Below are 57,671 nucleotides of genomic sequence, written 5' to 3'. Positions count from 1 at the left end.
CATTTCTGTATCTGAAGCAGAAGCGTTGGCATTTTGGCCTTCCTCCAAATGTTCGATGATTACACTTTCGTCGATGTCATAAAGCATTTGTTCGTTGGCTAATTCGATTTTGCGGTTTTGTTTAATGGTATGCTGCTGGTTCAGGTACAATCCGGAAGCGGTTAATACAATAAAACAGGCCGCCGAAACGTATCTCATCAAATCAGACTGCCAAAGCCTGATTGTTTTCGGTTTCGATTTGCTCGCTACGGTTTGACTTAAAATATCGGCCTGCAGCTTTTCAAAATAACCTGTTGGGGTTTTAAAGCCATCTGTTGCCGTCAGTGTTCGAAGCTGGTCTGTCGCAATACGGTCTTCGATCTGCCAAGCCAAATCCTCAAAATAATTTTGCGGAACGGTAAAGCCCTGATCTTCTTTTTGCATCAAACCCTCAACAAAAACCGATTGATTGATATGCAATTGCAAGTGGTCAAAATAATTCTCCGGCACACGATATGGCGTAGTTCTTGGCAAGCCGGCTAAAAATGCCGCTTCCTTTTCCCATTCCATATTTTCATTGTCTTTCATCTTCTTTTTCGGTTATGAAGCCCTCATAAGTAGTGGATGATTTTTAATCGAAACTCATGAGGGTTCCATTATTTTTATTCATCACGTATTATTGATGGTTTTTATAGCAAAAGGTTTAATGCCTCAATCTTCATTTAATAAAATACTTTCTATTTTTTTGACGGCGATGTGAAAAGAAGCCTTTAAAGCACCAACGCTGGTACCCAAAACCTCCGATATCTCGTCGTACTTCATATCGTCGAAATACTTCATGTTAAAAATAATACGCTGTTTCTCTGGTAGTTTCAGTACGGCTTCCTGTAGCTTGCGTTGGATTTTGTCGCCATCGAAATAAGTTGAGGAAGCCAGGCTTTCGGCCAGTTCGTTGCCCACATCGTCAAGCGAAACATTGTTTTTGAGCTTTTTCTTATTCAAAAAGGTGATGCATTCGTTGGTGGCAATGCGGTAGATCCAGGTGTACAGTTGCGAATCGCTCCTGAAATTGCCCAGGTTTTTCCAAACTTTTACAAAAGATTCCTGGACCAGATCATCGGCATCGTCATGGTCGATTACCAGCCTGCGGATGTGCCAGTATATTTTTTGCTGGTATTTTTGAAGGAGCAAATTGAAAGCCTCGTTCCGCGTCTTTTCAACACCAAACTTTTGCAGTATCTCCGAGTCTTCAGCTTGTTTCATTGCAGCTAGGTAGTTGACGATAGTTTTTAAACGCTTTTAACGGGCTTAATATACAACAAAGGCACAAAGTTCACAAAGCTTATTTTCTTTATGCACCTTGTGCCTTCGCCAAGTTTTGATCACTGGGCTTTTCTTTTGATTACTTTTTGAGCAGCGGCTACGATATCAGCCGGATCCAATTTGTACTTGGTCATGAGCTGGTCTGGCGTAGCGCTTTCGCCAAAGCTGTCGTTTACGGCAACAAATTCTTGCGGCGTAGGCAACTCGGTGGTAAGCAGGCGGGCAACGCTCTCGCCCAAGCCTCCATATTTGTTATGTTCTTCGCAGGTGACCACGCAACCTGTTTTCTTGACTGATTTAAGGATGGCTTCTTCATCTAAAGGCTTAATGGTGTGGATGTTGATGATTTCGGCATCGATACCCAATTCGGCCAGTTTCTCGCCGGCTTCTATGGCTCTCCAAACCATGTGGCCAGTGGCGATGATGGTTACATCGGTTCCTTCGTTGACCATCCAGGCCTTGCCGATTTCGAATTTTTGGTCGGCCGGGGTGAATACCGGAATAACCGGACGGCCAAAACGCAGGTAAACGGGTCCTTCATGCTCCATAATGGCTAAGGTAGCAGCCTTGGTTTGGTTGTAGTCGCAAGGGTTGATCACGGTCATGCCCGGCAACATTTTCATCAGGCCGATATCTTCCAGGATTTGGTGGGTTGCGCCGTCTTCGCCTAAGGTTAGCCCAGCGTGTGAAGCACATATTTTTACGTTCTTACCCGAGTAGGCAATAGATTGACGGATTTGATCGTAAACCCTGCCAGTAGAAAAGTTGGCGAAAGTACCTGTAAAAGGAATTTTGCCACCAATGGTCATTCCAGCAGCGATGCCCATCATATTGGCTTCGGCAATACCTACTTGTACAAATCGCTCGGGAAAATCGTTGGCGAAATCGTCCATTTTCAAAGAGCCTTTTAAATCGGCGCAAAGAGCAACTACGTTTTCATTGCGTTTGCCGGCTTCATGCAGGCCCGCTCCAAAACCTGAACGTGTATCTTTTTTTTCGGTGTATGTGTATTTTTTCATTATAATAAGTATAGGGTACGGCGTATTGCGTATTGTGATTTAAGCTCTATACGCATTTCTCAATACGCCATACGAATTAATAATCTCCAAGGGTTTCTTTAAGTTGCGATAAAGCTACGGCCAATTGTGCATCGCTTGGGGCAGAACCGTGCCATTTGTGGGTGCCTACCATAAAATCGACGCCATAGCCCATTTGGGTACTCATCAAGTTTAAGATCGGCTTGCCTTTTCCGGTTAAGGATTTGGCATAGTGCAGGGCTTTTACAATCTGCTCCATATCGTTGCCGTCGGAGGTGATGACATGCCAGCCAAAAGCTTCGAACTTGGCTTGAAGATTTTCTAACGAAAGCACTTTCTCGGTTGGTCCGTCAATCTGTTGGCCGTTGTAATCAATGCTGGCAATCAGGTTGTCTACCTTGTGGAAAGGCGTAAACATAAAGGCTTCCCAGTTTTGTCCTTCCTGCAACTCGCCATCGCCCTGAAGGGTATAAATCAGGCCTTTGTCGTTGTTCAGTTTTTTGGTAAGTGCAGCGCCGATGGCTACTGAAAGACCTTGGCCCAACGAGCCGGAGGCCACGCGGATGCCTGGCAGGCCTTCGTGGGTGGTAGGGTGACCTTGTAACCTAGAATCAAGTTTTCTGAAAGTAGCCAGTTCGCTTACTTCAAAATAACCAGATCTTGCCAACACGCTATACCAAACCGGCGAAATATGTCCGTTTGAGAGGAAAAATAAATCTTCGCCAGTACCGTCCATGGTGAATTTTGGCGAGTGGTTCAGTACCTCGTAATATAACGCGGTAAAGAAATCGGCGCAGCCTAAGGAGGCGCCCGGGTGTCCAGATTGAACGGCATGTACCATTCTCAGCACATCTCTTCTTACTTGCGAGGCAATGTCTTCTAGTTCACTAATTGTATGTTTCATTAAAGTAAAATTGTTATGGTAACAAAGGTAATCTTATTATGGTTGCTAAGGTAGAAAGTTGAATTTAAAAACACTAGTTAATGGGTAGAATTTATTATTTGTTTAACAGTTCAAGTACTTGGGCCGTTGGGCTTTTGGTGTCTACCTTGGTAATGATGTGTTCGATTTTGCCGTTTTCGTCGATGACGAAGGTGGTGCGGTTCGTGCCCATGTATTTTTTGCCGTACATGTTTTTTTCGCCCCAAACGCCATAGGCTTCTACAATGGCCTTGTCGGTATCGGCCAGGAGCGTAAAGGGCAGGCTGTGTTTATTGATGAATTTCTGGTGCGATTTTTCGTCGTCTACGCTCACGCCAAGCACTTCTATGCCCTTAGCCTTCAATCCCTGGTAATTATCCCTGAAATCGCAGGCCTCGGCGGTACAGCCAGGCGTATCGTCTTTCGGATAAAAATAAAGCACTACTTTTTGTCCTTTAAACTGGTTGAGCGAAACGGCGTTTCCGTTTTGGTCTTTTGAAGTAAATGCCGGAGCTTGATCTCCGATTTGAAGTGTTGCCATGTTGAGTATTTTTTAGGGGTTAAATCGATAGTTAATAGTCTACAGTCCACAGTCGATAGTCCATAGTTGATAGTTTTCGGTTCGCAGTTTACAGTTGGCGGTTTTTGGTTGACAATCTTGGGCCAACCTGCTCATCAGCCCATGCACTATCTGGTAAATTCGATGGCGTAACGTTTGGTATTGCCTTTCATATCTTCAACAAGCAACTCGAAGCTATGTTTGCCTGGCGTTGTTCTTTCGTCGAAAGTATGCCAAAGGCTTGCCGTTTTGGTGTCGAACTCCATCAATATCCATTTGCCGTCAATATAGCCATTAAAACTCTTAATTCCCGAAAGGTTGTCGCTAATCCTGAAGCTCATTTTACTTAACTCAGACATATTCTTGCCCGGAGCAATATTTACCGGGACAATGCTTGGGGCAACGGTATCGATGGCGATAAAGAAACTGCCAAAACTGCGGGGCGTAGCCTTCACATAGCCGTTTTCAAAATAGCCACCTTGCGATGAGCGGTTGGTGTTGACAATCAATGCTTTGTTCTGGTATTTGCTCAGGCTGCTGTCGGCCTTGATCCAGATTTCGAAGCCGGTGTGGAGCGGTGTTTGGCTGTTCTGTACCTGATGTACGGCCGAAAACGCATTGTGTGTTGGCTTAGGCAGTTTTTTGTAAATGAAATTAAGGTCGTTGTATAAGGTGCCCTTCGGCAAAATAATCTTTACGTCGTCGCCATTGTATTCGTTGGCTTTGTTGTACGGAAAAGGGATGCCTTCGGGCGAGGCTGGCGTATGGATAACGGCTTTAGGGTCGGCCAATACATTAAACTGCAGCGTGCTTTTGTTGCCTTTCGAATCGCTGATGATATACTTTAATTCGTGCAATTTGCCATCGTTGAAGGTCATGCGTCCATTGTTGACCAAATTGCTGTAGATCTGCAACGGATTGCCCGGATCTACGAAGCTTTTTTGGATGCTTTTCCGGAGGTTTAAAAAGGCAGGATAATCAATGTGCGAATTGATGGCCTTACTATTCTCAAAGCTAAACCGTTCTAATGCCGATGTATAAACCAAGGCGCCATCTAATTCTAATTGGATGGAGTATACGCCATTAAGACCCGAGAGGCCGTTGTGCTTATCGGTAGTGATGATGCCGAAACCTACTTCGCCACTTAAATGGATAGTGCTTACCTTGTTGATGTTGTATTTTCCGTTGCCTCCCACTACCTGAAAATATTGTTTGGGCGTAAATTCGTTAAAAGGCTTTCCATTTAAACGGTATACATACATCGAATAGATAACTGGCGGAATATTGTCTGGTATTTCGATGCCTAACAACTGTGGGTTAATGGTGGCTTCGGTTTTGCTGTCGCGCAGCTCGAAATGCAGGTGCGGTCCGCCAGAACTGCCGGTATTGCCCGAATAGGCAATGATTTCGCCTTTACGCACCGGAAGCAGGTCGGCATTGGGAAATTCGTCTATTTCGTACGATTTGTTTTTGTATTGGATGGCTTTTACCTGTTGTGCAATTTTTGGACTGAAACGAGAGAGGTGCCCATAAACAGAAGTAAAGCCATTGGGGTGCACAATGTATAAGGCTAGGCCAAAACCGCTGTTCTGTACGCGTAGCCTCGAAATGTAGCCGTCGGCAGTGGCATAAACCGGGTAGCCGATGCGTTGGTTGGTCCGAAAATCGATGCCCGAATGGAAGTGGTTGGCCCTCAGTTCGCCGAAAGATCCGGCCAAGGCTGGTGGCACAATATCCAATGGCTGCCTGAAATCGGTTAGGGGATAAACGTTGCCGCTAAAAACCTGTTGCGCCTGGGTTTGTAGGCACAATAGCAAGAACAGGACAGTTAAATAAGAACTTAGGGACTTTGGCAAGTCCAAAATATTTTTCAAATGAAGCATCGGTATTATTTAATGTGGAAATTGAGTAAAGGTTTGCCTTGCAGCCAGGCTTCTAAATGATCGCCTTGTTTTACCCGGCCAACACCTTCGGGCGTGCCCGTAAAAATGAGGTCGCCTTTTTTAAGGGTGATGTATTGGGAAACAAAGGCAATGATTTTTTCGAAAGAGAACAGCAAATTGCTGGTATGTCCATTTTGGCGCGTTTCTTGGTTCACCTGTAGTTCGAACTGCAACTGGTAGGGGTCGCCAAATTCGGCCTTTGGGGTAAAGGAGCTAATGGCGGCCGAGTTGTCGAAAGCTTTGGCCAATTCCCATGGCAAGCCTTTTTCCTTGAGTTCGCTTTGGATGTCGCGGGCGGTGAAATCAATGCCCAAGCCAATTTCGTCGTAATAGTTGGCTGCGAATTTTTCGGCAATGTGCTTGCCTTCCTTGCAGATTTTAAGCACCACTTCCAATTCGTAGTGGATGTCTGTTGAGAAATCGGGGATATAGAAAGGCTTGTTGTCTTTTAAAACAGCCGTATCGGGCTTTAAAAATATAACAGGCTTTGTGGGAATGGCATTGTTCAATTCTTTGGCATGCGCAGCATAGTTGCGGCCGATGGCAATAATCTTCATGAAACAAAAATAAGAAACAAATAGGGAATTACAGTACCGAAATCCGTTTAACTACCTGCTCTCCACCGGCAACGATCCTCAGAAAATAGATGCCAGCATTCAGTTTGTTTGGAATGGTATAGGTTTTGGTCTGTTCGCCTGCGGGTGTGCGTTCGTTGGCCAGCACCAGTACGTCGTTGCCTAACAGGTCGGTGATTTTAATGGATAATGTGCTTTCGCGGTCTAGGCGCAGACTGATGTTGAGCTGTTCGTTTACCGGATTGGGGTAAAGTTTAAGCACGGTTAATATTTTGCCCGACTTAACCGTAACGCCGGTATTCGTATTGGCGCTCGAAAGGTTAAAGGCAGGCTTGTAGGGCTGTATGTTGGCTTTGATTACAGGTACACGACTTACCGTTTTGGGCTTTGGTTTTAGCGTAATGGCCGTTGTGTCTATTTTTTGGGCAAAAGCAGCATTGCTCAAGAAAGCTACCATGCAGCATGTGCATAGTACGCTCAGGGAGAACGCTATTTTCGACTTTAAATTCATGTTGACTGCTGGCAAAAATATAAATAATTAAACAAAGAAATCAAACATTTTGTTGATTAAATCAATATTTAACAATATTTAACACCGCTGCTATTTTTAATTTTTTTGACTTTTTTTTGAGCAAAATATGGGTGAAAAATATTATAGACTTAATCACAATTATTTAATTAATTTTGCAACTCAATTTTTAGCAATTCAAGTCATAAAAATTTAGCACGTGTCAAGTCATAAAAATGTGAATGCCCTTACTGCAGGTGGCGTTTTGATTAGTTTGGGAATTGTTTTTGGCGATATCGGTACTTCACCCTTATATACCCTCAATGCCATTTTTACCACTGTTTTGGGAATAAAGGATGGTCAGGTAACTAATCCCAACGGTATTACGCCTGCCATTGTGCTGGGGGTATTGTCGTGCATCATCTGGACGCTGACCCTGCAAACCACCATCAAGTATGTAATTATTACCCTCAGGGCCGATAACAAGGGCGAGGGCGGTATTTTTTCGCTGTTTTCTTTGGTGCGCAAAAAGGCCAAATGGCTGGTTATACCGGCTATTGTGGGCGGCTGTGCACTGCTTGCCGATGGTATTATTACCCCAAGTATTACGGTAACTTCGGCCATAGAGGGCCTCACCAATAAATTTGAGCACATTCAGGTCATGCCTATTGTGATTGCCATTTTAACCGTGTTGTTCGTTATCCAGCAGTTCGGTACCAATTTGGTGGGCAAGCTTTTTGGCCCGGTTATGTTTGTATGGTTTGCCGTATTGGGTATTCTAGGCATGTCGTTTATTGTGAAAGACCTGAGTATTTTCGCTGCCTTGAACCCGTATCATGCCATCAACTTGCTGGTTAGCCATCCGAAGGCTTTTGTGATTTTGGGCGGTGTTTTCCTATGTACAACCGGAGCCGAGGCCTTATATTCGGACCTGGGCCATTGCGGCCGGAACAATATCCGCATCAGCTGGATTTTTGTGAAAGTTATGCTCATTTTCAACTATTTGGGTCAGGGTGTTTGGATTATCCACAACATGCGCAGCTATGTGCCCAGCTCAAAGGTGAATGCCTTTTTTCAAATCGTTCCGGGGCAGTTTCAGATCCCGATGGTGGTATTGGCTACCATGGCAGCTGTTATTGCCAGTCAGGCTTTGATTAGTGGTTCGTTTACGCTTATTTCGGAAGCCGTGCGGCTCAATTTATGGCCAAAAATACGTATTGTTTATCCTTCGGTTACCAAGGGACAATTGTATGTGCCGTCTATCAACTGGATGCTCTGGATTGGTTGCTGCGGAATCGTATTTTTCTTCGAGCGCTCTGAAAGAATGGATGCGGCTTATGGCCTCTCTATCACCATTGCCATGCTCATGACCACCATATTGGTTACTTATTACCTCAGGAGCAGGCGGTTTCCGCGGTATTTGGTTATTACTTTTATTGTAACCTACGTGTTGATCGAAGGAACGTTTTTGGTAAGTAACCTGCACAAGTTTTTAGAAGGTGGCTGGTTGACCGTATTGCTGGGTTCGGCCTTGTTTACGGTGATGTGGGGTTGGTATGTGGCCCGGAAAATCAAGAACCGTTTTGTAAAATATGTCGATATCGAAGATTATTACCAGATTATCAAAGAGCTGAGCGATGACATTTCGGTGCCTAAGTATTCGTCGCAATTGGTGTACCTCACCAGTGCCAATTTTAAAACAGAAATCGAATCGAAAATCATTTATTCCATTATCCAGAAAGAGCCTAAACGGGCCGATGTGTACTGGTTGGTACACGTAGATGTAATGGACGAGCCGTATACGATGGATTATAAGGTTGAATTCCTTATACCAGGCAAACTGATCAGGATCGATTTCAAATTGGGCTTTAGGGTAGAGCAACGCGTAAACCTCTTGTACCGCAAGGTGGTTGAAGAACTGGTTAAAAATGGCGAAGTAGACATTACCAGTCAATACACCTCATTGAACCGTCATAAGATTGCCGGCGATTTCCGCTTTGTGCTTTTGGAAAAACACCTGTCCAAGTTCAGCAAGCTGAGCTTCTACGAACGTAGCATTATGAATTACTACTTCTTGCTGAAACACTTCGCCTTATCGGAGGAAAGCAGTTTTGGCTTGGATTCGAGTTATGTTGACGTAGAAAAGGTACCGTTGATCTTTGTAACGCCAGACGATATCGAACTGAACCGATTGGCGGTTTAGCGGGTTGCGGTTAACAGCTCAGTTATCAGTTTGTAGTTGCCAGTTTGCAGTTGTCAATCCAAAGTGGAATAGAAAGCTGAACGGCAGATCAATCTTTTTTCCTTAAATATTCGCTGAAAACGTTGTTGGTGTATTTGTCATTAAAACCAACAACGGTAATTTCCTTGAGCCTGATTTTTGTAGGTTTTTCATCGAGATAGCCTTCTTTGTCAAAGCTATGGATAAGGACGCTCTTCTTTTTTACTTTAACAATAGAGCCAATCTAAAAAAAGTGTTTGTCGCGCTCGTCTTATACCTTGTAATTTCGGTATTTATAGTCTTGCTTTTATCTTATCTTAACCCATGGTCAGCTTATACAGCTTTAACCCTGAATAGCCTTTTGCTTCTACCTGGTTTTTTCTTTTCTATGAGAGCTCAGCTTTTCGAAGATGGTCACTACTGATTAATTGTAGCCTGGCCCAATTTACTGTGCCTATAGCCGTATAAGAAGTAAATTACCAAGCCCACAACCAGCCAAATGCCAAAGCCGATCCAGTTGGAAATACCCAGCTCGCACATCATGTACAAACAGCAGATCAGGCCCAATACCGGAATGAGCGAAAGGTTTTTGGTGATACAGAAATAAGCAATGATGACACAGATGAACAAGAAAATCCACATCGGAATTTTATGCTTGAACAAAGACCAGCCACTTTCGTATTTCTTAGCATGGGAGATAGAAGATTTAGCCATGAAATCGTCGTATTGCGCAGGCGTTAGGCTGTTGAGGTAAGCCTCGGCATCAATCTGTTTACCTTGCAAAACCACAGGATTCGTGCTGATTTCCCTTTTAACCGTTTCCAGTTCCTTTTCGTTTAGGGAAGTGATAAAGGCAACTGGTCCGTTTACTTTGGTTTCGTTGGTGATGAAAGCCATGGTTTCGGGCTTAAATTTAGTAAAGGCCACTGCCAGAACCGCAATGAAAGCTATTGGAATAATAAACTTCGAATTCACATAGGGAATCCTGAATTTGCCGCGTTGTACATCGGGTTTGTTTTGCAACACCAAAACGCCTGCACAAACCAATACAAAGGCAAATAGGGTGCCGATAGAACAAAGATCGGTTACGATGGTCAGGTTCATGAACAACGATGGTACGGCTACCACAAAACCTACCACGATGGTGGCAAACGAAGGTGTTTTGTATTTGGGATGGATCTTAGAAAACGATTTTGGCAATAAGCCATCACGACTCATGCTCATCCAGATACGTGGTTGGCCCATTTGGAATACCAGCAATACGCTGGCCATGGCAAAAACGGCACTTACGGCAATAATCCCGCTCATCAGTTTCAGGTCTATCTGATCGAAAACAAAGGCCAATGGATCGCCCACGGCTAAGCTATCAGATCTTACAATGCCGGTCAGTACCAAGGCAATGGCGATATAAAGTACCGTACAAATGATAATGGCCCACATCATGCCGCGGGGCAAATCGCGTTGCGGATTTTTGCATTCTTCGGCCGTTGTAGAAATGGCATCGAAGCCGATGTAGGCAAAGAAAACCGCCGAAACCCCTTTTAGAATACCCGAAACGCCATTTGGCGCAAAAGGATTCCAGTTTTTGGTATCGATGTAAAAAACGCCCACGGCGAGCACCAATAAAATCACGGCCAACTTCACGACAACCATGGCATTGCTGGCGTTTCTCGATTCTTTCATGCCTCGGTAAATGAGCCAGGTAATGAAGATAATGATGGCCAAAGCCGGCAGGTCGGCCACCAAATGGAAGCCTCCAATTTGTGGTGCGGTAGTCCAGGCATGGCTGGCTATACGTGTAGCCTCGTCAAGATTGGTTACGCTCTTGCCCGCACTTAAAAGCGCCTCGGCATGTTTATGACCGTTTAAGGCCGAGAGGTAGTCCATGGTGGCCCAATCGGGAATGTTGATGCCGTTATCTATGCCCAGGGCAGGTATTCGTATGGAGGAGAGCAGGCCCGTAAAGTAATCGGACCAGGAAATGGCCACCGTTATGTTGCCAATGGCATACTCCATGATAAGCGACCAACCGATAATCCAGGCCACCAATTCGCCAAAAGCTACATACGAATAAGTGTAGGCACTGCCCGAAACGGGTACCATCGAAGCAAATTCGGCATAGGCAAAGGCGGCAAAACTACAGGCTACTGCAGTAAAAATAAACAGAAAGATGACGGCCGGACCGCCATCGGCGCTGGCTTTGCCAATGGTGCTGAAAATACCGGCACCAATAATGGCAGCAATACCAAAAGCAGTTAAATCTCTTACGCCTAGGGTTTTGTGCAAGGCGTCGCCATGATCGCCATAGCCTTTTGCCGCATCTTCTAGAATTTTACTGATAGACTTCTTCCTGAATAGTTTTTCGAACATTTGTTGCTTGGTTGTTTTCCCAAACATAAAAAAAATATGCTTTAAATAAGAAGGCTTGTATAAGAAGGTTACACTAAATCTTCTTCTTTTATGGCTAAAGCAATCTTTTTGGAAAATCCTTAGGCCTACGGCAGGAGCGAAGTAGTTTTAAAACGCCTAAGCCAACGAGTTGAATTGCTTTTTGCACGGTCATGTGTATGCCAACGGGCATGGAACCTGCTATCAATTATTTGGTAATTTAAAGGATTGTTTTAACTTTATAAGAACAAAAATTATCTGATAGTTAAGTGTTTGCGATAAAGCGGGTAAACAGCTTTATAATCAATGAAATTATAGGACATAGATGGCTTAGCAGACTGACGTGTAACATAATTGTCTATTGTTTATAACCTAAAACTTAAAAAAGATGAGAAAATCAGCTCTTAAAAGCAATGCTTTGAAGCAAGGTGAATTGCTTACCCGCGATCAAATGAAAGATGTATTAGGCGGTTCCAGCCAATCGGAATCAATAATTTGCCAAATTGCGCTGTGTTCGGCCACCGACCAGCACGGCAATTATTTTGATGGCCTTTGCGATAGGGATTGCTATTGTGTTTCTCCCGACGGCATGTCTTCGCCTGAAGGATGCGGCCGATGGTAAGTCCATGATAAAAAAAAGCCCCAAAACTTAATTTTGGGGCTTTTTTCATGTCTTTTCTGATTGATGGCCTATTTGACAAACTGATATAGCTGATGGCGCAACAGGTAACTGGCCGACTGGTAGTAGGAAATGGCTTCGTTGGTTATTAACGGCGACGATTTGATGGGCGTGGTGGCAAAACTGTTGGTATCAACCTTAAAGGCCTCTATTTTTTGCTGAGGCGATAAAATAACCAATTGGTCGCCTTTCAAATACCCCAGATTTTGATAAGTGCTGATGAAAGCCCTGCGCTGGCTGGCTGGTGTATGGAACACATCGAAGCCAAAAAACTTCGAAGTATAGCTCACGTTTAAAAGTCCGAGCAGGGTGGGTGGGATATCGATTTGCGAAGTAAGCCCGCTATACGTCTGGGGCTTGATGATGCCCGGCGCATAAACGATCATCGGAATTCGATAATTCTTGATAGGCAGTTCGGTTTTGCCGGCGCTTGAAGCACAATGGTCGGCCACAATCACAAAAATGGTGTTCTTGAACCAAGGCTTGCTCCGGCTGTCGTTGATGAACTTGCCAATGGCGTAGTCGGTATATTTTACGGCACCTTGCCTGCCGGTGTGCGACGGAATATCGATGCGGCCATCAGGATAAGTAAAAGGCCTGTGGTTAGAGGTAGTCATCACCTGGCTAAAGAAAGGTTTACGCAGTTTGTAGTTGGCATCGAAGGTTTTGCCTGCCAGCGTAAAAAGATCCTCATCGGCCACGCCCCAAATGTTTTCGTAATGGATGTCTTGTTTATCGGTAATGGCCGACCTATCGATAACTTGGTAGCCGTTGTTGCCGAAAAAGTAATTCATGTTGTCGAAATAGCCATAGCCTCCATAAATGTATTGTGTGGTATAGCCTTTGCTGCGGAGCACGCTTCCCAGCGAAAATTTGTTTTCGTTATTGGGCCTTTTCACCACCGATTGCCCTGGCGTAGGCGGCAGGCTGATCGACAAGGCTTCGAGGCCACGCACGGTCCGGGTGCCGGTGGCAAAGAGATGATCGAAAAACAGGCCTTGGTTGGCCAGGCTATCCAAATTTGGCGTAATGTGTTCGGTGTTGCCAAACCTCGACAGGAAATCGCCACTAAGACTTTCTACGCTGATCATTACCAGGTTGTAGTTGTGTTGCGCGCCCGGATAATCGATTTTTCGGGTAATGGAAGTGGGGCTATCGCTTAAAAAGGTGCTGTTGCTGCTGCTTACGGCTTTCCTTACCGTGGTAAAAATGTTGTGAATAGGGGCCTTGGCATAAAATTGGTCGTAATCGAGTTCGTTGTGGATAAAGGCCGAACCAAAATCGTAGATTCCATTTCCCGAAAGCTCGGAAGCATATTGGTTGCTGCTGAATTTTTTGGCGCCATTGCTGCCCAGCAAAAAAACCAATACCGGCAGCAGTAACAGGGCTAAAGTAATCAAACTCCTCCGACCAAACCTGAAGCGCTGGGTTTCGTCGTTTTTAATGTGTTTTTTGCTAAACACGAGTACCAGTATGCTGCAAACCAGAATGCCAATAAGTAAAGGAACAATGGGGTACGACTGCCAAATATTGCCGATTACCTCTGTGGTGTAGATGAGGTAATCTACGGCGATGAAATTATAGCGAGTCGAAAATTCGTCCCAGAACAGCCACTCCGAAACCGCATTGAAAAGCAGCAATGCCGCGGCCACAAAACATAGCCCATAGGTAATAAAACGGAACCATTTTTTATAGTAAAGCCTGTTCGGAACAAGCCAAAGGTAAAGCACAAAAGGAATGAGAAAGAAAGTGCTCATCAAAGTATCGTTAAACCAGCCAATCAGGAAAATGCCCAAAAACTGGAAGGGGTTGGGATCTAACTGACGAAACGATGAAATTAATAAGGCCACCCGGGTGACGAACGAAATGGCAACAATTAAAAAATACAGAAAAGCCAATAGTCGGTAACGACTGGCCAGCAGTTTCTTCAGCATGAGATTACAATGGTTGAGAATTGATGGTACAAATATATCTTCTAATTCTGAATACAAAAAAAAAGCGGGGTCAAATTAAACCCCGCTTTTACTTGACTTAAAAGGATTACCCTAGTTTGTTTAACTCTTCTTTTACAAAATTGGCCAGTTCCTTGATGTAGCTGGCGCTAAAATCGAATTTGATTCCGGCAGTTTCGTAAATTTCGTTCATGGGTTTGGTGTAGCCCAGGGCCAATGCGTCTAAATATTGGTTCAAGGCTTTTTCAGGATTTTCCTTATAGTTTTTCCAAACGGCAATAGCGCCCAATTGGGCAATAGCATATTCGATATAATAAAATGGCACTTCGAACAAATGCAACTGCTTTTGCCAAAGGTTGCCCAATTGCTGGTCAAAGCCCGTCCAATCGGCAAAACCTGCGCCAAAACGTTCGTAAATTTGTTTAAAAGCAGTTTCCCTGTCGGCAGCGTTATGGTTCGGGTTGGTGTAAATCCAGTGCTGAAACTGGTCTATTACGGCCACCCAAGGCAGAGTTTTCAGTACATCGGCCAATTGCTCTTTTTGGGCACGGATCAAGTCTTCCTCCTTGTCGAAATAAACATCCCAGTTATCCATTGATATCAATTCCATGCTCATCGAAGCCAATTCGGCTACTTCTGAAGGGCAATGCTTAAAATCGTTCAGCTCTAAATTAGCGGTTAAGAACGTGTGGATGGCATGGCCGCCTTCGTGCACCATGGTGGTCAAATCCCTTAAGGAGTTGGCCGAGTTCATGAAAATAAAAGGTGCACCGGTTTCGGCCAATGGGTAATTGTAGCCTCCCGGGGCCTTGCCCATCCGGCTTTCTACATCAAAAAGCTTATTGGCTTTCATGATGGCCAGTTTTTCGCCCAGTTCAGGGCTGATGGCGGCAAAGCAATCGATGCTTTTGTCGATGAGTTCCTGACCGTTGTTAAAGGGTTTCAAGGCAGGTTTTCCGCTGGTGCTTACCTCCATATCCCAAGGTTTGAGCTCGGTTAAGCCCAAAGCCTCGCGTCTTTTTTCGGCCTGTTCTCTCAATACCGGAACCACTTCTCTTTCAATGGCTTCGGCAAAGTCGTAGCAATCTTTTGGCGTGTAGTCAAAACGGCCTAGGGCCTGAAACATGTAATCGCGGTAATTTTCAAAACCCGCATTGAGTGCTACTTTGTGGCGCATGGCTACCAGTTCGTCAAATAAGATGTTCAGCTCGTCTTTGGCAACCAGTCGGCGCTGCTGTATGGTTTCCCAGGCATTTTGCCTAACCTCGCGGTTGGTATCTTTTAAGAAGTTGGCGGCTTGCTCCAAGGTATACTCCTGGTCATTTAATTCAACGCTCATGGCACCTGTAATGCCCTGGTATTTTTGCTGGGTTACCTGTAGCTGCGTAAACAGCTCGATGTTTTCTTCGCGGTAAAGCTCCAGAGCCTTTTTGATGGCACGGATGTATACAAAATATTTGTCTTTGTCTAATTGCTCTAGCCAAGGGCTTTCGCTGAATTTCTTGTTCAGTTCGTTGGCAATCGGCGAAATCTTGGGCTCTATTTCGGTGGCGAAATATTGAAAATCCTTTACCAATGCCTCATTTGCCGTATCGCAGCTCATTTTGATGTAGCGCCAGGCAAAATCTTCCTCCAAAGCGGCTTCCAGCTCACTTTTGTCGCGCAACCACTGTTCCAGTTCCTCCACGCTGCTGATTTCCCTTTTTAATAGTTCATCGAATATCGGTGCAAGGTTTTCCCACTCGATTTTTAAATCCTGCGGAATATATGTTCTGGGTTTTTTGTGTATCGTTAAATCTTTCATGTCTTTTTTTGATGAGGTCTTAATTATTTCAGGCCAAAAACGTCTTCATAGCTTACGTAGTCCTTTCGGCCAATGGCATAAATCAGTTTGCCGTTTTCGTCTTTGATGATGCCCTGGCTTTCGTCGTTAGCTTTCGGAAAATTGATTTCGTATTTCCTGCCGTCTTCGAGCACAATGCCATAGGTTTCTACACCATTTTCGGTTTTGATCGAATTTTGGGTGTAGTTAAATTTTTTGCTTTTTCCAAGGCTGTCTGTTAACATAAAACTTTTGGCTTCAAAGGTTATTTTGGTTTTTGTTCCCTTGGTATCGGTAGCTTTCCATTCGCCTCGGTAAGTATCAGAGCCGCTGCAGGCCATTAACAGGCCTACGAAAAGCCCCAATGATAAATGAACCAATTTTTTCATGTTTTATTATTTAAAAAGTTACGATCGATTAGATTTTTATCTTGTTCTTAAAAAGGCGTCGAGCAAAAAGCAAAGGGCAAAAATAACCGATGCAAAGCCATTGGTGGTGGCAAAGGCACGATCTACCTTGCTGATGTCTGTTGGCTTAACCAGCAGGTGCTGATAAATAAGCATGGCGCAGAAAAATACGATGCCGATATCGTAAACCCAGCTCAGCTCGGCATAAAACAAGGGCATAATAACACAGGCTGCAGATAAAACATGCAACACTACCGATAATCTCAGTGCATTTTTAATGCCCATGGCGGCCGGAATGGAGTGCAGTTTTTGCTCGCGGTCGAAATCTTCGTCCTGCAAAGCGTAAATAATGTCGAAACCGCTAACCCAAAAAAGTACGGCAAACGAATAGAACAAAGGAACGATGTTAAACTGTCCGGTTACCGCAATGTAGGCGCCGATAGGGGCTAGCGATAAGCCAAGGCCTAAAACCAGGTGGCATAGCGCCGTAAAGCGTTTGGTGTAGCTGTAAAAAAGCACAACAAACAAAGCCACGGGCGATAAATAGAAGCAGAGCTTATTGATAAAGAAGGTGGCGGCAATAAATAGCACACAGTTTATAATCACAAAGAACAGTGCCTCATTGGCCGAAACCCGTCCTGCCGGAATATCGCGCATTTGTGTACGTGGGTTTTGGGCATCGATATTTCGGTCTAAATAACGGTTAAAGGCCATGGCCGCATTGCGTGCAAATACCATACACAGAATAACCAGCACCAACAGGTACCAATGAAACGGATTTTGCGTAGTGGTTACGCCCAAAAAGAAGCCGATCATGGCAAAGGGCATGGCGAAAATGGAATGCGCAAATAAAACAAGCGAAAAGTATTTTTTCATTGCGATGGGTATTGGGTATTGAGATGTGGGTATTGAGTATTGAGATAAAGTTAGAACTGAAAACTGGCAACTGAAAACCGCCAAACAATTAACTCCCGTTATAAAACTTGGGGTCGATAACAGGCATTACAAAATCTTGGTTCACCTCGTCAATAAAGCCCAGTACACCTTCCTTGCCTTGTTTTTTCTCTGATGAGGTTATGAAAAAAGAGGGCACTTCCTCAAACCACTGCTTCAGTGCTTTATTGAACTTGGCCACATTCTGGTCGGTTTTTGGCCCTGATTGCTTATCGGCTTTGGTGTAAACCAAGGCAAATGGAATGCCGCATTCGCCCAGCCAGCAACAAAACTCGAGGTCTATTTGCTGCGGTTCAAGCCTACTGTCTATCAGTACAAAAACGCATTGCAGGTTCTCTCTCTTGGTGAGGTAATTGCGGATAAATTTCTCCCATTTCTCGCGACTGGTTTTCGAAACCCTGGCATAGCCATACCCAGGCAAATCAACAATGTACCAGCTTTCATTGATCAAAAAGTGGTTAATCAGCTGTGTTTTTCCGGGTCTTTGCGAGGTTTTGGCCAATCCAGGCTGACTTACCAGCATATTGATCAACGACGATTTGCCCACGTTAGAACGTCCAATAAAGGCATATTCGGGCCTGTCTGGAGCCGGCAAGGCCGAAACCTTGGTATTGCTCACTACGAATGTGGCAGATTTTATAATCATAATACAAAGGTAGGAATTAAAGATTGGAGTTGGCGCGTTTTGTGTCTCGCGTTTGGCTCGAGGCATTTGGATTCAATGCGGTCCGCTGTCCGCCCTTCGCTATTCTTTTAAAAAAATCAAACAATTAACCATTTTCTCTATCTTTGGGGCAATGACAAATCGAGAAGTTACTCCCTATGCTGGTACGGCTACCAAAAAAGAACAGGTAGCTACGATGTTCAACAATATTTCGCACACCTACGATTTTCTGAACCATTTTTTGTCGTTGGGCATCGATATCATTTGGAGGCGCAAGGCAATCAGGGAACTGTTGAGCATACAGCCCCGTAAAATTTTGGATGTGGCTACCGGAACAGGCGATTTTGCTTTCGAATCCATTAAAATACTTCATCCCGATAAGGTTGTTGGGGTTGATATTTCGGAAGGGATGCTGGAAGTGGCACGCAAAAAGATTGGCGAACGCAACCTGGGCCATGTATTTTCGGTACAGTTGGGAGATTCGGAAGGGCTGCATTTCGACGATGATACTTTCGATGCTATTACAGTAGCCTTTGGCGTAAGAAATTACGAAAACCTGGAAAAAGGATTGGCAGACATGTTGCGCGTGCTCAAGCCCGAAGGCAAGATCGTCATCCTCGAGTTTTCTAAACCAAGGACTTTCCCTATCAAGCAAGGCTATAATTTTTACTTCAAATACATTACACCGTTTTTTGGCCGTCTTTTTTCGAAAGACAAAAGAGCGTACACCTATTTGCCCGAGTCGGTGGCCGCTTTTCCTGATGGCAAGTCTTTTACCCAGCTTATGGAAAAAGTGGGCTATAAAAATACCAAACACCGTTCTTTAACGTTTGGAATAAGTGCAATTTATACCGGTACTAAATGAGCAGAAAATTAACCCTCTTTGTGATGTTGTTTCTTTTCGCTGCTGGTTGGGCAAAGGCTCAAAACTGGGGTGGAGGCATTGATCAGGAACGTTTCAATTGGGGGTTTAGCTTTCAGTATATTTCTTCGGAATTGAAGCTTTGGAAAAATAAGGATTGGCGCGCACCGTATTACGATGCAACATTGCCGGGCTATGCCACAGACCAGTTGGCTTCCATTTCGTCGCCACCATCGGTAGGCTTTGGTATCGGTTTTGTAGTTAACAGTCAACTAACCAGTAATTTAGATGCACGTTTTACGCCAACCTTGGTTTTTAACGATCGCGTAATCCAATATAACTATGTACAGCCCGCCGTGTACAATGTGGGTACTTCGATGATCGAAAAAAAGGTACAGGCCACGGTAATCGATCTTCCCATTGGACTAAAAATCAAATCAGACCGGCTCATGAACTTTCGGGCCTACATGATTGGCGGCCTTAAATACTCGATGGATCTGGCCTCGGGCAAAAAGAGCAACGACGAGGCCGCGGCGCCTATAGACAAGTTGATCAAAAACAAGAAAAGCTTCCTTTCCTACGAGGCGGGCATTGGCTTCGATATTTACTTCGAATATTTTAAAATGTCGCCAGAATTTAAGCTATCTTATTCATTTAAAGACATTATGAAGCATGAAAGCAATCCTTTCATGGACCCGATACAAAAGGCAAAACTCAGACATTTTACTTTCAGCTTATTTTTTGAATAGCGCGGGGCGTAAAAAAATAATACCTTTGTTTATCATCATTATTTCATACACATGGCTAAAATCGCATTAATTACGGGTGCAAGTTCAGGTATTGGCGAAGCTTGTGCACATATTTTTGCCCAACAGGGCTATCACCTGATCCTAATTGGGAGACGGGAAAATCTACTGGAAAAAATTGCCCATCATTTGGCCGATAAATATGCCATAGAGGTCAAAAAGATACAGGCCGATGTACGTGACAAGGAAAACATCAGCTATGTACTCGAAACCCTGCCCAGCCAGTGGAAAAACGTAGATGTGCTGATCAACAATGCCGGATTGAGCCAAGGCTTGGATCCTATAGACAAAGGCGATACCGACGATTGGGATACCATGATTGATACCAATGTAAAAGGACTGCTCTATGTTTCGAAAATCGTTTCGGGCTGGATGGTGAACCAAAAGAAAGGACATATCGTCAATATCGGTTCTATTGCGGGTAAAGAAGTTTATGCCAATGGAAATGTATATTGTGCCACCAAGCATGCGGTTGATGCCCTGAACAAAGGCATGCGCATCGACCTGTTGCCACACGGCATTAAGGTAACCGCCATTAATCCCGGCATGGTAGAAACCGAGTTTTCGGTGGTTCGCTTTAAAGGCGACGAGGCCAGAGCGAAAAAGGTATACGACGGATTGGAACCTTTAGTTGCCCAAGACATTGCCGAAGCCATTTGGTTTGCGGTAAGCCGTCCACCACATGTAAACATTAACGATATGCTCATTATGCCAACGGCGCAGGCCACGGCAACAACGGTAGTGAGGAAGTAGCTGGCAATTGAAACAAAGGCGGCAATTCAATAGATAAAAGCAACACGAGAAAAGCAATGATAGCAAATACGATAGATCAGGAAATCAAGCAAGCCATGTTGGCTAAAGACCAGGCCAGGTTAAGGGGCCTGCGGGCAATCAAGGCCGCTTTGCTGCTGGCCAAAACCGAAAAAGGCCATGCCGAAGAAATCAATGGAGAAGCAGAAATCAAAATCCTGCAAAAACTGGTTAAGCAACGTAAAGAATCGGCTACAATTTATCAAGAGCAGGGACGCGAAGACCTTTATGCTGTAGAACAGGAAGAAATTGAGGTCATCAGCCAGTTTTTGCCAAAGCAGCTAGACCGGGCCGATATAGAATTGGTTGTATCGCGCATTATCTCCGAGTCTGGGGCAACTTCTATCAAAGAAATGGGCAAGGTAATGGGATTGGCCAATAAAGAACTGGCGGGCAAAGCCGACGGCAAGCTGATCGGCGAGATTGTTAAAGCGCAATTGGGTCAATAAAAAATAGCCCCGCTTTACACTATCCCCGAAAAAATATTGATATTATTACGGTAAATTAATTTTACTCTATTAACTTAGTAGCACATACCAAACAGTACAACATACTATATATGAAATACGAAGTAATTGATGAAGATGGGTTTAAATACATTGAGGCGGGTGAAGGCGAACCGTTGGTATTACTTCATGGGCTAATGGGCGAATTGAGCAATTGGGAGCCCACTTTAGATTATTTTAAGGCAAACTACAAGGTAATTGTGCCTATTTTGCCTATCTATGATCTACCCTTGCTAACCTTGGGCGTAAAAAGCTTATCTAAGTACATTTTGCGTTTCCTTAAATTTAAAAAACTAAATCAGGTGGTGCTTGTTGGTAACTCGTTGGGCGGACACGTAGGGCTGGTATTTACCGTTGCACACCAAGAATATGTAAAGGCCCTGGTACTGACCGGCAGCTCTGGCCTGTACGAAAATGCATTTGGCGGCTCCTTTCCGCGAAGAGAGAGCTACGATTATGTGCGCGAGAAAGTAGAGTTTACCTTCTACGATCCGGCTACGGCTACCAAAGAACTGGTTGACGAAGTATTCAGGTCAATCAACGACCGCTCGAAAGTAATCCGTATCCTGGCTTTGGCCAAATCAGCCATTCGCCACAACATGGCAAAGGAATTGCCAAAAATTACTATTCCAGTTTCGCTCATTTGGGGCAAACAAGATAAGATTACGCCGCCAGAAGTGGCCGAAGAGTTCCATCAGCTGCTGCCCAACTCCGAACTGAACTGGGTTGACGAATGTGGCCATGCGCCCATGATGGAAAGACCGGCTATTTTTAACGAATTGCTGAATACCTTTTTAAGTAGGATTTTATTAAAATAATGTTTGCTTCAGAACTCATATCGAATGTTATCCCGCCTCTAAAAACTTCCGACACTGCGCAGAAGGCTTTAGAGCGCATGGCCGAGTTCAAGCTTTACCATTTGCCTATTGTAAACGAAACCCAGTTCCTGGGCCTTATTTCAGAAGACGAGCTGATCGAAGTACGAGACCAGCAAACGCCGATAGGCAGCCTCTCGCTGACTATCTTAAATCCTTTTGTTTTCGAAAATGCCCATATTTACGATGTAATCCGGCTGTTTAACCTTTTGCAACTGTCGCTGGTGCCCGTACTCGATGCCCATAAAAACTACCTTGGCGTCGTTTCTATCAACAACCTCCTGCAATATGCGGCAGAAACCTATGCCGTTAAGGAGCCGGGCGGCATTATCGTATTGTCTATCAGCAACCGTAACAATTCTTTGGCGCACATGGCCCAGATCGTTGAAGCAGACAACGCGCAAATCCTTTCCTCTTATGTCAGTTCTTTCCCCGATTCTACCAGGTTGGAAGTAACCTTGAAAATTAATAAGACAGAGCTTTCAAGTATCATATCTTCTTTTGAGCGCTATGACTACGAAGTAAAAGCTGTTTTTAACAATACACAGGACGATAACGGTACAGAAGATAGATTCAATTCTTTCATGAACTATTTAAACGTATAAAAACCTGCATGAAAATAGCAATTTACGGCAGAGATTTTAATGACAGCGTATTGCCTTTTGTACAGGAGGTATTCGACGTGCTGGCCCAGCATCCGATAGAAATACTGGTGTTTTTGAAGTTCAACAACTTTATCAGGAATAAAATCAGCCTGCCGGCCCATGTCAAAACTTTTAGTACGCATGCCGAGCTGGTTGACCAGGCCGATGTGCTGCTAAGCCTTGGTGGCGATGGCACCCTGCTCGATACGCTGTCGCTGGTGCGTGATTCGCAGATACCGGTTATCGGTATCAATTTTGGCCGTTTGGGCTTTTTGGCCAGTATTAACAAGAACGAGATCAAAACCGCCATCGAAGCCCTGGTTAACGGCCATTACTCGCTCGATAAAAGGGGAGTGCTTAATCTGGAATCGCAGAACAACCTGTTTGGCGAAGAGAATTTTGCGCTGAACGACATGACGATCCACCGGAGAGACAATTCGGCCATGATGATTATCCATGCCTACCTTAATGGCGAGTTTTTGAATTCCTATTGGGCTGATGGATTGATCATTGCTACCCCAACCGGCTCTACGGCCTACTCGCTGAGCTGCGGCGGACCGATTATTTCGCCCAATGCACAGAACTTCGTCATTACGCCGGTAGCGCCGCACAACCTCAACGTAAGGCCCATTATCGTGCCCGACGATGTGGCGCTTACTTTCGAAGTAGAAGCCAGGAGCACCAAGTTTTTGCTAACCTGCGATTCGAGGACCGAAACCGTCGACCGTTCGGTTAAGATTACCATCAACAAGGCTAAATTCAATATTAACCTGATCCGCCTTAACAATGAAAGCTATCTCACTACGTTAAGGAATAAACTACTGTGGGGCATAGATACACGGAACTATTAAGATGAGCTATACAAAAGCATTCCTAACGCTTGTTGGTCTATTATCTTTTGGCATGGCCGCTTTGGCCCAGCGCTTTGAGGTGGGCGCACATGCGGGAGGCTCTTCTTATATGGGCGACTTGAACCAGTACAACCCAGTCAAAATCAGTGGCATCGAAGCAGGAGCTTTTGTAAAGCTCAATTTTAATCCGCATTTGGCTCTCGGCCTGCATTATAACTATGGCAAGGTAAAAGGCAACGATGCCAGTTCAAACAACGAACAGTTCCGCCAGCGCAACCTGAGCTTTTTTACCCCACTCAATGAGTTTAGCCTTTTGGTCGATTTTAATTTCTTCGACATGTTCGCCTACAACGGCAGAAGGCGCTTTACCCCCTTTCTGTTTGGTGGGGTGGGTACGGTATTGTTCGAACCCAAGGCCAACTATGAGGGAGAAACCTATAAGCTGAGACTGTACTACACCGAGGGACAGCCCAAAGCCTACAAAAAATATGCGCTCACCTTTCCTATTGGTGCAGGCACCAAGTACAAGCTCAACGACAGCTGGACGCTTTTTACACAGGTCGGTTTCAGGATTCCGCTAACCGATTATATCGACGACGTCAGCGGCCTTTATCCCGATCCGAACGTTTGGACCCGAAACCAGGGGTTAAGCCGGGCACTTTCAGACCGTTCGGGAGAAAAAACAGGCATCTACATCGGCGAACCAGGTACCCAAAGAGGCGATTTTAGAAAAAGGGACAGCTACATGTTTGTAGGTATTGGGATATCTTATACCTTTGTGAGCCAAAAATGTTTTACTTTTTAGGGCGCTGACACAGCAGAAATGGGATTTAAAGAACAAATTGATATCAATCGCTTACCACAACACATCGCTATTATTATGGATGGCAATGGGCGTTGGGCAAAAAACCAAGGTAAATTTCGTGTTTTTGGTCACGAAAGCGGCGTGCTTTCTGTAAAGGATATTGTAGAAGGCTGTGTAGATATTGGTATTAAGTACCTTACCGTTTATGCTTTCTCTACCGAAAACTGGAACCGTCCCATTGAAGAAGTCAATGCCCTCATGGAACTGCTCATTGCAACCATCAACCAAGAGGCCGAAACCCTGAATAAAAACAACGTCAGGCTAAATGCCATCGGCGACCTGAAATCGTTGCCCCAAAAATGCATCGACGATTTGGCCAGCGCCATGGAAACCACCGGCAAAAATGATAAATGTACCCTTACCCTGGCTTTGAGCTACAGCGCCAAATGGGAAATTGTAGAGGCAGCCAAGAAAATCGCCGAGCAGGCCAAGGAAGGAAAAATAAACATCGATGAAATTGACGAAAGCGCTTTTGCTGCACAACTGACCACCACCAATATTCCTGATCCCGAACTGATGATACGCACCAGTGGCGAACATCGGATCAGTAATTTCCTGCTTTGGCAGATGGCTTATACCGAATTATATTTTACCGAAACCCTTTGGCCCGACTTTAGAAGAGAAGATCTTTTTGAGGCCATCGTCGACTATCAAAAACGCGAACGTCGCTTCGGAAAAATTAGTGAACAATTGAACTAATTTTACTTTTAACACTTTTTAACATGTGTTTAAATTAACTTAGCAACGTTTTTTAGATTGTAAATGAAAAGAATATACCAACTTATTTTCTTGCTGTTGATCGGCTTGCCAACCATGGCGCAAATCCGTACCCAACCTTCGCAAGCGGCCCCTTCCTTAAAAGTTAACGGTTCGAGTTTAGACTATTTTAACCCAAAAGAATATGTAATTGGCGGCACAACTTTGTCGGGCGCCAAATACCTGATCGAAGATGTAATCATCACCCTGTCTAAGCTAACCAAAGGCGAACGTATCGTATTGCCGGGTGAGGCTACTTCAAATGCAATCAAAAACCTATGGGCACAAGGCCTTTTCGACGATGTGCAGCTGAACATTACCAAGATCGATTTAGACACGGTTTATTTCGATATCCAAGTGGTAGAGCGTCCACGCCTAAGTGCCTTCGAAATTTTGGGGGTAAGCAAATCACAAAAGACAGACCTTAACGAAAAATTGGCCGATAAAGCCGGTAGGACTATCATTAACGACAACCTTTACAATACCACCAAGTCTATCATCAAAAAATACATGTACGACAAGGGGTTCTTTTATACCACCATCGATTTCAAGTCTAAGCCAGATCCCAACCAGGAGAACAGCGTGATCCTGCAAGTCGATATCAATAAAGGAAAGCGTGTAAAAGTGCACGAAATCAAGTTTACGGGCAATAAGGAGTTTTCTTCGGCCAAGCTGAGGAAGTATTTGAAAAAGACCAAGCAACAGGCCTTTTATAAGATTTTCGGCAGTGGCAAGTTCAACAAGGAAAAATACGAAGAAGACAAGTTGAAGCTGGTAGCCAAAATGCAGGAAAAAGGCTACAGGGATGCTGCCATTTTAAAAGACAGCATTTACAGGTATAGCGATAAGGCCATCGGCATTAAGCTCGATCTTTATGAAGGCCCGAAATACTACTTTGGCAATATCACCTGGATTGGCAATGCCAGATACCCGACAGACTATCTTGAAAAAGTTTTCGGCATAGAAAAAGGCGAAGTTTTTAGCGAAGAAAAACTAGAAAAGAAATTAAGAGGCAGTGCCAGTGGCGACGATGTTTCGAGCGTTTACCTGAACGATGGCTACCTGACCTTTAACATCGATCCGGTACAAACCAAAATCCATAACGATACGGTTGATGTAGAAATGCGTATTTACGAAGGCCCCCAGTATACCAATAACAAAATTACGGTAGTAGGCAACACCATTACCAACGATAGGGTAGTATTGCGCGAAATCCGTACCAAGCCGGGCGATAAATTCTCTAAAGAGCTGTTGGTACGAAGCGTACGCGAAATCGGTGCTTTGGGCAACTTTGACGAGTCGAAGACCAATCCGATTCCTAAGCCAAACCCATCTGATGGTACGGTAGATATCGAATATCACGTAGAAGAGAAACCTTCAGACCAGATTGAGCTTTCGGGCGGTTTTGGCGGAGGCCGTGTAATCGGTACCTTGGGCTTAACCTTCAACAACTTCTCGTTAAAAAACCTGTTTAATGGCGAAGCCTACAGACCGTTGCCAAAAGGCGATGGCCAAAAGCTGAGCTTGCGCGGACAAACCAACGGTAAGTATTACCAATCTTACAGTTTCTCTTTCTCTGAGCCTTGGTTTGGCGGCAAGAAACCCGTAAGTTTTGGGTTGAGCGCTTTCACTTCGTTGCAATCTAACGGCTTATCGGCCGCCGATGGCAACTACCAAAAAATCCGTTTGAACGGCGTTTCGGTGAGCTTGGGCAGAAAGCTGAACTGGCCAGACAACTGGTTCTCTTTGGTGCATACCATTAACCTGAACCAATACATCTTGAATAAATACCCTGGTTACCTGTTCAGCACCGGTACTTCTTACAACTTGAACTTAACCCAAGAGATTGCCCGCGATTCGAGGAACAACAATATTTTCCCTACAGGCGGTTCGTACATCAGGTTTACCATTCAGGCAACACCTCCTTACTCGTTGCTGAATAAAATTAACTACGCTACGGCTTCAGATAAGCAACGCTATAAGTTTACCGAGTACCACAAATGGAAATTTGAGGCACAATGGTTCGAAAGCGTAGTAGGCAAACTGGTATTTAAAGGCCAGGCGCAATTTGGTTTCTTGGGCCAGTACAACAAGGCCGTTGGCCAGTCGGCGTTCGAACGCTTTAAGTTGGGTGGCGACGGTATGCAGGGCTTCGACTTCTTGCAGGGCTCTGAATTAATTGCCATGCGTGGCTACTCAAACAACTCGGTTGTTCCGGTAGGTGCCAACGTAAATATTGCCCAAAGTTCGGGTAGCCCGATCTTTAGTAAATACGTAATGGAACTGCGCTACCCGGTTATTGCCAAGCAAGAAGCAACCGCTTTTGTAACGGCATTTGCCGAAGGTGGTAACACTTGGAATAAGTTTAGCGATTTTAATCCGTTTAATATTAGGCGGTCTGTAGGTGTTGGAGCTAAGATATTTTTACCGATATTTGGTTTGTTGGGAATTGACTATGGTTATGGATTTGATAAAATCCCAGGTCTTCCTGATGCCAATAAAGGTCAGTTCCACTTCAGTATTGCCCAACAACTTGGCGGATTTAATTAATTTAGCAACACACAAAGCAATGAAAAAGTATTTATTAATCAGCTTTTTGCTCTTGGCGGGTCTGGGAGCATCAGCACAGCGGTTTGCCTATGTAGACACGGAGTATATTCTAAAGCACTTGCCAGAATATAAATCGGCGCTGAGCCAGATCGACGGTTTGTCTAAGCAATACCAGTCGCAAATTGACGAGAGCTTTAACGAGATCGACAAAATGTACAAGGCCTATCAGGCCGATCAGGTTTTGCTGACTGACGATATGCGCAAGCGTAGGGAGAACGATATCATCGAGAAAGAGAAAAAGGCAAAAGAACTGCAAAGACAAAAGTTTGGTCCAGATGGAGAGCTTTTCCAAATGCGTACCAAGCTGTTAAAGCCCATCCAAGAGAAAGTGGCTACTATAGTTGGGGAGACAGCCAAAAACAAAACCATCGATTTCGTTTTCGACAAAAGCAGCGAATCGACCATGATGATTTATGCCAGCAGCAGCTACGACATCAGCAATGACGTGATTGTTAGGCTGGGCTATAAGCCAGGAACACTAGTTAAATAAAAAACACCATAGATTTTAAAAACAATTATTAAGTAAAATAGAAAAATGAGAAAGTTAATTAACGTATTATTTGTTGCGGCTGGATTAGTGCTCACTGCCAATGTTGCAAATGCGCAACAAAAATTTGGTCACCTGAACTCTGATGACATTTTTGCTAGCTTGCCTGAGGCAAAAACTGTTTCGGCTACCGTAGAGAATTTGGCAAAGTCAAAACAAGCCGAAATCGACAAAATGATTGCAGAGTACCAAACCAAATACAAGGCGGCCGAAGACAAGCAAAAAACCTTGAGCGAAGCCAACAAAGATGTGGTAGGTAAAGAATTGCAGGCTGCAGGTCAGGAAATCCAAGATTTGGCCAAAAGAATTGAAGATGCACGTACAAAAGCAACCAAAGACGTGACCGATAAACAAAACGAGCTTTTCCCTCCGTTGCAACAAAAAGTAGGCAATGCCATTGCTGCTGTTGCCAAAGAAAAAGGATTGGCTTATGTATTCGATACCTCTGTTTCTCAAGGTTTCAACAGCCTTGTTTATTCTGATGGCGGCGAAGACATCACTGCTGCGGTTAAAGCCAAACTAGGCGCTTCTACTACTGCTGCTCCAGCAGCCACAAAACCTGCAGGCACAAAACCTAAACAATAATTCAAAGATATATCATTATCTTGTGCGGAATTGGAAAACAAACCAATTCCGCTTTTTTTTGCCATGAATAATCAATCGCCCATCGGTATTTTCGACTCTGGCTACGGTGGATTAACCGTATTCAAATCGATTGCGAAACAACTGCCCCAGTACGACTATATTTACCTTGGCGACAATGCCCGCTCGCCCTATGGCGATCATTCGTTCGAAACGGTTTATCAATATACCCTTGAGTGTGTGGAGTGGCTGTTTGCCCAAGGCTGTCAGTTGGTTATCTTGGCCTGCAATACGGCATCGGCCAAAGCCCTGCGCAGCATCCAACAGTTGGATCTGCCTCAAAAATATCCAGACAGGAGGGTGCTTGGCGTAATCAGGCCAACGGCAGAAGTGGTAGGCCATTACTCAAAAAGCGGCAGCATTGGCGTGATGGGCACACGCGGAACCGTTAATTCGAAGTCGTACCTTATGGAAATTGGACATTTCTTTCCGGCAGCAAAGGTATACCAGCAAAGCTGCCCCATGTGGGTGCCTTTGATCGAGAACGGCGAACACTTAGATGCTGGCGCCGATTATTTTGTCGATAAATATTTGGGACAGCTATTGGCGCAAGCCCCCGATATCGATTGTATTTTATTGGCCTGCACCCATTATCCCTTGCTGGTGCCTAAAATAGCCCAAAGGCTTCCAGCGCCTATCCAATTGTTGTCGCAAGGCGAGATCGTAGCAAACAGCCTGGCCGACTACCTTAAAAGACACCCAGCAATGGAAAGCCGTTTGGCCAAGAACAATTCAAGAGCCTATTACACTTCGGGCGATACCCAGTCGTTTGATGAACATGCCTCCGTGTTTTTGGGCGAAGCAGTTCGCTCCGAGCGTTTGGCTAACCGATAGGCGATTGCCCGTTTTCAGTTGCCGGTTGGCAGTTGACAAGAAAACCATGCAGTCGATTAGTTTTCATTTTTCGTTTAACAGTTTGCTATGCAATCAACTCATTAGCCCATCAGTCGGCCAGTGAACCAATGAACTGATGAACCAATTAAGCCATGATTCGCGCCCTCACTTTTATATTACGATTTTCTGTCAATTCATCGTATTTCTTTCTAGGTTTTGAAACTTTAAAAGGGTAAATTTGCGGCTCAATCACAATCAATGAGCGATCAGATTAAGCACGAATGCGGGATAGCCTTTATCCGCCTGTTAAAACCTCTCTCATACTACCAAGAAAAATACGGTACTGCACTCTACGGCCTCAACAAATTATACCTGTTGATGGAAAAGCAGCACAATCGCGGTCAGGATGGAGCTGGTATTGCAACCATTAAACTCGACATGAAACCAGGTAGCCGTTACATTAGCCGCTACCGTTCTATGGCGCAAAATGCAGTTGCGGATATCTTCGGATACGTCCAAAACAAGTTTGTCGACATCCAGAATGAAACGCCCGAGCTGATGAAAGACACGGAGTTCCTGAAGCAGAATGTAAGTTTTATCGGCGAGGTTTTGTTGGGGCATTTGCGCTATGGCACACACGGCAAGAACAGCATCGAGAACTGCCACCCGTTTTTGCGCCAAAACAACTGGATGACCAGGAATTTGGTCATAGCCGGAAACTTCAACATGACCAATGTTGACGAGCTGTTGGAACAGCTTTACGAGTTGGGTCAGCATCCCAAAGAAAAAGCCGATACGGTTACTGTACTTGAAAAAATAGGCCACTTCTTGGACGACGAGAACCAAGAGCTGTTCGATGCCTACAAAAAAGAAGGCTTAACCAACGTAGAAATCACCCAAAAAATATCAAAGAACCTCAATATTGCCAATATCCTGCGTCGCTCGGCTAAAAACTGGGACGGTGGCTATGCCATTTCGGGTATTGTGGGCAATGGCGATGCCTTTGTGCTGCGCGACCCTTCGGGCATTCGTCCGGCATTTTACTACGCCGATGATGAGATTGTGGTGGCGGCTTCAGAAAGACCGGCCATCCAAACCGCGTTTAATGTACAAATCAAGCAGGTAAAGGAAATAGAGCCTGGCCATGCCCTGATTGTGAAGAAAGACGGCACGGTAACCCAGGAAATGTTCCGCGAACCAGCCGAAAAAAGAGCCTGCTCGTTCGAACGTATCTATTTTTCGAGAGGCAGCGATGCCGATATTTACAGAGAACGCAAAAAACTAGGTCATTTGCTTATTCCCCAAGTGTTGGATTCGGTAAAAAAAGACTTGAAAAATACGGTGTTCTCGTTTATCCCGAATACGGCAGAAGTTTCTTTCTACGGAATGGTAGAGGGCCTGCACGATTACATCAGGGAAGTACAGAAAGATACCTTGCTTAACCGTAAGGAGCAACTCAACGATGCCGAACTGGACGAACTTTTGTCTATGGCCCCGCGCGTAGAAAAACTGGCCATCAAGGATGTAAAGCTGCGTACCTTTATTACGCAAGATGCAGATAGGGGAGAAATGGTAGCCCACGTTTACGATACCACTTATGGGGTAATCAAGAACCATACAGACACCCTGATTGCGGTAGACGATTCCATCGTTCGCGGTACAACGCTGAAACAAAGCATCATCAAAATCATCGACAGGCTGCATCCTAAAAAGATTGTCATCGTGTCGTCGGCGCCACAAATCCGCTATCCGGATTGCTACGGCATCGATATGTCGAAAATGGGCCAGTTTGTGGCTTTCGACGCAGCCATTCAGTTGTTAAAGGAGCGTGGCATGGAACATGTCATCGAAGAGGTATACCAAAAGTGCAAAGCTTCGTTGCTGTTGCCAAAAGAAGAAATTGTTAACCATGTTAAAGAAATCTACCGTCCGTTTAAACAGCAGGAGATTTCTGACCAGATTGCCAAAATCATTACCCCAAAAGGAACCGTTGCAGAGGTAGAGGTCATTTACCAAACGCTAGACAATCTGCATTTGGCCTGCCCCAACCATACCGGCGACTGGTATTTCTCAGGAAACTATCCAACACCAGGAGGCAACAAAGTAGTAAACAAAGCTTTCGTTAACTGGAAAGAAGGAAATAATCAAAGGGCCTACTAGCAATAGTGGGCCTTTTGGCTTTTTAGGCCAAGCTAGTCGGGATGTGTCATCTCGATCTGAATAACGCTGGATTTGTAATCTAGTATGTGCGCTAATTCATTAGGCCGGATTGCAAATCCGGGGTGAGCCAAGCCGGGAAAGCATTTCCCGACCAAGCAGAGATGATGGGATTAGCGAGTACTGACTTATGTAAAATAGCCCAGATTGTAGCGGCATCCTTTTTTGCTGCTTAAAGCAAAAAAGATACAGCGTAAAGCTGGACTGCCTTTAAACTATGGCAGGAACACTGTGCTTCAAAAGCAATTCGCAGTTTTCTCTCGAAAGCCATCGCACTACGCAATACTCACTACGCAATACTCACTACGCAATACGCTATTCTAACACTAATAGAACTTAATATAAGTCTTCGTCACCAGCCAAATGGCGAAAAGGATAATGATTACGCCGGCTATTTTGTTGAGCATCACGAGCGAACTTTCTTTGATGCGGTAGCGCAGCTTGCTCGAGTAATAGCTTTTCAGTCCGTCGATGGTGAGCTGGGTAGCCATGGCGATAATAAAGCACAACAGTTTTTCGTAAAACATGTTGTTGAGCTTGATGGAAATGATATTGGTTACAATGATCCAGAACATGAGCGTAGATGGCGTTAAAATGCACATCAGAAAGCCCTTGAGCAGATAGCCTCGCTTGCTTACCTTTACAATTTTGTTTTCTTCGTAATTGATGGATACGGTAGAAAAAAGGTAGTAAATGCCAACCGCAAACAGAAAAATACCGCCAATAATGCCAACATATTTGTCGAAACTGGCTTGATATTCTAAAAACTGGCTGCCAAAAAGCACCAGTCCGACCAAGATGATGTCGCTAAAAATTACACCTACCGCTAATGAAAACCCGGCTTTAAATCCACGCTCGATACTGGTCTTGATCATTGCAAAAAAAACGGGACCAGTTAAGAATGAGGAAATTAGCCCGGCACCCATGCCCAATAAAATCGCTTCAAACATTAGCCTATCATATATTTTACGCTAATATGCGATTTTTATAGCTAAATCCTTATCATTTTTAGCTTAGTTTTTCGGTATTCGACAGTGGTGTTTTAGGGAAAAGAAGCCCTATAGCTGGTGTGTAAAAATTACACTTTAGTAAGCCATAAATTTTAATTATGTTTATCAAACTAAATTTAAATTTGAACTAACCTAAATCTTAAAATCCAAACATGGAACAAAATTCAAAGACCAATTGGGCGCAGTTTATCCCGCTGGTAACCGTTTTCTTTTTTTGGGGCTTTGTGGCCGCCAGTAACGACATCTTAATTCCTGTATTTAAGGAAGCGTTTAAACTATCGCAAAGCGAAAGCCAATTGGTATCCTTAGCATTTTATATTGCCTATACTGTTGGTTCGATAATTTATGTAGGTATTTCTGCGCTGATGAAGACAGATTTGATCAATAAAATAGGCTATAAAAACAGCTTGGCTCTTGGGTTGGCAATTTCTGCAGTAGGTACCTTGCTGTTTTATCCTGCAGCCAACACCGGGTCGTTTCCGTTAATGCTTTCGGGTTTATTTATCGTTGCCCTAGGTTTTTCTTTGCAACAGACGGTAGCTAATCCGTTGGCTATTGCCTTAGGCCCAATTTCTACAGGTTCGCAGCGCTTAACCTTGGCAGGCGGTATCAACAACTTTGGTACTACTATTGGCCCCTTGATTGTAAGTTTTGCTATTTTTGGTTCGGCCACAAGTGGAAATACTAATATCAGTATAGAAAGCGTTAAGATACCTTACCTTATTTTAGGTGCTGCTTTTTTGTTGGTGGCCATTTTCTTAAAATCGTCTTCATTGCCTGATAAGCCAGCCATTGCTGAAACCACCAAAGAAGATTCGTCGGTTAAAGGCTCGGCTTTGAAATATCCGCAGCTGGTGTTGGGCATGATTGCGATTTTCGTATATGTAGGTGTTGAGGTTTCTACGGCAAGCAATTTACCGGCCTATATGGAAAAAGACCTTGGCTTTGCTATTAAAGACGTTGCACCTTACATTTCTTTGTATTGGGCAAGTATGATGATTGGTCGCTGGACTGGAGCTGTTGAAGCTTTTACCGATAGCATTAGTTTGAGAAAGGTATTGAGGTTTGTGGCACCTTATTTGGCATTTGGCGTTTTCTTGTTGGTTAATGCGATTGCTAAACATGATTTGGCACCTTTTTATGTTTATGCACTGATTATTTTAGTACTCATCATTGCCGACATCGCTAGTAAAGGCAATCCGGCAAGAATGTTGCTCATTTTTTCGGGGGTAGGGATTTTTGCGCTGTTTGTGGGCATGTTCACTACAGGCATGGTTAGTGTCTATGCATTTACAAGCGTAGGCTTGTTTTGCAGTACCTTATGGCCATGTATCTTTACTTTGGGCGTAAGCGGCTTGGGTAAACACACCAGTCAGGGAAGTAGTTATTTAATTATGATGATTATGGGTGGCGGTATCATTAGCTGGCTGCAAGGTTATGTTTCTCAGCACATCGGCATTCAATATAGCTATATTGTTGGCGTATTGTGTTTTGCTTATTTGGCGTTTTATGCCCTGAGAGCCAGCAGCATTTTAAAGGCACAGGGTATTAGTTTCGACAGCAAGGTTTCTGGCGGGCACTAAGCCATCCTAAAATATAGCAGAAGCTCCTCAACAAACATTGAGGAGCTTTTTCTTTTGGGGATGGTTTTGTCGAGCAAAATTTTACTCGAATTATGCCCTGTTTCGTTGGCAGAGCGATTTATTTATTGCATATTAGGCGCCACAAACTAATCTACCTAAACCAATGACAAACAACAACCAACAAGGCAGCAATGTCAAGGCCATTGCTATTATCGGAGCGCTCTTCTTTATTTTTGGCTTCGTAACCTGGGCAAACAGTACCCTAATCCCTTTTCTTAAATTGGCCTGTGGCCTAAAAACCGATCTCGAAGCGTTTTTCGTTACTTTTGCATCCTACATTGCTTATTTCTTTTTGGCCTTGCCGTCATCTTGGTTGCTGAAAAAAATGGGCTTTAAAAACGGAATTGTAGTCGGCCTGCTCATATTGGGCATCGGCTCCCTGATTTTTATTCCGGCGGCCAGTAGCCGAAGCTTTGGCCTGTTTTTAACGGGTATTTTTATTCAGGGTGCGGCTTTATCCTTGCTGCAAACTGCTTCAAATCCTTACATCAGCATCATCGGGCCGATAGAAAGTGCAGCTAAGCGGATCAGCATCATGGGGCTTTGCAATAAATTTGCGGGGATCATTGTGCCGATCATCATGGGGTCCATCTTTTTGAAAAACGCATCGGCTATCGAAGCCAAGATTAGCAATGCCGCCACTACGCTGGCAGAAAAGGAAACGTTGCTTGGCGAAGTATTGAACAGGGTGTATACACCTTATATCGTTTTGGCTATTGTATTCTCTTTATTTGCCTTGTTTATCAGGTTCTCTAACCTGCCAGAAATCGATGTAGATAAAGAAGAAGTGGTAGAAGATGAAAGCACGCATGTGGCTAAGACAAGCATTTTTCAGTTTCCGCACCTGTTTTTGGGTGCCTTCTGTATCTTTGTCTATGTAGCGGCCGAAGTAATGGCAGGCGATATTATCGGCACCTACGGCAAGCAATTGGGTATCAGTGCCGATGTAAGCAAGTACCTCACCACACTTACGCTCAGTGGCATGTTGGTGGGCTATGTCATCGGGATCATTGCCATTCCCAAATACCTTACCCAGCAAGCGGCCTTGAAGATCTGTGCATTTTTGGGATTGCTGTTTACTGCAGCGGCTTATTTGTCAAGTGGCTATACCTCCGTTATATTTGTAGCCCTGCTAGGCTTGGCCAACTCATTGATGTGGCCGGCTATATTTCCGCTGGGCATCAAAGGCTTGGGCAAGTTTACCAAAACCGGATCGGCCATTATGATTATGGGCATTGCCGGAGGGGCAATTTGGCCATTGTTATATGGTTATTTAAAGGATGTGGCCGGCATGCACTTTCAGCTTGCGTTTTTTGTAAGCATGATGCCTTGCTATTTCTATATCCTTTATTTTGCTGTTTACGGACATCGGGTAGGTCAAAGAAAATAATTTTAAGCGATTGTATTTACATATGGATAAACCGTCTTTCCATCAGATTTTCATGAATTTAGCCTCAGACCTGGCTGCCCGCTCACATTGTGTGCGGGCCCATGTTGGGGCGGTATTGACCAAAGATACCCGGATTATCTCTATCGGTTATAACGGCCCGCCTTCGGGCACCCATAACTGCGATGAGGAATGGCCAGGAACAGGTTGCGCCCGCGATAGCAAAGGTTCCTGCTCGTTGGCATTGCATGCCGAAGAAAATGCCATTCTCTATGCCATCAAAAATGGCTCTAAACTAGAAGGAGCTACCCTTTATACCACTTTGTCGCCATGTATTGCCTGTGCCCGTCTTATTCTTTCGTCGGGTATCAAAAGGGTGTATTTTAAAGATTCGTATGCAGCCTACAAAGGTTTGGCCAGTGATGAGGGCGTAGATTTTTTGAACCGGTTTGGCGTAAAGACGGAAGTTTTGCCGCAAGATTCCAAATCGGCTTGATTGCCGGCTTATAACGTTGAGTTTTTCGGGCGTCATGGTTCCCAAATCTTAAATCCCGGTAAAGCTAATTCCATGTCATGCACCTTAAATTAACGTTCGATTTTTCGCTGTGAAAATCAACTAAAAAGCCTATCTTTGCCCATGCTAGAAAAAATCATCATACTCGATTTTGGTTCGCAGTTTACCCAGCTCATTGCACGTCGTGTTCGCGAACTTAATGTTTACTGTGAAATCCACCCTTTCAACCACATTCCAGAATTAGACTCTACCGTAAAAGGCATTATCCTTTCGGGCAGCCCTTACTCGGTTCGCCAGAATGATGCGCCTTATGTAGACCTTAACTTGTTTAAAAACTATCCTTTGCTGGCGGTTTGTTATGGTGCACAGTTTATTGCGCAACAAAGCGGCGGCGATGTGCAGGCATCGTCTACCAGAGAGTATGGCCGGGCCAACTTGAATTTTGTAAATCAACAGAACAAATTGTTTAAAGGCATCAATATCGATTCGCAGGTGTGGATGAGCCATGGCGATACCATTACCAAAGTGCCTGATAATTTCGAAATCATTGCCAGTACGGCCGAAGTAAAAGTTGCAGGCTATCAGGTAAAAGACACCCAAACCTACGCCATCCAGTTCCACCCGGAAGTAACGCATAGCACAGATGGCAAAATCCTGCTCGAAAATTTCTTGGTCGATATTTGTGGCTGTGCCCAAGATTGGACCGCAGATGCTTTTGTAGAAACCACTATCGAGGCGCTGAAAAAACAATTGGGCAATGACAAGGTGGTTTTGGGCCTATCGGGAGGCGTTGATTCTAGCGTGGCCGCCATTCTGTTGCACAAAGCCATCGGTACCAACCTGCACTGTATTTTTGTTGACAATGGCTTGTTGCGCAAAGGCGAGTTTGAAAGCGTTTTGGAGCAATACCAGCACATGGGCCTCAACATCAAAGGCATCGATGCCAAAGAGCGCTTCTTAAGCCAATTGGCAGGCGTTAAAGATCCTGAACAAAAACGTAAAATTATAGGCCGTGTATTTATCGAGGTTTTTGACGATGCCGCACACGAGGTAAAAGATGTAACCTGGCTAGCGCAGGGTACCATTTATCCCGACGTTATCGAGTCGGTGTCGGTAAAAGGACCTTCGGCAACCATCAAATCGCATCATAACGTTGGGGGTTTGCCCGATTTTATGAAACTGAAAGTGGTTGAACCGCTTAATACCTTGTTTAAGGACGAAGTAAGAAGAGTAGGTAAAACCCTAGGCATAGAAGGCTTTATCTTGGGTCGTCACCCTTTCCCTGGTCCAGGTTTGGCCATTAGGATTTTGGGCGATGTAACCGCAGAGAAGGTGGCTATTTTGCAAGAGGCGGATGCCATTTACATCAACAACCTGAAAGAAGCCGGACTTTACGATAATGTATGGCAAGCCGGCGCTATTTTCTTGCCGGTACAGTCGGTAGGAGTAATGGGCGACGAGCGTACCTACGAAAACGTAATCTGCCTTCGCGCAGTTGAGTCGGTTGATGGAATGACGGCCGACTGGTGCCACTTGCCTTATCCGGTACTGGCAAAAATCTCTAACGAAATCATCAATAAGGTAAAAGGAATAAACCGTGTTGTTTACGATATCAGCTCTAAACCACCGGCAACCATTGAATGGGAGTAAGCTAGGTTAACCGTTCTCAGTTGGCAGTTTTCAGTTTCCGTATCTGCTTTAGGTACGGAACATTACATCATCATCAAATATGACCAAATACTTCAAACTGATTGGTGCGTTGTTGATTTTGCTTGCAGCAGCTTGTTCGCCCAAAGTAAACAATACGGTTAAAAAGCCTGGTACCGAAACCAATGTGACCAAGGCGGAGAAGCCCGTAAAGAAATTTACCCAGGCCGATATTGCCTTGCTGATTCCTTTTAAGCTGAACGAAATCAACCTCAAAACGGCAACAAAAGCGCAGCTGGACAGGGCCAATATGGCTATCGATTTTTACCAGGGCGTAAAGCTGGGTATCGATTCGGCTACGGCCCTGGGGCTCAATTTTAAGCTCGATGTTTTTGATACCCGCGACGATAATAGCCAATTGGCAGCCTTGCTGAAAAAAGGCAGCCTCAAAAACAGCAACCTCATTATCGGCCCGGTTTTTCCAGAAGGCCTGAAATATTTGTCGACCTATTCGATGGCCAACGATATAGCCATGGTATCGCCTCTGGCCGCTTCGAGGCCTAGCGAGTTTAATAACCCAAAGCTGATTTCGATAGTGAATAATATCGATCAGCATGCCGTTAAAATAGCCGATTATATTGCCGAGCATTACCAGGCCAACAACAGCATCGTGGTACTGATCAACCCGAAAAAAACGGCTGACGAGCAATTTGCTACACCTTTGCGCGAGCGGTTTAAGCAACAATATCCAAATTACGTAGTACAGGAATTTACATCGGCCTACGCGTTCGAAACACGGATGATCAAAGGCAAGAAATATGCCGTGGTTATTTGTTCGTCAGAACTGGCTTTTGTAGCGCCAAGTATCGATAAGTTGGCTAAGCTTAAAAACCTAAAAACCGGAGGTTACGAGCTTAATCTCTTTGGCCATCCCAATTGGGCAAAGCAGAACTACAACATTGAACAGCTGCAAAACCTCAATACCATCATCAGCTCCTCTTATCGTATCGATTATAAAAGCGCAGCGGTTATCAGCTTTGTCAAAAAATACCGTGCCGAATTTAGTTTTGAACCCAGCGAGTACTCGTTTAAAGGTTTCGATATTGGTTTTTATTTCGGAAAATTATTGGCTAAACATGGCGAAAGCTACCTCGATTACCTGACAAAGGAGAAATATAGAGGGCTGCACAACAATTTCGAATTCGAGTATCATCCGCAATATGGCTATGTGAATAAAGATTTGATGTTGCTGCAATTCAAAAACCTTAACTTAATTGTGGTCGATTAATCCGCAAACATGAAAGTAGAACATCAAATCAGGGCCTTTGAGCAGCTGTTAGGCAGCTACGATGGCGTATTGCCCCTGCATCGTTACCTGTTTGCCTATTTTAAGCAAAACAAGCAGATGGGGTCGTCAGACCGTAGGTGGGCTACACGCTATCTGTATAGTTATTTTAGGTTGGGCAAGGCTTTGGGCAAATTAAAGACCATGGAAAGGCTGGCTATTGCCGATTTTCTGTGCAACGAAACGCCAAGCCTCGTGGCGGCCAGCCAACTGCCCGAACTTGAAGATGCCTTTGCACTTGCGCTAGCCGATAAAATTGCCCTCATCCAAAAGAAATATCCGGCATTTAAGCTCACCGATGTTTTTACATTCAAACCCGAACTGTCTGCAGGCATTGATGCCACTGCTTTTTATACCTCTTTCTTTGTACAGCCCGATTTGTTTATCCGAGTGAAGGAAACGCATATCCAGGCCGTTATTAACCAGCTGAAAGCCCAAGGGGTAACACCTAGGGAAGTTGGACCTGTCACCCTGGCTCTGCCCAACGGCACCAAATTGGAACAACTGATCAGTGATGAACGCCTATATCAGGTACAAGACTTTTCATCGCAGCTAACAGGCAATTATTTTGAGCCCCAAGCTGGTGATTATTGGTGGGACTGCTGTGCAGCATCCGGTGGAAAATCGTTATTGTTGCATAGTTTGGAGCCACAAATCGAATTGCTGGTCAGCGATGTGCGGGCAACTAGCTTGGGCAACCTGCAGGAGCGCTTTCAGTTGGCCGGAATTAAGAAATACCATCAAAAAGTAATCGACCTGTTGCAGAATAACGATCAGGTATTACACCATTATGAGTTTGATGGCATTTTGGTCGATGCACCTTGCTCGGGTTCGGGTACTTGGGGCCGTACGCCAGAAATGCTCTGCTTTTTTGAAGACCACAAAGTAGCCAACTACAATAAACTACAAAAGGCTATTGCCGGTAGCGTAGTTAAATACCTCAAAAAGGGCAAACCGCTGCTTTACATGACCTGCTCTGTGTTTAAGGCCGAGAATGAAGATATGGTTGATTACTTAACCAAAAACTTCGACCTCAAACTCGAAAAAATGGAATTGATTAAAGGGTATGCGCATAAGGCCGACAGCATGTTTGTGGCCAGGCTTATCAAACAGTAGCCTAGTGGCTATGCTTTCGGCCAAAGAGTTTCTCCTTCAAATGCCTGATGCCTTCGAAGATAACGGCGAGAACGCCGATGATAACCGTAAATTGTTCAAAATTGTTCATTTCGGTGATCTGATTTACTGTTTGACTAAGCTAATCAAAAAAGGTTACATCTGCTAAGCTTATATTTTCGTGGCAGCTAATCGCTGAGGAAATTTTGTATTGTTTGACAGTTGATTGGCAACCGACAATTTTGTTTGCTTCCTGCTTTGCGTTAGTTTTAAACCATTTAGGCGCATTAAGGGATTGTTCAAGAGCTAAACCGAAAGCCGTAATCGATCACCCGCTCTTCGGGTACTCCTCCAGTGGGGAATGGATTTCTCCCGTTTTAACGACTCGCAATAACCCCCTTGCTTAAAACTCTCAACTTTGAACTTTCAACTTTTCACTTTCAACCAAGCCCTCCCAACTAAAGCCCTGTATTCGTCCTGAACAATTTGATCGCAATGGCCAAAAGGATAATCCCAAAAGCCTTCCTTAAAATATTTAAGCCTGTTTTGCCGAACAGTTTTTCTAACCGGTTGGTGTTTTTCAGTACAAAATAAACGAAGAGCATGTTAAGGATAATGCCTACAATGATGTTTTGTGTAGCGTATTCGGTTTTCAGCGATAGGAGGGTTGTCATGGTGCCGGCGCCAGCAATGAGCGGAAAGGCAAGTGGCACAATTGAAACCGTATCGGGCGATTCTTCTTTGAACAAGGTCAGGCCCAAAACCATTTCCATAGCCAAGGCAAAGATGACAAACGAACCTGCAATAGCAAACGATTCGACATCAACCCCGATAACGCTGAGCAAGGTTTTGCCGGCAAACAAAAAGGTGATCATTAAGGCGGTGGCTACGATGGCTGCCTTTTCTGATTGGATGTGGCCGGCTTTCTTGCGCAGTTCGATAATGATGGGAATAGAGCCCAAAATATCAATAATGGCAAAAAGAACCATGGTGGTAGAAAGGATTTGGCTGAAGTCGAATGGCATAGCGGTAATGATTTTGTGACAAAGTTAAGGCTTTGTATGGAAATATAAGGTAAACTTTACAACAACAAGCAAGTTCGTTCGCTAAGGATAAGCCTAAAATAAAAAAGCCCCGATAAATTACCGGGGCTTTTCTGTTATGATTTTTGTTAAATCTATTTAGGTTCTACCTGGTTAACAGTTGCTAACCTGTAGCCATAAATAATCAAGTGTAGTAAGGCAAAGCCTAACGAGAAGTAGTAAAGGCCAACATCTGCACTGGCAGTGGCATCAACTTTCATTGCTTCTAACGAGAGGTGGTGGTGCAAAATGGCTACCACAATAAGCAGCGCTGCCAATGCCAAACCTACATAGGAAACAGTTTTGCTGCTTTTCATCATCGTTGCCTTCAGGTTGTCTGAAAGGGCACTGTGCTTAATGCCGTAGAACAAGTATACGTTGATACCGATAATCATCCATACCAATAAACGTACCCAGGTATCCAATGGCAAGAATACCATCATGCCCAAACAAACCGCTACGCCTAAAATAGGAACCAAAGGAACCAAAGGAACTTTAAATGCTCTTGGCAAATCTGGCATGCGTTTTCTTAGGATCATGATACCGATACACACCAAGATAAAGGCAAACAAGGTTCCGATACTGGTCATTTCGCCTACCACACGTGCAGGAACGAATGCAGCGAACAAGCTTACAAACACCATAAACAATAAGTTGCTTTTTGCAGGAGTACTGAATTTAGGGTGTACGCTTGAGAATACTTTTGGCAACAAGCCGTCTTTACTCATCGAGAAGAATACCCTCGATTGGCCCATTAGCATCACCAGGATTACCGAAGCATAACCACCCAAGATAGCCAGGATGATCGCTTTGTTTAACCAAGGGTAAGCAGGAGCAACAACGCCAGCCGCATTTTTAACGCCCATGTTGTCGATCGCTACAGCTACCGGAGCAATACCATCTTGGCCTTTAAACAACTCATAGTTAGCTACGCCAGTCATAACGTGGGCAAACAAGATGTAAAGGATGGTACAGATGAACAACGATACCAAGATACCGATAGGCATGTCTTTCTTAGGGTTTTTGGCTTCCTGAGCTGCAGTAGATACCGCATCGAAACCAATATAGGCGAAGAATACGATACCGGCAGCTCTAATGATACCAGATATGCCATACTCGCCAAATTTGCCGGTGTTGTTAGGGATATAAGGCGTAAAGTTTTCGGTGTTGATGTATTTCCATCCCAAGAAGATGAAAATCATAACGATAACTACTTTAATGGCTACAATTAAACCGTTGATGATGGCTGATTCTTTGGTTCCTTTAATCAAGATTAAAGACATCAATACTACAATGAACACTGCTGGCAGGTTGATTACGCCTGATACGATTGAACCATCGGCCAAGGTAGCGGTATCAAACGGCGACATGACCATCTGCGCGGGCAGGTGTATGTCGAAATACTGCAGGAACTTGACCAGGTAGCGACTCCAGCTGATGGATACAGTGGCAGCACCTACGGCGTATTCCAGTACCAAATCCCAGCCAATGATCCAAGCGATAAACTCGCCCATGGTGGCGTAAGAATAGGTATAGGCACTACCTGCAACCGGAATCATCGATGCAAATTCTGCATAACATAAACCAGCAAAAGCACAGCCGATAGCCGCAATAATAAATGAAATGGTAATCGCCGGACCTGCGTTGTTAGCAGCGGCAGAACCGGTGATGGAAAAGAGACCTGCACCGATAATGGCACCGATACCCAAGGCTACCAGGTTAACTGGCCCCAGGGTCCGCTTCAGCGTGCCTTCTCCACTTTCCTCCGCCTCTTTTGTAAGTAAGTCGATAGACTTTCTAAAATTCATAGTTTAAGTTTAGTTAAAGTGTTTCAATAAGTTTTTCAGTTTATTAAAGGTTCAAACCTAAATAAAAATAATGTAAAATTAAAGGGGATTTTTCTTCAAAACCCCCTTTATTTGGTAATATTAATGATGTGTTGTTGTGTTAGTGCTATTTTTGATGGCGACAAGCTTTTCGCTGCCCGAAGCAACAGCATTCTTTGCCAGTTGCACTTCCTTGGTAGCCGTGCGGATCGAAGCAGTCATTCCAGGCGGCGTAATGCCAACAATATAGGGGGCAATGACTAAAGAAACGATAGACATCAGCTTGATTAAAATATTCATCGATGGGCCTGAAGTATCCTTAAATGGGTCACCAACGGTATCGCCGGTTACTGAAGCTTTGTGCGGCTCCGATTTTTTGTAGTACATTTCACCGTTGATTTCAACGCCTTTTTCGAAAGATTTTTTGGCATTGTCCCAGGCACCGCCAGCGTTTGATTGGAAAATACCCATCAATACACCCGAAACGGTAACACCAGCCAATAAGCCACCCAATACCTCCGGACCAAATACAAAGCCTACAATTACCGGTGTAATTAGGGCAATGGCGCCCGGCAAAAGCATTTCGCGGATAGAAGCCTGGGTAGAAATGGCCACGCACTTCTCGTATTCCGGTTTGGCCTTATACTCCATAATGCCAGGAATTTCGCGGAACTGGCGACGAACTTCCTGTACCATGTCCATGGCCGCTTTGCCCACTGCCTGGATACACAAGGCCGAGAAAATAAAAGGAATCATGCCGCCTACAAATAAACCAGCCAATACAGGCGCCTTGTAGATGTCGATGGCCGAAATACCAGCAATGCCTACAAACGCCGCAAATAAAGCCAATGAAGTTAAGGCAGCCGAAGCAATGGCAAAGCCTTTTCCAGTTGCGGCTGTGGTATTGCCTACTGCATCTAGGTTATCGGTACGCTCACGAACTTCAGGTGGCAATTGGCTCATTTCGGCAATACCGCCTGCATTATCGGCAATTGGCCCAAAAGCATCAATCGCCAACTGCATGGCCGTAGTAGCCATCATGCCGGCAGCAGCGATAGCCACGCCGTATAGGCCTGCAAAATAATAAGAAGTTACGATGCCCCCAGCCAATACCAGGATTGGAATAACAGTCGATTTCATCCCTACCGATAAACCGCCGATAATGTTGGTAGCGTGACCGGTTGAAGATTGCTGAATAATCGAATTTACCGGGCCTTTGCCCATGGCTGTGTAGTATTCGGTTACAAAACTCATAATGGCACCCACTACCAAGCCTACGGTAATGGCATAAAATACGTTGATGCTCGAAAACTGATAGCCACGCAAAACCAAGGTTTCTGGAAGCATCCAGTTTACAATGAAGAAAGAAGCAATGGCGGTTATAATGATAGACGACCAGTTGCCCAAATTCAAGGCGCTCTGAACGTTTGATTTTTCGTCTTTAATGGTTACAAACCAGGTGCCGATAATTGAAAAGATAATGCCTAGTCCACAAATTACCATGGGTAAAAGGATAGGCGACATGCCGCCAAATTTATCGGTAACGGTAATCTCTTGGCCCAAAACCATGGTAGCCAAGATGGTGGCCACGTAAGAACCGAACAAGTCGGCACCCATGCCTGCAACGTCGCCCACATTATCACCTACGTTATCGGCAATGGTAGCAGGGTTACGTACATCATCTTCAGGAATGCCAGCTTCAACCTTGCCTACCAAGTCGGCACCTACATCGGCCGCTTTGGTGTAAATACCGCCACCAACCCTTGCAAACAGGGCAATTGACTCGGCACCTAAAGAGAACCCGGTTAATACTTCAATAGCGGTTTTCATGTGGATGGTGTCGATTCCATCGGGACCGATTACCTTAAACATGGCCAGGAAAACAATAAATAAACTACCTAGTCCCAAGATAGCGAGCCCGGCAACGCCTAAGCCCATTACAGTACCGCCTGTGAAACTTACTTTTAAGGCCTGCTTTAAACTGGTTCTGGCAGCCTGTGTAGTACGCACGTTGGCTTTGGTAGCGGCTTTCATGCCGATATAACCCGCCAAGGCAGAGAAAACGGCGCCGATTACAAAGGCAATGGCAATAACCCAGCTCGAGTGCATCGGGCGGCCATTGATTTCTTGAACAGAACCTGAATAGGCCAAAAGACAGCCTGCAATGAGCACAAAAAAGCTCAGAATTTTCCATTCTGCCTTTAAAAAGGCCATGGCGCCGTTGGCAATGTGTCCGGCAAGTTCCTGCATGTTGGCATCGCCGGCATTTTGCTTGCTTACCCATGCGCTCTTAACCGCCATCACCAAGATGCCAATGATGCCCAAAAGTGGGATAGCATAGATTAAATTGTTTTGTAAAAAATCCATAGTTTAATTTATAATTTGGTTGTTTAGTTGTGAAATAAAAATAATACAAGGGTCACAAAAATAATCGTGTTTAGCTAATAACCAAATTTTTATGAAAATGATTGTTAACATTTTCCGATTGCGGTTTGACAACTAAATACATCGTTGGCCGATTAGGTGTTTTTTATATATATTAGCCCAATATAAGCTAAACTTAAACCAAAACAAACTAAAAACTGAACATGGAAAAACAAAAAGAAGAAGGTCCTCTGAAGAAGAAACTAGGGCTTTTTGACGGGGCTATGCTCGTAATGGGCTCAATGATCGGAAGCGGTATTTTTATTGTAAGTGCCGATATCATGCGGAATTTGGGCGCTGGCTATTGGCTCATTGTGGTTTGGTTGATCACTGGTGTGATGACAATCGCTGCCGCAATTTCCTATGGAGAGCTTTCTTCGATGTTTCCCAAGGCAGGAGGACAATACACTTATCTGAAAGAAATTTTCGGTAGAATGATGGGGTTTCTCTATGGCTGGGGTTTGTTTACTGTAATCCAAACAGGCACTATTGCCGCCGTAGCCGTAGCCTTTGGTAAATTTACGGCTTATCTCGTGCCTGCTTTGAATGACGCTGCCCCAATTTTTCAAAGTGGAGGCTATAAAATCACTTGGATACAGATTTTGGCTATCGCAGTTATTTTGCTGCTAACCTATATCAACACCAAGGGCGTTGAGAGCGGAAAATGGCTGCAGAATATTTTTACAGGATCCAAAATCGTGGCCTTGATCGGCTTGATTGTTTTAGGCTTTCTTTTGGTGAAAAGCAATTTCTGGACAGAGAACATGAGCTTTGGATGGAACGCTTTCAATAACCTTAAAACGGATGTAAGCGGAAACTTCTTAAAGTCTGGATGGGAATCTATTTCTGGAATGACCATCATGGGAGGGATTGCCGCGGCAATGGTTGGTTCGGTATTCTCTAGCGTGGCTTGGGAAAACGTAACTTTTGTTTCGGGAGAAATCGAAAACCCAAAGAAAAATGTGGTGCGCTCTATGGTTTTGGGCACTTCGGTGGTCATGATCCTCTATTTATTGGTGAACTTCGTATACCTCAATACCTTGAATAGAGATGGTATTGCCTTTGCCCCTAACGACAGGGTAGCCGTGGTAGTCTCAGAGCAGATTTTCGGTAATGGCATCGGGACCATTGTGATGGCCGTACTCGTTATGATCTCTACTTTTGGTTGTGTCAATGGAATTGTATTGGCGGGTGCACGGGTATTCCAAACCATGGCCAAAGACGGGATGTTCTTTAAATCGGCGCTCGACAACAACAAGAATGGAGTTCCGGAAAAATCACTTTGGATGCAGGGGGCTTGGGCATCGGTATTATGCTTAAGCGGACAATATGGTAACCTGTTGGATATGATTTCTTTTGTTATCGTGCTATTTTATATGATTACCGTTTTTGGCGTGATCTATTTAAGAATTAAACAGCCTAAGCTGGATCGGCCTTATAAAACTTGGCTGTATCCGGTTACGCCGATCATTTATTTGTTGATCGGTGCCGCATTCTGCATTTTGCTCCTCATTTATAAGCAACAATATACCTGGCCTGGACTTTTGATCGTTTTGCTGGGGGTTCCTGTCTATTTTTATATCAATAGAAATAAGACTGCTGGAGCTAATTAATGGCAAATACACTTGCGAGGTTTTTTAAACCCCGCAAGTGTCCTTCGCTCGTATGCTTGGCATTGCGCCATCCGCAACTAATTCCGTATCTTTGCCCTAAATGGGCACAGCACTAGACTTAGGTTTTAAAAACTACAACAATTACGGTACACACCTGCGCGAAAAATATAATGGCCAGCGCGTATTCAAGGTCATTGTTGATGGTGGCTTTACCTGTCCCAACCGCGATGGCAGCAAGGGCTTTGGTGGCTGTACCTATTGCAATGTCGATTCTTTTACGCCCGAACTTTCGCGCAAGCTGCCCACCATTAGAGAACAGGTAGAGCAAAGCATCGAAAGAGCGCGTAACTCTTATCGAGCAGAGAAATTTATCATCTATTTTCAGCCCAATACCAATACTTATGCGCCAGTGCATTACCTCAAAATGATGTACGACGAAGCACTCTCGGTCAATACCACAGACGTAGTGGGTTTTGCCGTAGGTACTAGGCCCGATTGTATCGATGCCGAAAAAATCAAGCTGCTCGAGAGCTACGCCGACCGGTACGATGTTGACCTTGAAATGGGCATGGAATCCATTTACGACGAAACCTTAACCCAGATTAACCGTGGCTGTAGCCACCAGGAGTTTGTAGATGCCGTAAACCTGGTGCAAAACAGCAAGCTTAACCTTTGCGTGCATACCATTTTTGGCTTTCCATGGGAAACCCGCGAAATGATGGAAGGCTATATCCAAGAGGTTAACCGTTTCCCACAGATCAAGTTCATCAAGTTCCACCACCTGCATATCGTAGAAGGCTCTATCATGGGCGTTAAGTACAAAAGGAATCCTTTTAAGCTTTTTTCTTTGGAAGAATACACCGATTTGTTGTGTGAATTCCTACCTTTATTAAGACCGGATATAGTGGTACAGCGGCTCTTCGGCATTTCTGATTGGGAACTGTTGATTGCACCAAATTGGGGACTCAAAAAATCGGCTATCCAAACCTATATGGATAAGGAAATCGAACGCAGGGGTGTGGTGCAGGGATCGAAGTTCAGCTTGTAGGCTATAGCGCAAAACATCTTATCCTACCTAAAAATGAAGATAAAATTTTTTATCCTATTGTTGTGGTGTGCTAAATTGGCAGGAGCTCAACAATCGGCATCCTATGCCCTTATCCCTAAGCCCCTAAAAATAACCAGTGCTCCGGGGAGTTTCGCGTGGAGCGGCTCCACAAAAATTACAGTTGCAAAAGGCAGTGCCGATCTGGTGCCTGCACTGAACGAACTCAAGGCCATTGCAAGTGCCATAAAAACCAAAAGCACACAGGCAAATGCTATTGTACTGCGTAAAGATGCTTCCATTAGAGCCGAAGAGGGCTACCGATTAACCGTTGGCCAAAAACAGATAGAAATACGGGTGGCAGGTTTGCCGGGCGCCTTTTGGGCTATATCAAGCCTCAAACAGCTTGTCGGCACCGAAGCTTTTGCCAGCAACGGAAAAACAATCAAAGTGCCTTGCCTAGCGATAGAAGACCAGCCTCGGTTTGCCTGGCGGGGGATGCACTTGGATGTGTCGCGCCATTTTTTCGACTTACCTTACCTGCGCAAAATGATTGATCGGATGGCTTATTATAAGTTCAATAAATTTCACCTGCACCTGACCGACGACCAAGGCTGGCGCATCGAAATCAAGAAATATCCCGAGCTTACCGCAAAAGGAGCTTGGCGTACCCTCAACAATCAGGATTCTGCTTGCTTGGAGCTGGCCAAAACCAACCCTGATTTTGCCCTGCCCGAAAAGCATTTCAAAACCATCGATGGCGAAAGAAAGTATGGCGGTTTTTATACGCAGGAAGAAATGCGTGCGCTGATTGCCTATGCGTCGGATAGAGGGATTGAAATTATCCCCGAAATAGACATGCCCGGACACATGATGGCGGCTACCCAACTCATGCCCTGGCTAACTACGCAGGGCAAAAGTGGCATGGCCAAAAACTTTAGCGAACCTTTATGTCCCTGCAAGGAAACCACCTTTGAGTTTGCCGAAAATGTATTCTCGGAAATTGCGGCCTTGTTTCCAAGTCGCTATATCCATTTGGGTGCCGACGAAGTGGAGAAGGAGAGCTGGAAGCATTTGCCCGAATGCGAAGAGTTGATGAAAAGGGAAGGGCTTAAGAGTGTCGACGAGTTGCAGAGCTATTTTGTGCGCCGCATGGAGAAATTCTTTAACAGCAAGGGCAAAAAGCTCATCGGCTGGGACGAAATCCTCGAAGGAGGCGTGTCTTCAACCGCAACCGTAATGTACTGGCGTTCGTGGGTGAAAGATGCACCGAAAATTGCAGCCGCTAAGGGCAACCACGTTATCATGACCCCGTCGGCCTATTGTTATTTCGATTACAAGCAAGATAACGAAACCATCAAGACTTTATACGGGTTTAATCCCCTGGCCTTTGGTCTCGATGCCAAGGAACATGAAAACGTAATTGGCGTACAGGCAAACATTTGGACAGAGTACATTCCTACAGAAAATAGATTGGAATATATGATTTTTCCAAGGATGCTCGCCTTGGCCGAAGTAGGGTGGGGAACAGCCGATGCCGATTGGACAAATTTTAATAGCCGTTTGCAAAGCCAGACTAAATTATTAGATGCGATGCACATCAATTACAGGATGCCCGACATTTTGGGCTTTACCGAAAAAAGTGTTTTTGTTGATAGTGCCTACCTGTCTGTCGAAAAGCCTTTTGCCGATATGTCGATCCGTTATACCACTGATGGTACGGTGCCCAGCCAATCGTCTAAGATTTTGCCTAGCCAGTTGCTGGTAAAAACTTCCACCCGTTTTAATGTCGCAGGATTTAGCAAAACCGGCTATCGTGGCGATGTGTATACGATAGACTATGAAAAACAGGCCTATCTGCAGCCTGAAAATATAAATAACCTGCAAAAAGGCTTGCGCTTTTATTACTATCCGGTCTTTTATAAAAATACCAAGGCTATCAATGAGAAAGATTTGGCAACCGAAAAAATCGCCAAAGCTATCGAAATCCCTATCAGCCAAACGGCACCTAGTTTTGCTACGCGCCACGTCGGTTATTTTTATGCAGCGGAAACAGGGGTATATTCGTTTGCCCTACGTTCTGACGATGGAAGTGTGCTTAAAATAGGTGGTAACGTGCTGATTGATAACGACGGCATGCATTCGTCTGTAGAGAAATCGGCTCAAATTGCACTTGAAAAAGGCTATCATCCTTTTGAGTTGTTTTTTGTTGAAGGTGGCGGAGGTTACACTTTGCAACTGCAGTGCAAAACACCAAAGGGCAAGCTCGAAGATGTAAACGAAGCGGTGTTTTTTCATTAGATGGACTTTAAGGCTGTAGGTGCTTTTTAGCCACAGATTAGCAGATTTCTGTTGTCGTGTAGCTGTGGCTGTTTTAAGGCTAATCTGTAAATCTGTGGCGGGACAGTTGGTTGATAGATTGTTGCAGGGTTTTTGAAGCTTTGTGGCCACAGATTAACAGATTTCTGTTGTCGTGTAGCTGTTTTAAGGCTAATCTGTAAATCTGCGGCGGCACAGTTGGTTGATGAATTGTTGTGGGGCTTTTGAAGCTTTGTGGACACAGGTTAACGGATTTCTGTTGCCATGTAGCTGCCCGTTTTAAGCCTGATCTATAAATCTGTGGCAAAAAAGCTAGTTGATTAATGGTTATAGGATTGTTGAAGCTTTGTGGCTACAGCTTAATAGATTTCTTTTATATTTTCAGGGTTAAAATGAAAAGCGCGCAGGTTTAAATCCTTGTCGGCTGGTCGAGATGTGCCATCTCGATCTTGATAACCCTGGATTTCCAATCTAATTTATCAATTGATACTCCCCCTAAGGCATCATCCCAAAAAGTTCGGTCGTTTTCGCTTTCCTGAAGTCGAAAATCTCTTTTAGCCTCTTCCTTACCAAAAGACCATGAGCCATTTGCCCAAAAATGCCAAGGGGTAGGCCATAGGTTAAAATGTCGGTCATTTCAACGCCATTGGGTATAGCCTTAAAGTGGTGCTGATGGTGCCAAAACTTGAAAGGCCCAAAACGTTGTTCGTCTATAAAGTACTTTTCATGCGATACCTGGGTAATCTCGGTCATCCAGTTAAGCTTGATGCCCATGAGTGGCGAAACCTTATAAGTAATAATCATTCCGGCATACATTTTTTCGTTCGGCTCCTGCTTGGAAGTAACGATAAATGCCATGTCGCTTGGTGTAATCTGAGCCAGATTCATCGGCGACGAAAAGAAGTCCCAAGCCTTTTCCAGTGAAATGGGGAACTGTTGTTTGAAAGTTAAGCGGTATGGGTTCATGATAAAATAAAGATACGATTAACTTTTTTGATGTTAATTTCTATGATTTTTACGAAAAATATAAAAAATAAGATGTTTTTTATTTAAAAAATTAGTTTATTTTAAAATTTTAGTGTTTAAAATGACAAAAAAATATATTTATTTAATGTTTTTTTACATTTTAATATATTTTTTTATTGATTTTGCCAATGTTATTAATTGTTTTTTATGATTTTTTAAGATTTTATAGTTAATTTTAAATAATTATCAAAAAAAATAAACACTAAACTTGAAAATTTATGGCAAAAGTTCTATTTAAACAGTGGGCTCCATTCGCAATTTTAATTTTAATTGCAGTTTTATCTCTTTTTGTGCCGTTGCTTCCCAATTTTGACGAAGGAAAATATAATGCGGCTGATGTTGCGTTTATCTTGGTCGCCGCTGCACTGGTGTTTTTAATGACACCGGGCCTGGCCTTCTTCTATGGAGGCATGGTGCATCGTAAAAATGTTCTTTCTACCATGATCAAAAGCGTAGTAGCCGCAGGGGTAATTACTGTGCTTTGGGTAGTGGTAGGTTTCAGCCTCGCTTTTGGTAACAGCATTGGGGGCTTTATCGGAGATCCCAAAACATTTTTGTTTTTTCAGGGCGTAAACTCTGGGCCTGCCTGGGGAACTATTCCGCTTTCGCTGTTTGCGGTTTTTCAATTGATGTTTGCCATCATTACCCCGGGGCTTGTGGTAGGTGCCGTTGCCGAGCGTATCCGCTTTACTTCGTATATTCTCTTTATTGTATTGTTCGCGCTTTTTGTGTATTCGCCATTGGCACACTGGACATGGTCGCCGAACGGTTTTCTGCTCAAAATGGGCGTGCTCGACTTTGCCGGCGGAACCGTAGTGCATATTTCGGCAGGTATGGCAGCTTTAGCTGGAGCTTTGGTGCTCAAAAGAAGAAAATCGCACTTGGAACATAAAGAAGTGCCACCAGCCAATATTCCTTATGTATTGATTGGCACCGGTTTGTTATGGTTCGGCTGGTTCGGCTTTAACGCAGGCTCGGCCTTGAGTGCCAATGCCTTGGCAGTTTCGGCATTTTTAACTACCAATACGGCTGCTGGTGCGGCAGGCCTATCGTGGATGTTTTTTGATGTTGCCAGAGGCAAAAAACCTTCTGTTTTGGGTTTCTGTATCGGGGCCGTTGTTGGCTTGGTGGCCATTACGCCGGGTGCCGGTTTTGTAAGTATTCCATCAAGTATTTTTATTGGCGTGGCAGCAGCGGTAGTTTCAAACTTGGTGGTTTCGTGGAAGCAAAAAACCAGCTTAGACGATACCTTGGATGTTTTTCCTTGCCATGGTGTTGGAGGGATCGTAGGCATGCTGCTGACAGGTGTTTTTGCCACTAAAACCGTAAACAGTGCTGGTGCCGATGGCTTGCTTTATGGCAATGCGGAGTTTTTCTTCATTCAGTTAAAAGGAGCGCTCATTGTAATTATCTTCAGCTTTGTCGTGTCGTTTGTAATTTTCAAGCTGGTCAACCTCATTCAGCCGATCCGCGTAAGCGAAGCCGAAGAAGAAGTAGGACTGGATGCCTCGCAACACGATGAAAAATATACCCAGGGCACTTTGATCGTTGCAGGAAAGGAAGTCGCAAACAACTAGGTAAATCAAACCAAATATTTCGGGCTATCTACAATATTGAACCACATTTGATGTGGATAGCCCGGCTATTGCCTTTTAAGTCGTCAGATAATGGATTAAAATAAACCTCAAACTTAAAATTATGAAAATTAAAACTCTACTATCTACCTTTACCGCCTTAGGATTTACTGCCACTGCTTATGCCCAAGAATCATCGGGTTCTCCCTTACAGATTTCAGGATCAGTAGATACCTATTATAAATACGACCTCAATAAGGCAAGCAACATCAAAACCTATTTTGCCAACGAACAGAATTCCGTTTCGCTGGGAATGATAGACCTGGCCCTGAAAAAGAGTACCGGCAAGGCTTCTTTTGTTGGCGAACTGTCTTTCGGGCCCCGTGGCCAGTCGCAGTCTATCCCCAATGCGGCCGGCACCTACGATGAGAAGACCAATAGCTTCCATATCCAAAATCTTTATATAAGTTATGCCTTTACCGATAAATTTAATATCGCTGCAGGCTACATGGGCACTTTCGTCGGCTACGAAGTGATCTCGCCAGCCGCTAATTTCAACTATTCTACTTCCTACCTCTTTGGCTCAGGGCCATTTCAGAATGCAGGTATTAAAGCCAGCTATACCTTTTCTGATCAAGTAAGCCTGATGGCTGGCCTATTCAACGATTGGAATGTATACCAGGATTTTAATGGCGTATCGCACATTGGGGCGCAGCTAACCCTGAGCCCGCTTTCGGGTTGGACAGCTTACCTGAATTTTCTTTCGGGCCGCTCAGCGGGCGCTGCGGGTACGGGCACCATTTTCGATCTGACTACGGCCTATCAAATTACCGATCAGTTTAAGATGGGCCTAAACGCGGCCAATTATACCATTTCGAACAACAATGGAGGTTATGCCGGAGTTGCGCTATATCCGCAATATGCCTTTACAAAGGCTGTCGCTTTGGGGCTAAGGGCCGAATATTTTAACTATAAGGGCGCAGCCGGTACTCAAGATGCGGCGGTCGCCTCGTTTACGTTATCGGGCAATATCAAGTCGGGCGGATTGACCTTTATCCCTGAGGTGCGTTTAGACAGCGATAAAGACTTTTCGCAGGGTTTTTTAAAGCGCAATGGCCTAACCGCGACTAAAAATGCTTCGCAGTTTTCTTTAGCGGCCGTTTATGCTTTCTAGTATTGATCCAAACGCCGGGCACAAGCCTGGCGTTTTTTTAGGCGTAAAACTTATGAAAATTAGATTATTGACGGCCTTGTTGTTCTTGAGTTGCCATATAGCCGTGGCGCAAGGCGAAAACCTGGCTGTTAACGAAAACGGGAAGTTGATTTATTACGAGGTGGTGAAGCTGGAAGGCGTAACCAGTGATTTGTTGAGGGATAGGCTGGATGCCTATCTCAAAAAGCAAAAGACGTTAAAGGTCAAATCAGCGGTAGGCGATAGCGCAATTCTGGCCAACGGCAAATTCGTTATCAACAAAACCCTGCTGGTGATGTCGCATCCTTCTGGCGAAGTGCTGTACAGTTTTAATGCAGAAGTGAAAGAAGGGAAGTATCGTTTTTGGCTGAGCGACTTTGGTTTTGTTCCGTATCAGCGAGACCGATATGGAAACTTTGTGGCCGCTACGGCTAAAGCCACCCCGTTGGAAGAGAATCCCGGCAAGCTGAATGAGGGGCAATGGAAAGAATATCGAACGCAAACAGCCAAATATGTCCAAGATTTTGCAGCAAAGCTGAAGCAGTATATAGCCAACGAAAAGCCGGTAGAAATTCCTGCACCAGAAAAAAAAGTGGTGAGCAAATCTTGGTAAAGGAGCTGAAAGTTTAAAGTGAAAAGCTGTAAATCTAGCTCATGGCTTTCAACTTTTAACCCTGAACCTGCAACTGTTAGTGTACCATCTTATCGGCGCAGGTTGAACTGGCGAAAGCTTCGGGTTTGGCTTTAAAAATAAAACCCATGCTCAAAATGTAGCCCATGGCCTCGTTTAAAGCCTTGTTCGATTTAAACATCGGATTGGTATTGATGTCGGCATGTACCTCCAAATCTACATCGTACACATCAAGCAGGTCGCAAACCGAATAGGCGGTTTCGATTGATTTCTGCACTTCGACCAGCATCCTTTCCTTGATGCCCATTTTTTGGGTGGTTTTTTCTTGGCTGATGTACATAAAGCCACCATGGTGTTCCCTTAGCAAAACAATGACGGTTGCAAAATCGGTAATCGCACCTTTAACCTGCGAGTCTGTGCCGATGCACACTTTCAGTTTGTAGCCGTTTCCAGTTTCTCTGATAATTGCTTGTTCAACTTCTTCTAAGATTGACGAATGGATCACTTCGCCACTAAATTTTTTCCAGCTCATACGTTAGTGGTGTTAAGGTTAACAACCCGTAATCAGGTTTCCTAAATTTAAGCGCTTCATGTGAAATTGCAGTTAACGGTATATTGTTTATTTGCTAACATTCAATTGGTTATCAACAAGATAAGATTTTTTGGGGAAATGTGGAAGCAAAAATGGAAAAGGAAATGGCAAGTTGAGGCTGGTGGAAAGGAAGGAAGAAAACGAAAGTAGGAAAACTTTCGGACAGCTGAACTAGAGACTTCAGCCTGACGACTCTTGACTAAAATAGCTACCTTTGGACCATGATTCTACAGTCAGTGCTCGATAACCTTAAAATTGCCTCCCTTAACCAAATTCAGGAACAGGCCATTGCGGCCAGCAAAAAAGGAAGCGATGTCGTTATTTTGGCGCCAACTGGTTCCGGAAAAACCCTTGCTTTTTTGTTGCCGGTACTCCATAGGCTTAAAAAAGAAACGAAGGGTATCCAATGTCTTATTTTGGTGCCATCAAGAGAACTGGCCTTGCAAATCGAATTGGTTTTCAGGCAAATGGCATCGGGTTTTAAAATAACCTGCTGCTATGGAGGCCATGAGGTAAAAACCGAGCTCAACAGCTTAAAAGAAGCACCTGCAGTTTTAATTGGTACGCCCGGACGGATTGCCTTTCACCTCGATGCACGGCATTTCGACGAATCGACCATAACCACGTTGGTGCTCGACGAATTTGATAAGGCCTTGGAGTTTGGTTTCCAGGCCGATATGGGCTATATCATTGGCAGCCTACGTTCTCTAGCGCAGCGTATCCTGACTTCGGCCACCAAAATGGAAGAAATTCCGGATTTTACGGGCTTGCAAAGCCCCCTTACCCTCAATTTCTTAACCAATAGGGAAATAGCGCCAGCCATCACGCTCAAAAAAGTAGCGAGCAAAGCGGAAGACAAGTTGGAAACCTTGTTCGAGCTCATCTGCAGCATCGGAAATGAAGCCATGCTAGTTTTTTGCAACCACCGTGAAACGGTCGACCGCATTAGCGATTTGCTTATTGAAAAAGACCTGATCCACGATGTTTTTCATGGTGGCATGGAGCAAGATGAGCGTGAGCGCGCCCTGCTCAAATTCAGGAATGGGAGCAATCTCATTTTGGTTACCACAGACTTGGCCGCGCGTGGCCTGGATATTCCGGAGGTAGCGCACATTATCCACTACCAATTGCCACATACCGAAGATGCCTTTGTGCACCGCAATGGACGCACCGCCAGAATGAATGCCAAAGGAACGGCCTATTTGATTTTGGCTGCCGACGAGCAATACCCTTTTTTAAGTGCCGAAATAGAAACCATCGATTTGAAAGGCCCTTATCCCATGCCGCAAGATAGTGCCTGGCAAACTTTGTATATTAGTGCCGGTAAAAAAGACAAGGTCAATAAGGTTGATATTGTTGGCCTGCTGCTTAAAAAGGGAGGTTTGCAAAAAGACGAGGTAGGACTGATTGAAGTGAAAGACCAGGCAGCTTATGTAGCTGTCAAAAGGGCACAAATGGCAAAAGTTGTTAAGAAGCTGGCCAACGAAAAAATTAAGAACAAGAAAGTTAAAATAGAAGCGGCTTTTTAGGGCCATCTAACTATTTAAGCTGCGAACCATACAATTATGAGCAATAACGATATCATGAAAAAATTAAGGGTAGCCTTATCCTTAAATAGCGATCAGATTATAGAGATTTGCAAACTGGTTAATTTTACGGTAACCAAAAGCGAATTGGGCGATATCTTCAGAAAAGACGATCACCCAAATTTTAAAAAATGCGGCGATCAGATTTTACGTAATTTCTTAAATGGACTGGTTATTTACAAACGTGGTCCGCGCGAAAGCCAAGAATAGAAAGGGGTTGATTGAAGAACTGCTTAGGTGATCGTAGTTTTATTCTGCTCTAGGATATCTATCAAGTTAGCCGCTAAATGGGTCGGAACAATTATTTCAGAAAATTTTGACCTGTCCTGTTGCCCAGAAACTGA

At 44.4% G+C, this 57,671-nt stretch carries 50 protein-coding genes (1 of these 50 running past the window's edge); 30 read left to right on the top strand and 20 right to left on the bottom strand.

All coding sequences use genetic code 11. The annotated features are described in order from the left end of the window. From AC6H1S_RS13465 to AC6H1S_RS13430, 8 genes are all read right to left on the bottom strand, one after another. Nucleotides 1–567 carry the 5' portion of a hypothetical protein gene (locus tag AC6H1S_RS13465; protein ID WP_199141346.1) on the bottom strand. Its footprint begins 54 nt before the window's first position, so 567 of the gene's 621 nt are visible here — the first part of the coding sequence; the start codon lies at nucleotides 565–567; its stop codon lies off the left edge, out of view. A gap of 123 nt (nucleotides 568–690) precedes the next feature. Next, nucleotides 691–1,242 carry an RNA polymerase sigma factor gene (locus tag AC6H1S_RS13460; protein ID WP_199141345.1) on the bottom strand — a complete coding sequence of 184 codons (552 nt, stop codon included), beginning with the start codon at nucleotides 1,240–1,242 and terminating at the stop codon, nucleotides 691–693. Between the two features lie 119 nt (nucleotides 1,243–1,361). Continuing rightward, a complete protein-coding gene (locus AC6H1S_RS13455; protein ID WP_497563940.1) occupies nucleotides 1,362–2,321 on the bottom strand; it encodes a transketolase family protein in 960 nt (319 codons plus the stop codon). Between the two features lie 76 nt (nucleotides 2,322–2,397). Continuing rightward, nucleotides 2,398–3,243: a transketolase gene (locus AC6H1S_RS13450; protein WP_497563939.1), complete on the bottom strand. Its 846-nt coding sequence runs from the start codon at nucleotides 3,241–3,243 to the stop codon at nucleotides 2,398–2,400. Nucleotides 3,244–3,337: 94 nt separating this feature from the next. Continuing rightward, the gene (bcp, locus tag AC6H1S_RS13445) at nucleotides 3,338–3,802 is read right to left on the bottom strand and encodes a thioredoxin-dependent thiol peroxidase (protein WP_497563938.1); all 465 of its coding nucleotides are present in this window, start codon (nucleotides 3,800–3,802) and stop codon (nucleotides 3,338–3,340) included. 146 nt (nucleotides 3,803–3,948) lie between these two features. Continuing rightward, the gene (locus tag AC6H1S_RS13440; RefSeq protein WP_497563937.1) at nucleotides 3,949–5,703 is read right to left on the bottom strand and encodes a M23 family metallopeptidase; all 1,755 of its coding nucleotides are present in this window, start codon (nucleotides 5,701–5,703) and stop codon (nucleotides 3,949–3,951) included. A 5-nt stretch (nucleotides 5,704–5,708) separates the two neighbouring features. Further along, a complete protein-coding gene (locus AC6H1S_RS13435; protein ID WP_199141340.1) occupies nucleotides 5,709–6,320 on the bottom strand; it encodes a fumarylacetoacetate hydrolase family protein in 612 nt (203 codons plus the stop codon). 28 nt (nucleotides 6,321–6,348) lie between these two features. After that, nucleotides 6,349–6,795: a T9SS type A sorting domain-containing protein gene (locus AC6H1S_RS13430; RefSeq protein WP_199141339.1), complete on the bottom strand. Its 447-nt coding sequence runs from the start codon at nucleotides 6,793–6,795 to the stop codon at nucleotides 6,349–6,351. Between the two features lie 271 nt (nucleotides 6,796–7,066). Here AC6H1S_RS13430 and AC6H1S_RS13425 point away from each other — a divergent pair, with 271 nt between their 5' ends. Then, entirely contained in the window at nucleotides 7,067–9,049 is a 1,983-nt protein-coding gene (locus AC6H1S_RS13425; protein WP_497563936.1) for a KUP/HAK/KT family potassium transporter, read from the top strand. A 435-nt stretch (nucleotides 9,050–9,484) separates the two neighbouring features. Here the strand turns inward: AC6H1S_RS13425 and AC6H1S_RS13420 are convergent, their stop codons facing one another. Further along, nucleotides 9,485–11,437 (bottom strand): amino acid permease, encoded by a 1,953-nt coding sequence (locus AC6H1S_RS13420; protein ID WP_199141054.1) that lies wholly within the window; start codon nucleotides 11,435–11,437, stop codon nucleotides 9,485–9,487. 406 nt (nucleotides 11,438–11,843) lie between these two features. Here AC6H1S_RS13420 and AC6H1S_RS13415 point away from each other — a divergent pair, with 406 nt between their 5' ends. Beyond that, nucleotides 11,844–12,077 (top strand): hypothetical protein, encoded by a 234-nt coding sequence (locus tag AC6H1S_RS13415; RefSeq protein WP_199141051.1) that lies wholly within the window; start codon nucleotides 11,844–11,846, stop codon nucleotides 12,075–12,077. 68 nt (nucleotides 12,078–12,145) lie between these two features. Here AC6H1S_RS13415 and AC6H1S_RS13410 read toward each other — a convergent pair whose 3' ends face one another. The 5 genes from AC6H1S_RS13410 to yihA form a co-directional block, all read right to left on the bottom strand. Next, nucleotides 12,146–14,068, bottom strand: a complete 1,923-nt coding sequence (locus tag AC6H1S_RS13410) for an LTA synthase family protein (RefSeq protein ID WP_497563935.1) — start codon at nucleotides 14,066–14,068, stop codon at nucleotides 12,146–12,148. Between the two features lie 106 nt (nucleotides 14,069–14,174). Beyond that, nucleotides 14,175–15,890, bottom strand: a complete 1,716-nt coding sequence (locus tag AC6H1S_RS13405; RefSeq protein ID WP_497563934.1) for a M3 family oligoendopeptidase — start codon at nucleotides 15,888–15,890, stop codon at nucleotides 14,175–14,177. A gap of 23 nt (nucleotides 15,891–15,913) precedes the next feature. Continuing rightward, nucleotides 15,914–16,297 carry a hypothetical protein gene (locus AC6H1S_RS13400; protein WP_199141048.1) on the bottom strand — a complete coding sequence of 128 codons (384 nt, stop codon included), beginning with the start codon at nucleotides 16,295–16,297 and terminating at the stop codon, nucleotides 15,914–15,916. 36 nt (nucleotides 16,298–16,333) lie between these two features. Next, on the bottom strand, nucleotides 16,334–17,191 hold the full coding sequence (locus tag AC6H1S_RS13395; protein WP_497563933.1) for a UbiA-like polyprenyltransferase: 858 nt from the start codon (nucleotides 17,189–17,191) through the stop codon (nucleotides 16,334–16,336). An 88-nt stretch (nucleotides 17,192–17,279) separates the two neighbouring features. Beyond that, complete coding sequence (yihA, locus tag AC6H1S_RS13390) at nucleotides 17,280–17,915, bottom strand: ribosome biogenesis GTP-binding protein YihA/YsxC (protein ID WP_199141046.1); 636 nt, start codon at nucleotides 17,913–17,915, stop codon at nucleotides 17,280–17,282. Between the two features lie 151 nt (nucleotides 17,916–18,066). Between yihA and ubiE the strand changes: the two genes are divergently transcribed. The 14 genes from ubiE (at nucleotide 18,067) to AC6H1S_RS13320 (ending at nucleotide 31,701) form a co-directional block, all read left to right on the top strand. Beyond that, complete coding sequence (gene ubiE, locus AC6H1S_RS13385) at nucleotides 18,067–18,798, top strand: bifunctional demethylmenaquinone methyltransferase/2-methoxy-6-polyprenyl-1,4-benzoquinol methylase UbiE (protein ID WP_199141045.1); 732 nt, start codon at nucleotides 18,067–18,069, stop codon at nucleotides 18,796–18,798. After that, complete coding sequence (gene porT, locus AC6H1S_RS13380; RefSeq protein ID WP_199141044.1) at nucleotides 18,795–19,544, top strand: type IX secretion/gliding motility protein PorT/SprT; 750 nt, start codon at nucleotides 18,795–18,797, stop codon at nucleotides 19,542–19,544. The genes ubiE and porT overlap by 4 nt, the downstream gene beginning before the upstream one ends. 51 nt (nucleotides 19,545–19,595) lie before the next feature. Further along, nucleotides 19,596–20,354: an SDR family NAD(P)-dependent oxidoreductase gene (locus AC6H1S_RS13375; protein WP_199141043.1), complete on the top strand. Its 759-nt coding sequence runs from the start codon at nucleotides 19,596–19,598 to the stop codon at nucleotides 20,352–20,354. A gap of 56 nt (nucleotides 20,355–20,410) precedes the next feature. Further along, nucleotides 20,411–20,860 carry a GatB/YqeY domain-containing protein gene (locus AC6H1S_RS13370; RefSeq protein WP_497563932.1) on the top strand — a complete coding sequence of 150 codons (450 nt, stop codon included), beginning with the start codon at nucleotides 20,411–20,413 and terminating at the stop codon, nucleotides 20,858–20,860. A 110-nt stretch (nucleotides 20,861–20,970) separates the two neighbouring features. Then, nucleotides 20,971–21,735 carry an alpha/beta fold hydrolase gene (locus AC6H1S_RS13365; protein WP_497563931.1) on the top strand — a complete coding sequence of 255 codons (765 nt, stop codon included), beginning with the start codon at nucleotides 20,971–20,973 and terminating at the stop codon, nucleotides 21,733–21,735. Continuing rightward, on the top strand, nucleotides 21,735–22,397 hold the full coding sequence (locus tag AC6H1S_RS13360; RefSeq protein ID WP_199141040.1) for a CBS domain-containing protein: 663 nt from the start codon (nucleotides 21,735–21,737) through the stop codon (nucleotides 22,395–22,397). The genes AC6H1S_RS13365 and AC6H1S_RS13360 overlap by 1 nt, the downstream gene beginning before the upstream one ends. Before the next feature lie 8 nt (nucleotides 22,398–22,405). Then, complete coding sequence (locus tag AC6H1S_RS13355; protein WP_199141039.1) at nucleotides 22,406–23,287, top strand: NAD kinase; 882 nt, start codon at nucleotides 22,406–22,408, stop codon at nucleotides 23,285–23,287. A gap of 1 nt (nucleotide 23,288) precedes the next feature. Further along, a complete protein-coding gene (porG, locus tag AC6H1S_RS13350; RefSeq protein WP_199141038.1) occupies nucleotides 23,289–24,092 on the top strand; it encodes a type IX secretion system protein PorG in 804 nt (267 codons plus the stop codon). An 18-nt stretch (nucleotides 24,093–24,110) separates the two neighbouring features. Beyond that, entirely contained in the window at nucleotides 24,111–24,851 is a 741-nt protein-coding gene (gene uppS / locus AC6H1S_RS13345; RefSeq protein ID WP_497563930.1) for an undecaprenyl pyrophosphate synthase, read from the top strand. 63 nt (nucleotides 24,852–24,914) lie between these two features. Further along, nucleotides 24,915–27,458, top strand: a complete 2,544-nt coding sequence (gene bamA / locus AC6H1S_RS13340; RefSeq protein WP_233165924.1) for an outer membrane protein assembly factor BamA — start codon at nucleotides 24,915–24,917, stop codon at nucleotides 27,456–27,458. A gap of 19 nt (nucleotides 27,459–27,477) precedes the next feature. Further along, entirely contained in the window at nucleotides 27,478–28,008 is a 531-nt protein-coding gene (locus tag AC6H1S_RS13335) for an OmpH/Skp family outer membrane protein (protein ID WP_199141036.1), read from the top strand. A 45-nt stretch (nucleotides 28,009–28,053) separates the two neighbouring features. Continuing rightward, the gene (locus tag AC6H1S_RS13330) at nucleotides 28,054–28,650 is read left to right on the top strand and encodes an OmpH/Skp family outer membrane protein (RefSeq protein ID WP_199141035.1); all 597 of its coding nucleotides are present in this window, start codon (nucleotides 28,054–28,056) and stop codon (nucleotides 28,648–28,650) included. 63 nt (nucleotides 28,651–28,713) lie between these two features. Continuing rightward, nucleotides 28,714–29,541, top strand: coding sequence for a glutamate racemase (gene murI, locus AC6H1S_RS13325; RefSeq protein ID WP_199141052.1), 828 nt, complete (start codon nucleotides 28,714–28,716; stop codon nucleotides 29,539–29,541). A gap of 258 nt (nucleotides 29,542–29,799) precedes the next feature. Next, nucleotides 29,800–31,701 carry an amidophosphoribosyltransferase gene (locus tag AC6H1S_RS13320; protein ID WP_199141034.1) on the top strand — a complete coding sequence of 634 codons (1,902 nt, stop codon included), beginning with the start codon at nucleotides 29,800–29,802 and terminating at the stop codon, nucleotides 31,699–31,701. A 383-nt stretch (nucleotides 31,702–32,084) separates the two neighbouring features. Here AC6H1S_RS13320 and AC6H1S_RS13315 read toward each other — a convergent pair whose 3' ends face one another. Beyond that, the gene (locus AC6H1S_RS13315) at nucleotides 32,085–32,708 is read right to left on the bottom strand and encodes a LysE family translocator (protein WP_497563929.1); all 624 of its coding nucleotides are present in this window, start codon (nucleotides 32,706–32,708) and stop codon (nucleotides 32,085–32,087) included. A gap of 212 nt (nucleotides 32,709–32,920) precedes the next feature. Between AC6H1S_RS13315 and AC6H1S_RS13310 the strand changes: the two genes are divergently transcribed. From AC6H1S_RS13310 to AC6H1S_RS13285, 6 genes are all read left to right on the top strand, one after another. Then, a complete protein-coding gene (locus tag AC6H1S_RS13310) occupies nucleotides 32,921–34,351 on the top strand; it encodes an MFS transporter (protein ID WP_497563928.1) in 1,431 nt (476 codons plus the stop codon). Between the two features lie 163 nt (nucleotides 34,352–34,514). Further along, a complete protein-coding gene (locus tag AC6H1S_RS13305) occupies nucleotides 34,515–35,801 on the top strand; it encodes a sugar MFS transporter (protein ID WP_497563927.1) in 1,287 nt (428 codons plus the stop codon). Between the two features lie 22 nt (nucleotides 35,802–35,823). Next, entirely contained in the window at nucleotides 35,824–36,294 is a 471-nt protein-coding gene (locus tag AC6H1S_RS13300) for a deoxycytidylate deaminase (RefSeq protein WP_199141451.1), read from the top strand. 141 nt (nucleotides 36,295–36,435) lie between these two features. Beyond that, nucleotides 36,436–37,962: a glutamine-hydrolyzing GMP synthase gene (guaA, locus tag AC6H1S_RS13295; protein WP_497563926.1), complete on the top strand. Its 1,527-nt coding sequence runs from the start codon at nucleotides 36,436–36,438 to the stop codon at nucleotides 37,960–37,962. A gap of 79 nt (nucleotides 37,963–38,041) precedes the next feature. Next, nucleotides 38,042–39,247 carry an ABC transporter substrate-binding protein gene (locus AC6H1S_RS13290; RefSeq protein ID WP_497563925.1) on the top strand — a complete coding sequence of 402 codons (1,206 nt, stop codon included), beginning with the start codon at nucleotides 38,042–38,044 and terminating at the stop codon, nucleotides 39,245–39,247. A gap of 9 nt (nucleotides 39,248–39,256) precedes the next feature. Further along, nucleotides 39,257–40,420 carry an RsmB/NOP family class I SAM-dependent RNA methyltransferase gene (locus AC6H1S_RS13285; RefSeq protein ID WP_497563924.1) on the top strand — a complete coding sequence of 388 codons (1,164 nt, stop codon included), beginning with the start codon at nucleotides 39,257–39,259 and terminating at the stop codon, nucleotides 40,418–40,420. 455 nt (nucleotides 40,421–40,875) lie between these two features. Here AC6H1S_RS13285 and AC6H1S_RS13280 read toward each other — a convergent pair whose 3' ends face one another. The 3 genes from AC6H1S_RS13280 to AC6H1S_RS13270 form a co-directional block, all read right to left on the bottom strand. Beyond that, nucleotides 40,876–41,442, bottom strand: coding sequence for a MarC family protein (locus AC6H1S_RS13280; RefSeq protein WP_199141447.1), 567 nt, complete (start codon nucleotides 41,440–41,442; stop codon nucleotides 40,876–40,878). 152 nt (nucleotides 41,443–41,594) lie between these two features. Then, the gene (locus AC6H1S_RS13275; protein WP_199141446.1) at nucleotides 41,595–43,307 is read right to left on the bottom strand and encodes an amino acid permease; all 1,713 of its coding nucleotides are present in this window, start codon (nucleotides 43,305–43,307) and stop codon (nucleotides 41,595–41,597) included. Between the two features lie 120 nt (nucleotides 43,308–43,427). Further along, nucleotides 43,428–45,692, bottom strand: coding sequence for a sodium-translocating pyrophosphatase (locus AC6H1S_RS13270; protein ID WP_497563923.1), 2,265 nt, complete (start codon nucleotides 45,690–45,692; stop codon nucleotides 43,428–43,430). 221 nt (nucleotides 45,693–45,913) lie between these two features. On the opposite strand from AC6H1S_RS13270, the gene AC6H1S_RS13265 reads away from it, so the two are divergent. From AC6H1S_RS13265 to AC6H1S_RS13255, 3 genes are all read left to right on the top strand, one after another. Further along, on the top strand, nucleotides 45,914–47,362 hold the full coding sequence (locus AC6H1S_RS13265; RefSeq protein WP_199141444.1) for an APC family permease: 1,449 nt from the start codon (nucleotides 45,914–45,916) through the stop codon (nucleotides 47,360–47,362). Between the two features lie 100 nt (nucleotides 47,363–47,462). Next, complete coding sequence (gene mnmL, locus AC6H1S_RS13260) at nucleotides 47,463–48,410, top strand: tRNA modification radical SAM protein MnmL/YtqA (RefSeq protein WP_497563922.1); 948 nt, start codon at nucleotides 47,463–47,465, stop codon at nucleotides 48,408–48,410. 33 nt (nucleotides 48,411–48,443) lie between these two features. Continuing rightward, on the top strand, nucleotides 48,444–50,708 hold the full coding sequence (locus tag AC6H1S_RS13255; protein ID WP_497563921.1) for a family 20 glycosylhydrolase: 2,265 nt from the start codon (nucleotides 48,444–48,446) through the stop codon (nucleotides 50,706–50,708). 513 nt (nucleotides 50,709–51,221) lie between these two features. On the opposite strand, the gene AC6H1S_RS13250 is transcribed toward AC6H1S_RS13255, so the two are convergent. Beyond that, entirely contained in the window at nucleotides 51,222–51,692 is a 471-nt protein-coding gene (locus AC6H1S_RS13250) for an SRPBCC family protein (RefSeq protein ID WP_497563920.1), read from the bottom strand. Nucleotides 51,693–51,970: 278 nt separating this feature from the next. Between AC6H1S_RS13250 and AC6H1S_RS13245 the strand changes: the two genes are divergently transcribed. The 3 genes from AC6H1S_RS13245 (at nucleotide 51,971) to AC6H1S_RS13235 (ending at nucleotide 55,131) form a co-directional block, all read left to right on the top strand. After that, on the top strand, nucleotides 51,971–53,329 hold the full coding sequence (locus AC6H1S_RS13245; RefSeq protein WP_199141400.1) for an ammonium transporter: 1,359 nt from the start codon (nucleotides 51,971–51,973) through the stop codon (nucleotides 53,327–53,329). A gap of 121 nt (nucleotides 53,330–53,450) precedes the next feature. After that, nucleotides 53,451–54,500: an outer membrane beta-barrel protein gene (locus tag AC6H1S_RS13240; protein ID WP_199141399.1), complete on the top strand. Its 1,050-nt coding sequence runs from the start codon at nucleotides 53,451–53,453 to the stop codon at nucleotides 54,498–54,500. A gap of 52 nt (nucleotides 54,501–54,552) precedes the next feature. Next, entirely contained in the window at nucleotides 54,553–55,131 is a 579-nt protein-coding gene (locus AC6H1S_RS13235) for a DUF4468 domain-containing protein (protein ID WP_497563919.1), read from the top strand. A 76-nt stretch (nucleotides 55,132–55,207) separates the two neighbouring features. On the opposite strand, the gene AC6H1S_RS13230 is transcribed toward AC6H1S_RS13235, so the two are convergent. Then, complete coding sequence (locus AC6H1S_RS13230; protein WP_199141397.1) at nucleotides 55,208–55,681, bottom strand: ribonuclease H-like YkuK family protein; 474 nt, start codon at nucleotides 55,679–55,681, stop codon at nucleotides 55,208–55,210. Between the two features lie 281 nt (nucleotides 55,682–55,962). On the opposite strand from AC6H1S_RS13230, the gene AC6H1S_RS13225 reads away from it, so the two are divergent. Then, a complete protein-coding gene (locus tag AC6H1S_RS13225; protein WP_497563918.1) occupies nucleotides 55,963–57,270 on the top strand; it encodes a DEAD/DEAH box helicase in 1,308 nt (435 codons plus the stop codon). A gap of 36 nt (nucleotides 57,271–57,306) precedes the next feature. Further along, on the top strand, nucleotides 57,307–57,537 hold the full coding sequence (locus AC6H1S_RS13220; protein WP_199141395.1) for a DUF1456 family protein: 231 nt from the start codon (nucleotides 57,307–57,309) through the stop codon (nucleotides 57,535–57,537). Nucleotides 57,538–57,671 lie beyond the last annotated feature (134 nt).

It is taken from the genome of Pedobacter sp. TM02, from assembly GCF_059705275.1.
The sequence above is the reverse complement of the archived record's forward strand: the minus strand, read 5'-3'. Positions and strand labels throughout refer to the sequence as shown.

Excerpts from the sequence above, each read along its gene's own strand:
- AC6H1S_RS13460 (WP_199141345.1), bottom strand. The coding sequence starts at position 1,242 with ATGAAACAAGCTGAAGACTCGGAGATACTGCAAAAGTTTGGTGTTGAA.
- AC6H1S_RS13455 (WP_497563940.1), bottom strand. The coding sequence starts at position 2,321 with ATGAAAAAATACACATACACCGAAAAAAAAGATACACGTTCAGGTTTT.
- AC6H1S_RS13450 (WP_497563939.1), bottom strand. The coding sequence starts at position 3,243 with ATGAAACATACAATTAGTGAACTAGAAGACATTGCCTCGCAAGTAAGA.
- bcp (WP_497563938.1), bottom strand. The coding sequence starts at position 3,802 with ATGGCAACACTTCAAATCGGAGATCAAGCTCCGGCATTTACTTCAAAA.
- AC6H1S_RS13440 (WP_497563937.1), bottom strand. The coding sequence starts at position 5,703 with ATGCTTCATTTGAAAAATATTTTGGACTTGCCAAAGTCCCTAAGTTCT.
- AC6H1S_RS13435 (WP_199141340.1), bottom strand. The coding sequence starts at position 6,320 with ATGAAGATTATTGCCATCGGCCGCAACTATGCTGCGCATGCCAAAGAA.
- AC6H1S_RS13430 (WP_199141339.1), bottom strand. The coding sequence starts at position 6,795 with ATGGTAGCTTTCTTGAGCAATGCTGCTTTTGCCCAAAAAATAGACACA.
- AC6H1S_RS13420 (WP_199141054.1), bottom strand. The coding sequence starts at position 11,437 with ATGTTCGAAAAACTATTCAGGAAGAAGTCTATCAGTAAAATTCTAGAA.
- AC6H1S_RS13415 (WP_199141051.1), top strand. The coding sequence starts at position 11,844 with ATGAGAAAATCAGCTCTTAAAAGCAATGCTTTGAAGCAAGGTGAATTG.
- AC6H1S_RS13410 (WP_497563935.1), bottom strand. The coding sequence starts at position 14,068 with ATGCTGAAGAAACTGCTGGCCAGTCGTTACCGACTATTGGCTTTTCTG.
- AC6H1S_RS13405 (WP_497563934.1), bottom strand. The coding sequence starts at position 15,890 with ATGAAAGATTTAACGATACACAAAAAACCCAGAACATATATTCCGCAG.
- AC6H1S_RS13400 (WP_199141048.1), bottom strand. The coding sequence starts at position 16,297 with ATGAAAAAATTGGTTCATTTATCATTGGGGCTTTTCGTAGGCCTGTTA.
- AC6H1S_RS13395 (WP_497563933.1), bottom strand. The coding sequence starts at position 17,191 with ATGAAAAAATACTTTTCGCTTGTTTTATTTGCGCATTCCATTTTCGCC.
- yihA (WP_199141046.1), bottom strand. The coding sequence starts at position 17,915 with ATGATTATAAAATCTGCCACATTCGTAGTGAGCAATACCAAGGTTTCG.
- ubiE (WP_199141045.1), top strand. The coding sequence starts at position 18,067 with ATGACAAATCGAGAAGTTACTCCCTATGCTGGTACGGCTACCAAAAAA.
- porT (WP_199141044.1), top strand. The coding sequence starts at position 18,795 with ATGAGCAGAAAATTAACCCTCTTTGTGATGTTGTTTCTTTTCGCTGCT.
- AC6H1S_RS13375 (WP_199141043.1), top strand. The coding sequence starts at position 19,596 with ATGGCTAAAATCGCATTAATTACGGGTGCAAGTTCAGGTATTGGCGAA.
- AC6H1S_RS13370 (WP_497563932.1), top strand. The coding sequence starts at position 20,411 with ATGATAGCAAATACGATAGATCAGGAAATCAAGCAAGCCATGTTGGCT.
- AC6H1S_RS13365 (WP_497563931.1), top strand. The coding sequence starts at position 20,971 with ATGAAATACGAAGTAATTGATGAAGATGGGTTTAAATACATTGAGGCG.
- AC6H1S_RS13360 (WP_199141040.1), top strand. The coding sequence starts at position 21,735 with ATGTTTGCTTCAGAACTCATATCGAATGTTATCCCGCCTCTAAAAACT.
- AC6H1S_RS13355 (WP_199141039.1), top strand. The coding sequence starts at position 22,406 with ATGAAAATAGCAATTTACGGCAGAGATTTTAATGACAGCGTATTGCCT.
- porG (WP_199141038.1), top strand. The coding sequence starts at position 23,289 with ATGAGCTATACAAAAGCATTCCTAACGCTTGTTGGTCTATTATCTTTT.
- uppS (WP_497563930.1), top strand. The coding sequence starts at position 24,111 with ATGGGATTTAAAGAACAAATTGATATCAATCGCTTACCACAACACATC.
- bamA (WP_233165924.1), top strand. The coding sequence starts at position 24,915 with ATGAAAAGAATATACCAACTTATTTTCTTGCTGTTGATCGGCTTGCCA.
- AC6H1S_RS13335 (WP_199141036.1), top strand. The coding sequence starts at position 27,478 with ATGAAAAAGTATTTATTAATCAGCTTTTTGCTCTTGGCGGGTCTGGGA.
- AC6H1S_RS13330 (WP_199141035.1), top strand. The coding sequence starts at position 28,054 with ATGAGAAAGTTAATTAACGTATTATTTGTTGCGGCTGGATTAGTGCTC.
- murI (WP_199141052.1), top strand. The coding sequence starts at position 28,714 with ATGAATAATCAATCGCCCATCGGTATTTTCGACTCTGGCTACGGTGGA.
- AC6H1S_RS13320 (WP_199141034.1), top strand. The coding sequence starts at position 29,800 with ATGAGCGATCAGATTAAGCACGAATGCGGGATAGCCTTTATCCGCCTG.
- AC6H1S_RS13315 (WP_497563929.1), bottom strand. The coding sequence starts at position 32,708 with ATGTTTGAAGCGATTTTATTGGGCATGGGTGCCGGGCTAATTTCCTCA.
- AC6H1S_RS13310 (WP_497563928.1), top strand. The coding sequence starts at position 32,921 with ATGGAACAAAATTCAAAGACCAATTGGGCGCAGTTTATCCCGCTGGTA.
- AC6H1S_RS13305 (WP_497563927.1), top strand. The coding sequence starts at position 34,515 with ATGACAAACAACAACCAACAAGGCAGCAATGTCAAGGCCATTGCTATT.
- AC6H1S_RS13300 (WP_199141451.1), top strand. The coding sequence starts at position 35,824 with ATGGATAAACCGTCTTTCCATCAGATTTTCATGAATTTAGCCTCAGAC.
- guaA (WP_497563926.1), top strand. The coding sequence starts at position 36,436 with ATGCTAGAAAAAATCATCATACTCGATTTTGGTTCGCAGTTTACCCAG.
- AC6H1S_RS13290 (WP_497563925.1), top strand. The coding sequence starts at position 38,042 with ATGACCAAATACTTCAAACTGATTGGTGCGTTGTTGATTTTGCTTGCA.
- AC6H1S_RS13285 (WP_497563924.1), top strand. The coding sequence starts at position 39,257 with ATGAAAGTAGAACATCAAATCAGGGCCTTTGAGCAGCTGTTAGGCAGC.
- AC6H1S_RS13280 (WP_199141447.1), bottom strand. The coding sequence starts at position 41,442 with ATGCCATTCGACTTCAGCCAAATCCTTTCTACCACCATGGTTCTTTTT.
- AC6H1S_RS13275 (WP_199141446.1), bottom strand. The coding sequence starts at position 43,307 with ATGAATTTTAGAAAGTCTATCGACTTACTTACAAAAGAGGCGGAGGAA.
- AC6H1S_RS13270 (WP_497563923.1), bottom strand. The coding sequence starts at position 45,692 with ATGGATTTTTTACAAAACAATTTAATCTATGCTATCCCACTTTTGGGC.
- AC6H1S_RS13265 (WP_199141444.1), top strand. The coding sequence starts at position 45,914 with ATGGAAAAACAAAAAGAAGAAGGTCCTCTGAAGAAGAAACTAGGGCTT.
- mnmL (WP_497563922.1), top strand. The coding sequence starts at position 47,463 with ATGGGCACAGCACTAGACTTAGGTTTTAAAAACTACAACAATTACGGT.
- AC6H1S_RS13255 (WP_497563921.1), top strand. The coding sequence starts at position 48,444 with ATGAAGATAAAATTTTTTATCCTATTGTTGTGGTGTGCTAAATTGGCA.
- AC6H1S_RS13250 (WP_497563920.1), bottom strand. The coding sequence starts at position 51,692 with ATGAACCCATACCGCTTAACTTTCAAACAACAGTTCCCCATTTCACTG.
- AC6H1S_RS13245 (WP_199141400.1), top strand. The coding sequence starts at position 51,971 with ATGGCAAAAGTTCTATTTAAACAGTGGGCTCCATTCGCAATTTTAATT.
- AC6H1S_RS13240 (WP_199141399.1), top strand. The coding sequence starts at position 53,451 with ATGAAAATTAAAACTCTACTATCTACCTTTACCGCCTTAGGATTTACT.
- AC6H1S_RS13235 (WP_497563919.1), top strand. The coding sequence starts at position 54,553 with ATGAAAATTAGATTATTGACGGCCTTGTTGTTCTTGAGTTGCCATATA.
- AC6H1S_RS13230 (WP_199141397.1), bottom strand. The coding sequence starts at position 55,681 with ATGAGCTGGAAAAAATTTAGTGGCGAAGTGATCCATTCGTCAATCTTA.
- AC6H1S_RS13225 (WP_497563918.1), top strand. The coding sequence starts at position 55,963 with ATGATTCTACAGTCAGTGCTCGATAACCTTAAAATTGCCTCCCTTAAC.
- AC6H1S_RS13220 (WP_199141395.1), top strand. The coding sequence starts at position 57,307 with ATGAGCAATAACGATATCATGAAAAAATTAAGGGTAGCCTTATCCTTA.